Genomic DNA, 56,080 nt, shown 5'->3' on the forward strand with positions numbered 1-56,080 from the left:
GAAAATCTCAAGACGAACGACGACATCGTTGCGGCCTATACGGTCCAGCTGGAGGCCATCGAGGCGGCAGGCGGGCAGGCGATCCTGATGGCATCGCGGGCGCTTCCCGCCATCGGGGCGGGGCCGGACGATTACGCCGACGTCTATGGCCGGCTGATCCGTCAGGCGCGGGAGCCGATCATCCTGCACTGGCTGGGCGACATGTTCGATCCGGACCTGACGGGATATTGGGGGTCTAAGGATGTCTCGGCGGCGTCCGACGCTGTCCTCGCCATCATCGAAAGCCATGCAGCCAAGGTCGACGGCATCAAGATCTCCTTGCTCGACCAGGCACACGAAGAAGCCTTCCGTGCGCGCTTGCCTGAAGGCGTGCGGCTTTATACAGGCGATGACTTCAACTATGCGGATCTGATCGCCGGCGACGGCAAGCACTATTCGCATGCTCTGCTGGGGGCCTTTGCGGCGATTGCCCCCGTGGCGAGCCAGGCGCTTGAGGCATTGGCGGAAGGGGATATGGATACCTATCACCAGCTCTTCGCGCCGACCGTTCCTCTCAGCCGGGAAATCTTCAAGGCTCCGACCCGCTTCTACAAGGCCGGAATCGCGTTTCTTGCCTGGCTGAACGATGCCCAGAGCCACTTCATCATGCCGGCCGGTTTTCAGTCTTCGCGTGAGATTGCCCATTATGCAGAGGTCTTCCGGCTTGCGGATCAGGCGCGTTTGTTGTCAAAGCCGGAGATCGCCGAGGAGCGCATGGGGCTGCTCCTGAAACTGCACGGGATCGGATAGACCTTTCATGAAGAAGCGGCCGACAATTCTGGATGTTGCAAGGCAGGCGGGTGTTTCGAAATCGACCGTCTCGCTGGTGCTCCAGAATTCGTCGCTGGTAAAGCAGTCGACCCGGGAAGAGGTGGCCAGGGCAATTGATGAGCTTGGTTATGTCTACAACCGCTCGGCAGCCGGCTTGCGCGGCGCTGCATCCGGTCTCATCGGCCTGATCATCAATGACCTGCGCAACCCCTTCTTCACCGAATTTGCCGCCAGTGCGCAGATGACCTTTGCCAGCAAGGGATACTCGACCGTCATCGCCAACACGGATGAAGACCCGGAAATCCAGGCCCAGGTGATCGACAGCATGATCGAGCATGGCGTGTCGGCCTTCGTCATCTCGCCGACCTATGGCGGCGACGAAAGCCCCTTCGAACGGATCGAGCGGGCCGGAATTCCCACCATGCAGGTGCTGCGTCAGCTGGACGAGCGCACGGACCTGTTTCCCTTCGCTTCGCATGACTACGCCTTTGGAGGCGAAGCCGCGACACGGCACCTGATCGATACGGGATGTCAGAAGATCGCCTTTGCCGGTGGTCTGGCGGATCGTCCGATTACCTTGGAGCGCATGTCCGGCTATCGAAGCGTGATGCAGGCGAACGGCCTTGCGCCGACCATTTTTCACGGACGGCCATCGAGGCAGTTCGGCCGTGAAATCGCGTTGAAGATCCTGCAGGAACACGAAGGCCTGGAAGCGGCGATCTGTTTCAGCGATCTGGTTGCGCTTGGCATGCTGAGCGGCTTTGCCGAGCTTGGCATCAAGGTTGGTCAGGATTTCAGGATCATCGGCTTCGACGATATCGAGGAATGCTCGCTGGCCTTTCCCAGGCTCAGCTCGGTGCGCTGCGATACCGCGCTGTTCGGCCGCAATGCTGCCGAAGCGATGCTGGCCTGGATTGTCGATGGCGTCAGGCCACCCGACACGAAACATTATCCGGTCGAGCTCATTAAACGGCAATCGACCCTGGGACTCGATGCATGACAGATTGTTCGCGTGAGGCCCTATTGCGGCGTCTGTTCGAGACGGCCGTTGCAGCGGCTGACCCGATGAAGTGCGTTCCCGCATTCCTGCCGGAACGGATAAAGGGTCGGACGGTCGTGATCGGTGCCGGCAAGGCGTCGGCACGCATGGCCGAAGCGGTTGAAGCAGCCTGGGGGGCTTCAGAGGGACTGGTCATCACCCGCGACGGCTATTCCCGGCCCTGCCAGGGGATCGAAATCGTCGAGGCATCGCATCCGGTGCCGGACGGGCGTGGGCTTCAGGCAACACAACGCCTTCTCGGTCTGTTGTCTTCGCTTGAAGAAGCGGATCACGTGATCGCGCTGATTTCAGGCGGGGCGTCGGCGCTGCTGGAGGCACCGGCCGGAGATATTTCGCTGGCTGACCTACAGGCCTTGAATGAAGCCCTGCTGGCGTCAGGTGCGCCAATCACCGACATGAACACAGTCCGCAAGCACGTCAGCCTGGTCAAGGGTGGCCAGCTTGCAGCGGCAGCCTATCCTGCCCGGATGACGACGTTGATCATTTCCGATGTTGCCGGTGACGATCCGGCCTTCATTGCCTCGGGCCCGACGGTCGGCGATCAGACGACGCCAGCGGACGCGCGCGCGGTTATCGAACGCTTCAGCATGTCTGTGCCGGCATCTGTTCTCGCTGTGCTGGACGGCGCCACCGGAGTGCTGCCGCCGGAAGATGAAAGAGTGTCGAGGGTGGAAAACCGCATCATCGCGGCACCGTCCCTTTCGCTGGAAGCAGCGGCAAGCCTGGCAGCCGACGAAGGTGTGGAAGTTGAAATCCTGGGGGACGCCATTGAAGGCGAGGCGCGCGAAGTGGCTGCACAGCAGGCAAGACTCGCGATCGAACGCCAGCAGGCGATGAAACCGGGTGGGCGGCCCGTCCTGCTTCTGTCCGGCGGTGAATGCACGGTGACGCGGCGCGGCAAGGGCTGTGGTGGGCCGAATGCGGAATTTGCCCTTGCGCTCGCGATCGCACTCAAGGGAGCTAACGGTCTTTACGGGATTGCCTGTGACACAGACGGTGTCGACGGGGCGGCGGATGTCGCAGGGGCGGTTGTTGGCCCAGACACTCTTGAGCGTGCAGAGGCGCTTGGCCTCGAACCGGTCGCCATGCTCGGCGACAATGACAGCCACAGTTTCTTCGCGGCTCTTGGCGATCAGGTGGTGCCGGGGCCAACCCTCACCAACGTTAACGATTTCCGTGCAATTCTCATCGAAAGCCCAATGACATGAATGAGCTGGAGACGCTTCTCCAACGGGCGCAGGCCCTGATTTTCGATTGTGATGGCACGCTGGTGCAAACACCAACGCTCTATGCCGGTGCCTGGCAGGACGCGTTCAGGGCCGCCGGTCATCATATGGAGCCGGACTGGTACCACGCCCGGGCGGGAATGTCGGAACATGTGCTTCTTGATGACTATGAAGCCGAGCACGGAGTTACGGTGGATCGCCCATTGGCCGTTCGGGAGATGCGCACGGCAGTATTGGCCCGGATCGGTGAAGTCGGCGAGATCGAGGTAATAAGCGCCATTGCGCGGAGGTTTCGCGGCAAGTTGCCGATGGCGGTCGCCTCTGGTGGACCGCAGGAAGTGGTGCTGGCGTCCTTGAAGGAGACGGGACTGCTGCCGTTGTTCGATACGGTTGTCACGATAGATGACGTTGCCCATGCCAAACCGGCGCCGGATCTCTTCCTGGAGGCCGCTTCCCGGCTCGGTGTCGCAGCCGAACAATGCCTCGTGTTCGAGGACAGTCATCAGGGGCTTGAGGCAGCGCGCAACGCAGGAATGCCGGTTGTCGATGTGAACCGGCTGATCGGATAACGCCGCGAAGCTGATTGCCACTTGTGCCGTTCAGTTCCGGTCAATTGACTGACGCATTGTGTCCTCCTGATCTGCCCCAAGATGCCTGAGCTTTTCCGGGTTGCGGGTCACATAGACGGCGATGATCCTGCCGTCCCGGACCTGCAATGCGGTGGTCTGGACAATGCCGCCATCTTCCTCGGTTACAAATCCGGGCAGTCCGTCAATGTCAGCAAACCGGATCAGTCGTGACGGAACCTTTCTGAAATAGCGGGCGAGTGCCGCAAAGAGGATCATGGACCGTTCGTGCCCGAATGTCGGGGCTGATGTGGCAGGCACCTTGCCGCCGCCGTCGGCGTAGACGACGATGTCTTCGGCCAGCAAGGATTGGAGTTTTTCCATGTCGCCGCTGCGCGATGCTTCGTAGAAGGCGGTCGCCAGCTTCCTGCCCTGTTCCGGCGTGGCGGAAAAGCGTGGTCTTGCTTCTTGCAGCCTTGCCCTGGCGCGACTGGCGAGCTTGCGGCAGGCAGCCGGTTCCCGGTTGATTGCGGTCGAAATTTCCTCGAAACCCATGCTGAAAACGTCATGCAGCAGAAAGGCGGCCCTTTCGAGCGGTGACAGCCGCTCCAGAGCCACCATCACGGGCAACGTGATGTCGTCGGCGGCTTCGGCATCTGATGTTGTCAGCAGGGGCTCTGGAAGCCAGGGTCCAACATAGGACATGCGGCGACGGCGTGCGGATTTCAGTTCATTGAGGCAGAGCCGTGTGACGATGGTCTTCAGGAAGGCGGCAGGCTCGCGCACCTTTTCCCTGTCGGTGGCAAGCCAGCGCAGCCAGGCTTCCTGAACCACGTCTTCCGCGTCGGAGACTGATCCCAGCATGCGGTAGGCGATGCGGGTTAGTCGCCTGCGCAAAGCGGTGTCGTCTTCAGGGGCCGGTGTATCCGTCATGATCACAACAGCCTATCACGTCAACGCCGGTTCGGGCCGTGCTTGCACCCGTCCGGCTGCAAACTGCAAGGCCGTTTTCGCCACACGCCTGCCCAGATGGCGGGCGGTTGCCAGATCCGCGGCCGGGGGAGCTGTCTGTGGCCCTTCGTCGGTGTTCGACTGTGCCGCGGCCCCGAGCCAGAAGCCGAGCCGGTTGAGATCGTCTTCCGTTCCTTGCGAGGAACAATTGGCTGGCGGCAGGTCCAGGCTGACCCAGTGCATGCCGTGCTGGGCTGCAAACAGGGCCAACTGGATGAGCACCGCCAGCTTGTCGCCGGAACGCGAACCGGAATTGGTGAAGCCGGCTGCAATCTTGTCCCGCCAGAGATAGCCCTTCGACATGATTTCCTGCGAGCTGGCTTCCTGAAAGGTCTTGAAGGCGGCGGAGGCTGCGCCGACGTAGGTTGGTGTGCCGAAGATGATTGCGCTGGCCGCATTGAGTTCGTTCCAGCGGGTGCTGGCTTCATCCGCTGTCAGAAGCAGTGCGCGTGCACCATCGACATCCTCTATGCCCTGCCTGACAGCCGCTGCCTGACGTTCTGTGTGACCGTACCCGCTGTGAAAAACGACGGCGACGTCAATCAATTGCCGGTCGTTCGCAAGCTTGGTCTGAAGCCCTGCTGCTGCATTCCCATTGTCCATCATCATTTTCGTCTCCTGCGCACACCTGGTGTTCGCAGGTAATGACAAGACAGCGGCGCTGGATGTGACATGCCGGACGGGATTTTTGAAGAAATGAGCTATTCTGCCGACTGAAAACGAGAAAACCCCGCCGGAGCGGGGTTTTCGGACATTCGAAACGCAATGAAGCTTACTTGATCGGAGCCAGAACCATAACCATCTGGCGGCCTTCGAGCTTCGGTGCGGATTCAACCTTGGCGATTTCGTTGGTTTCCTCACGGACCTTGTTGAGCAGGTTCATGCCCAGGTCCTGGTGGGCCATTTCGCGGCCCCGGAAACGGAGTGTGACCTTCACCTTGTCGCCTTCGCCAAAGAACCGCAACATGCTCTTCATCTTCACCTCGTAGTCGTGGGTGTCGATGTTCGGACGCATCTTGATCTCCTTGATCTCGACGGTCTTCTGTTTCTTGCGGGCTTCTGCTGCTTTCTTCTGAGCCTGGTACTTGTACCGGCCATAGTCCAGGATCTTGCAGACAGGCGGATTTGCGTTCGGCTGGATTTCAACAAGATCCAACCCGGCATCCATGGCGATGCCCATCGCCTCTTCTGTCGGGATGACGCCACGGTTGGCGCCTTCATGATCAATCAACTGGACTTCGCGAACGCGAATTTCGTGGTTTGTGCGCGGGCCTTCCTTCGTAGGAGGCGGGGCGCGGAACGGACGGCGAATGGTCGCAAACTCCTCTTTCGTTTAAACGTGGCGCTAGGGCTTTGATATGCTCCATGCACAAAAATCCTCGGAACGCTGGTACCAAGGTGCTGAGATGGATATGGCCTAACGCCATCCCCCAACGTCTTGCGAAACCGGCAAAAAGTCAAGCGAAAACACCGTTTTCGACATGCCGGGTCACATTTTCAGGGGCTAAGGCTCCGGCTGGCCTGGTCATGGCCAGTCGGGCCACTGCCGGTTCTGGAAGGTTGCAATCCGACCGGCAGATGGTCAAGTAAGCAGTCAGCTCGCGCATATCAAGGAAGGACAGCGGTTTGGACGGCGGGAAATTCATGTTGCAGCTTCTCAGGATCGCGTTCGGTTTCATCTTCGCGGTGCTGGCGTGCGGCCTGTTCCTTGCCTGGGGCTTTTTCCGGGCCGGGCATCCCGAAGCCGATCCGATTGCCTTTGCAACCATGGTCGGAAGCGGTCTCGTGGGTGCAAGTGTGGTCGGTGCCACGGCCCTGGCCCCGGCTGCCGTTGCAATCGTTCTGGCCGAAGCTGCACGGCTGCGCAGTTTCCTGTTTCACGTCGGTGCCGCCGGGGTGATCGCCTTTGCGGTCTGGACACTTGGAGCCGAAGCCGCGGACAGTGCCTTCCGGCCGGGAAGTGCGGTTGCGCTGGCGGCCGGATTTATCGGCGGTGAAATTTACTGGCTGATTGCCGGGAGAACGTCAGGCTGCTGGCACGGAACCAAAGCGGCCGGTCAAGTGACGCACAAGCCGGCACAAGACGATCAGCCCGGACGCGACCACCTCTAGAAAGGCGGTCAGATTTCGCCGTCCTTCAAGGCATCCTTTGCAGCCTGGTAGTGATCCGGTCGCATGTGGCTGCGGATCATCGCGAGGGCGGCCAGAAGCACGGTCGCGTCATCGCCGAAGCCGATGCCGATCAGAAAGTCTGGAATTACATCCAAAGGCAGCACGAAATACGCCAGCGATGCGAGGACGGTGGCCCGCACCTTGCTGGGTGTCGCGGGATCGAGCGCGCAGAAATAGCCGGCGACGACATCTTCCATGAACGGCACCTGACGCGCGGCCTTGCGGACCGTCGTCATCAATTTCTGACGGATCGTCCTCTTCTGCTCTTCCTCCGGGCCGAGGATCTCGGGGTCAAAGCCAAGGTCTTCAAAGGTGGTGTTCATGGGGCCGCCTGTGCTTGTGTTCGCCTTTAGAGATAGGTTTTCTTGCCGGCAGCTTCAACGTTTCGCCCTTCCTGGCCGGACTGGAAGGGCCGCGCAAGGTCGACAGTCAAAGGGTTGCGGCGCTGTTTTCCTCAGCCTCGGTCAGGTCGCTATGGCCGAGGCGCTCCAGTGCCCTGTCGATGTCCCGAAGACCCGACGAATCCGGGGTTTCATTCCCCATCGGGCTTTCCGTCGCCGCCCGTTGCAGGGCACGTGCGTCCTCGCGCATCCGCAGAAGCTCGTCTACGCGATCAGCCTTGCTGCGCGTGTTGTCTTTCAAAATACGGGCGATCTCGTCCCTGGTCCTGTCAGTCATGTCGGATCCTCCTGTAAGTGGCAGCCGGGAAATCCACTGCTGGAACGCCGGCTGCCCGATACCGGGCAAACGTTCGAGGCTGACAGAAGTTCCTCCGCACGACGGATCTCTGCGTTGGTTTTGACCGCAGTTTTCCATCTTTTTCTGGAACATTTCCGCTGTTCTCCCGTTCTGCCTAATGCAACACGAAGGGAGTTGATCATGTGGAAAATCATGCTGGTTGCGGTCGCTTTGACTGGTCTGACCGCTTGCAACAACACGCAAAAGGGCGCGGTGATCGGTGGTGCCTCAGGCGCGGCGATCGGTGCTGCAACGACCGGTAAGGCAGGCGGGGCGCTTGTTGGTGGCGCTGTCGGCGCGGCTGCCGGTGCGCTTGTCGGAAGGGCAACGGAACCGGGCAAGTGTATCTACCGCGATTCCTACGGCCGCGAATATGTGGCGGCTTGCCGTTAATCGGTCTGCCCGGCGATCTGCCGGGTCACCTACTGTGATCGAGAGCTGACCCTCTCGCCTGAAAAACAAAAGGGACGACCTTTTCAAGGTTCGTCCCTTTTGTTTGGTCCTTCGAAGGGCTCTACCCCTTCCGGACTGGTGAACTCAAAGCAGGATGTAGCCGACAACCGCCAGTGCGATTACTGCGCCTGCGGTGCCGATTGCCAGGACGTAGCGCATCTCGTGAAGCTCGAGGCCCTGCTTGGCTTCCTTTTCTCCCAGAACGACTTCCTTGTCCTGTTCGCTGGTCTGCCTTTGATAAGTCATCTCTACCTCGCTGGATTGTACGTCGTTGCAAGCGCTGAGGGCGTTTTGGCCTCATCACTCTTCAGATCAACGTTCGAGCGGCAGTAGTGTTCCTGAAAACGTCCAGGCTGGCCTGGGCGTACGATCAATAGCTGAGCAGGAATATCAGGGCGATCAGCGAAAAAATGATGCCGCTGAAGCCGAAGCCAAGAGCAAGGTGCTTCCAGCTGGAGGCTTCCTTGTCTCTGATCCTTTCACGCAGGATGGCAAGGTGCCGGTCCGCATCGTCGTTAAAGCCGTGATAGATCATCTTCACTACCTCGCGATGTTGCCACTTGGCAGCCAGGCTCGACTGCTCTTCAGCGGTTAACGCGCAAGACCCTTATTCGTTCCCCCCTGGGAGATCCAAGCGGGAACGTTCAGGTGGGAACTTCCTGGTGGGGTGACCGTTTTCCCTTTGAAGTCCGGACAACTTCCGCAAATGCCAAGAGGGGACAAGGTCACTATGGGTTTCGACAGCATGCCGCTGTGGGTCTTGCTCGCGCTTTTTGCAGGTGCCGGTGGAGTAATTCTCGTTTGCGGCATTCATCTGACCGGTCAGGCTGACCGTATTGCCGACCGGACAGGTCTGGGCGAGGCCTTGGTTGGCGGTGTCCTACTGGGGGCGGCCACGTCGCTCTCGGGCACCGTGGTGTCCGTTACAGCTGCGCTGGACGGCCGTGCGTCGCTGGCCTTTTCAAATGGCGTTGGCGGTATCGCCGCGCAGACTGCCTTTCTGGCCATCGCTGATATCGTTTACCGGCGCGGGAACCTGGAGCATGTGGCTGCTGACGTTTCCAGCCTTTTTCAATGCGCCCTGCTGATGCTTTTGCTGGCCATTCCCCTGGTCGCCTACACCACCCCGGAAATCACGTTACTGGGCGTTCATCCAGCCTCCTACGCCCTGGTTATCGTTTATGGCAGCGGTTTGCTGGCTCAGCGGCACGTGCGGGAACAGCCCATGTGGCGTGTCGTGAATACGTCCGAAACCCACGAGGACAGCCCGGATGAGGAACAGCACGACCTGCGCGGAAACTTGCGGCTTATCGCAGGGTTTTCAGCGCTGATGCTTATCCTCGCCTCGATGGGCTGGGTGCTGGCGGAAGTGGCTGGTGCGCTGACGGATCGTTTCAATCTCAACGCCTCGCTTGTCGGCGCGCTGATGACAGCCGTTGTCACCTCGCTGCCCGAACTGGTGACGACGCTGGCAGCCGTGCATCGTGGTGCCTTGCAGCTCGCCATTGGCGGCATTGTTGGCGGCAACACCTTCGATACTCTGTTCCTGACACTTTCCGATGTCGCTTATCGCGACGGCTCGCTTTATCAGGCAGTCTCCCCTCAGGACTATTTCTGGCTGGCGATCGGGCTGGTGATGACGGTGGTCCTGCTTCTGGGGTTGCTGGTGCGGCAGAAGTCAGGCCCCGGCGGGATCGGTTTTGAAAGTGTCAGTCTGCTTGGCATCTATGGCGGTGCCATCGCGCTTCAGGCGCTCGGTTGATCCTGCGAACCTGATCGGGAGGCCTTCTTCAGAACAAGGCCGTCAGTGCCCAGACAACGATGGCCAGGGGCAAAAGCGCGGCAAGGGCAAACAGTCCGTCCCGGGTGAGGAGAGAGAAGGCAATCAGGCAAACGGATGCGCCAAGAAGCGATGACGAGAATGGTACCAGTTCGAGAAAGGGCATCAAGGCGCCGAACAGGAGGCACGAGAGCGGCAACAAGGCCCGAAGCGGTTGCCGAAACAGGAACCGTGCTCTCGCGCGGGAATGATTGTCCAGCCAGCGTGCGGCGGGCCGCAGCTTGTTCATCGCCAGCCGCACCTTGTCGCCCTCAAGACTTTGCTGACCCAGCCAGTGAGGAAGCCAGACCCGGTCGCGTTTCATTAGCCATTGTGCCGCGATCAGGCAAATGGTCATTCCGCAAAGGCTTGAAAACAGGGGAATGCCGCTCAGCGGTGTCACGACGGCGGCCGCGGGCACGATCAGCATCGTCGCAAATCCGGTTTTCTCGAAAGCGCCGACCACGCGGTCAAGCGAGACCTGTCCTTCTTTCGTGATGTCTCCGACCCTGTCGACAATGGACGTCAGGGGCCGGTCCAAGTCCGGATCAGCGGTCATGGTCCTGCCTGTTCCAGCGGCCGCAATTGGCGGCCACTGTTCTCTAGGGTGAAAAAATTCCGAGCCTGGTCTTGCAAGGCACATCGTGGCAGGGGCGTTCGGACCATGGCGGCCGAATGTCCCGAGCCTCCGTGCGAGAAGATGATTATCTTCCGAAGACAAGTTTCTCGATGCGATCGACAGGATGATTGGTGAGATCCTTGTCGATCTCCGCGACGACACGGTCACTGACTTCCTTGTGCAGCCGCTTGCGAACCTGCCCGAGAACCGAAGGGGCTGCTACCAGTACGATCTCGTCGAACTTGCCCTTGTGGGCGCGCTTGTAGAGCATCTGGGCAAGGTCCGCGGCAAAGTCGTCTTCAGCCAGGGCATGCCAGTCGGCTTCCTGAACTGCACTTCGATGCCCCTGCGGACCGTCGCTCATGCGACCGGGACGGTCAGCGGTCTGGTCGCGGTTGGGAGGGTTATCCTGGGTTTCTTTCCGAAAGACCTTGAGGTCCGGCACGTGTTCCGTGCCCGCGTTGGTCAGGAACAAGGCCTTGGTTCCGTCGGCAACGACTACCCAACCATCATGTTTCAGTCGGATCGCATCCTTCATGTCGCACTCCTGCAGTTTTGGGTCCGTCTGGAGTGAACGCCGGACCACCGGAAGCGTTCCTGAGGATATCTGTGACAATTTGGACAGTTCGCAAGCCTACCGGTACGGGAAACGGATTGCGGGGCCTACCGGAAGAGAGCGCGGCGCCCTAAGTGAAGAGTGGTCGTGCGGAACAATGCAGAATTCCGTCCTTGAAAGGGAGAAGATCATGAAGAGACTAGCAATCGGGCTCGGTGCTGCCGTGCTTGCCCTCACAGGTGCCGTCGCCCAGGCTGGAGAAACTCCGGCACCGGACGGCGTGAAGCTCTACTTCGTAAATCTGAAGGATGGCGATACCGTCAAAAGTCCGGTGACCATCCAGTTCGGCCTTTCCGGAATGGGCGTTGCCCCTGCCGGCACGGAAAAGGAAAACACCGGCCACCATCACCTGATCATCGATGAGAGCATCGAGGGCGAGGAGCTGAACGAAGCTATTCCGGCGGATGACAATCACAAGCATTTCGGTGGTGGACAGACCGAAACCACGATCGAACTGCCAGCCGGTTCACACACGCTGCAACTGGTGCTGGGGGACTGGTCGCACATTCCGCACAATCCGCCGGTCATGTCGGAAAAGATTACCGTTACCGTGGAGTAGGCGGCAGTCAGTACCGGTAACCTTCCGGAACGAAAGACTTGTTGCGGCGTTGCTCTCTTATGCTGACCGACCCGCAACAAGGAACGACCATGGTAGACCGGCTTGCCGCAGAGATGGACCTCGGCTTCGGTGCGGTTCCGCTGGACGTTCTGGTTCTGCGGATGGTTGCGGCCATCGTTCTGGGCGGTATCATCGGGTTCGAGCGGGAAGAGCGTGGCAAGGATGCCGGGCTCAGAACGCATATGCTTATCGCATTTGCATCGTGTCTGTTCCTGCTGATTAGCCAGGCGCTTGCCGATCTTCCCTTTTCCGGGGCGAGCAACGTCAATGTGGATCCGCTCCGTCTGGTCGAAGCCGTGACGGCGGGCGTGGCGTTCCTCTCCGCCGGTCTGATCTTTTCCCGCAACGGTTCAGTGCAGAACGTCACTACCGGTGCCTCAATGTGGCTGGCAGGCGCCATCGGCACGGCCTGTGGCGTCGGTCAGATCGGATTGGCGGGCCTTGCAACAATCATGGTGGTGATTGTCTTGGCCGTCATCGGCCGCCTGCAAAGCAAGCTCGGTCCCCAAGCCCGGGACAGCGTCCCGGACGAGGGATCGAACGTGGAATCTGACAACGGTCGCCACGCACGGGCACAGGGCCTTCGCGATGAAGGGGCGATGCGATGACGATCAGGCGTTGCCGCGCGTCTCGAGCAGGCGGCGCGCGATGACCTGAGCCTGAATTTCCGCCGCACCTTCGAAGATGTTCAGAATTCGGGCGTCGCACAGGACGCGGGAAATTGCATATTCCAGAGCAAAGCCATTGCCGCCGTGGATCTGCAGCGCATTGTCCGCCGCGGCCCATGCAACGCGTGCACCAAGCAGTTTCGCCATGCCGGCTTCCAGATCGCAGCGCTTGCCGGAATCCTTCTGCCAGGACGAGAAATAGGTGAGCTGGCGGGCGATCATCAGTTCGGCAGTCATCATGGCCAGCTTGTCGGCAACACGCGGGAAGTTGACGAGTTCCTTGCCGAACTGGACGCGTTCTTCGGCGTACCTCAGGCCCAGGTCCAGTGCAGACTGGGCGACGCCCAATGCGCGGGCAGCGGTCTGGATGCGGGCGCCTTCAAAGGTCTGCATCAGTTGCTTGAAACCTTCGCCTTCGACCTGGCCGAGAAGGTTCTCGCCCTTCACCTCGAAGCCATCGAAAGCGATTTCATATTCCTTCATGCCCCGGTAGCCGAGAACTTCGATCTCGCCGCCACTCATGCCGTCCGCCGGGAAGGGCTCCTTGTCGGTGCCGCGCGGCTTTTCCGCGATAAACATGGACAAGCCCTTGTAGCCGGGTTCATCCGGGTTGGTGCGGGCCAGCAGGGTCATGATATCGGCACGGACCGGATGGGTAATCCAGGTCTTGTTGCCGGACACCTTCCAGACGTCGCCATCCTTCACGGCGCGGGTCTTCAGCGAGGCAAGGTCCGAGCCGGTATTGGGTTCGGTGAAGACGGCAGTCGGCAGGATCTCGCCGGATGCGATTTTCGGCAGCCAGTGCTGCTTCTGCTCTTCCGTTCCGCCGCACAGAATGAGTTCCGCCGCGATTTCGGACCGGGTGCCGAGCGACCCGACGCCGATATAGGCGCGGGACAGTTCTTCGGAGACGACGCACATGGCTTCCTTGCCAAGTCCGAGGCCACCATATTCTTCCGGTATGGTGAGGCCAAAGACGCCGAGCTCGGACATCTGCTCGATAATCTCAAGCGGAATATATTCGTTTTTCAGATGCCACTCGTGCGCGTTGGGCACGACGTTGTCTTCCGCAAAGCGGCGCATCTCGTTGCGGATCTGCTCCATGGTCTCGTCCAGACCTGGGTCGCCGAAGGTGGAATGGCCCGCTTGATCGCGGATCAGGCGGGTGATCTCGCTGCGGATTTCCGGACGGCTGCCTGTATCGATCAGCGACAGGATCTCTGCTGTCTGGAAGCCAAGAGCTTCTTCGGAAGACACGCCAAGATCCGCCAGGCGAACGATTTCACCCTGGTTCATCGGAATGCCGCCAAAGATCTGCGCAAGGTACTCCGCAAATCCGAGCTGGACGATGTAGTCCTCAAGAGCGCCGTAGCGACCTTCCGCGGTCAGACGTTTCGCGTAGGCATCCAATTGGCGCAGAGACTCCACATAGGTTGCGAACCAGGCCAGTCCGTGGGTTGCCCTTTGCTCTTCTTCCATCAGACGGGAGGAGATGCGCCCATCCTCGCTCACGCGGTCGCGCACCCGCTGCGCTGCAAGATTGAGCAGATGATCGAGCGTTGCGACGGCGGCTTCCGTTCGCTCGGTAAGGCTTGCGGGTGTTTCTGCGGCCGAAAGGGCTGCGGTGGACATGGCGATCTCCGTTTTCATTTGTTGCGCAGCAGCGCTTCTTGTTGAAGCTATGTTGCGTTGCACACTCTCATTTGTCGAGCGTGAATTTATAGACCTTTTGGCGGATGCGGTTTTCACTACCCAGGCTTGACGAATTGTGTCAGCACAGGCCACATCTTGGGTCATGAGCGCCAGACAGACAGTTCTCGTGATCTACGCCGTCCTGAAAGACGCCATCGGTCACTTCGCCCGGGATGACGGCTTTGCAATGGCCAGTCACGTGGCGCTGTCGGGGTTGCTGGCGATATTTCCCCTGCTGATCTTCATCGCCTCGCTGGCGGCCTTTCTCGGCATGACCGGTGCTGCCGACACGGTGTCGGAACTGCTGTTCGATGCCTGGCCGGCAAGCGTTGCATCGCCTGTCGTGCGGGAAATCCAGAATGTCCTGACCATTCGCCGCGGCGACCTTGTGACTTTCGGCGCCGTTGCCGCTCTGTGGTTTTCCTCCAACGGGGTGGAGGCGCTGCGCACCGCGCTCAACCGGGCCTACCGGCAGCATGAAAACCGCTCCATCGTGCTGTTGCGGCTGCAATCGATCGGGCTTGTGCTGCTGGGTGCCGGCATTCTGCTTGCCTACACGTTTCTGGTGGTTCTGGCGCCGCTCGCCCTCGAGGGGCTGAAGGTCTTCATGCCGCAGGTCGAAACTTTCCTGCTGTCAATCAACGTTGCCCGATACACATTGGCCGGATCGCTGCTGATCATCGGCCTTTTCATCACCCACTGGCTGCTGCCGGCGGGGCATCGCACTTTCCGCGACCTGTGGCCCGGAGTGCTCGCCACACTGTTCATGTGGATCATCGCCGGCAGTGCCTTCGGTGCCTATCTCGCCAGCTTCGCCAATTACGTCTCCACCTATGGCGGTCTGGCCGGGATCATGACCGCGCTGATCTTTCTTTATATCTGCGCGCTCGTGTTCATTCTGGGAGGTGAACTCAACGCCGCAATCTCCCGCCAACGGCGCTACTGGCGCCGCCGTCAGGAACAGCTTGCGCTGGCGCTGGACACCGAAGCCTGACCGGATTTTCCGAAAGACGGCTTCCGGAGACCAGCCCTAGCTCCTTGCTGGCTTCTTGCGGATGGTCAAGACGGCGCTTATGACCAGAACCATGCCGCCGATCTGAACCGGCGTCAGGGATTCACCGAACAGGAAATAGCTTTCCACCGCTGTTGCCACCGGCACCAGATAAAAAAGGCTTGCGACCTGGGAGACGGCGCCCTCGCGGATCAGCAGCATCAGGAGCAGGATCGCGCCGACGGACAAGACCAGCACGAGCCAGGCCATCGCAAAGATCAGCTCACCTGACCAGGTGATCTGCCAGCTTTCGGTCAGGCTCAGCGGAATGGTGACAAACAACGCGCCGACGTACTGCCAGACAGTTGCCGCCATGAGGTCGGTGTGCTGTACGAAACGCTTCTGATAGACCGTTCCCAGGCTGATAGCCGCAACGGAGATGAGGACCACGAATATCGTCACCGGCGTGATGCCCGATCCGGCAAGGTCGAGTTTCGGACCAAGAACGAATGCAAGACCAATCGCTCCGATGGCCATGGCGAGCCAGTGTCTGCGGGAAATGGTTTCGCCAAGCAAAGCCACCGCGATGAGTGCGGTCAGCACGGGCTGAAGGCCGACAATGATCGAGGACGCTCCAGCCGGCATGCCCTGTTTGATCGCCCAGAACACACCGCCGAGATAGATGCCGTGAACCAGCATGCCGGTGAAGATGCAATGGGCAATGGCAGCTGGATCTTTCGGCCAGGACTTCGACAGGAACATCGCCAGCAGAATCAGCACCGGCAGGACAGCAACGAAGCGGACCGTCAAAAACACCATCGGATCGATGTAGGGCGCGCCGAGTTTAGAACCGACGAAGCCCGTAGACCACAGCAAAACAAAAATGGCCGGTGCGGCTCTGGCGAGGAGATTCACTTGCAGCCTCAATGACAAAGACGAAGATGACGCAAGGTTATATTGCGCCGAGTCGGTGGGGTTACACGCATGTTAACCGTAAGTTGGCATTTATAGTCAAATATACGGCGCAAACATGAGTGTTCGAACGTTCTGTCGTGAAAGAAACACAGGCGAGAAACACGAACACTTCTAGATCGATCAACTCATGGATGTAAACATCGACCCCGATGGTACATCCGTTGATCCAGGGGACATACGCTGGTGGCCTTCAGATCTCAATCACCTTTTCGGATCTTCGCGAATTTGTCAGTCAAAGCCAGAATTCTGGCCTTGAGCCTTTTCACCATTGTTGGGCTTCTTGCGATCGGCGGTGTCTTCTTCTGGAGCCAGGGTGAGCTCAATTCGGCCTTTGCGCGCATGAGCAGCAGTTCGACACTGGCCGGACAGGTCAGTACACTGTCGGAAAGCGCCGCGGCGCTGCGCTCCATTGAAGAGCGCTACCACAGCACGCCATCCGTCGAGACGTTCCAGAGTTTCAACGCCAAGCTTGAAGAAGCCAGTGCGGTTCTGGAGACGATCGCAACCAATCCGGCAGCAGCTGCCTACGCTTCGGAAATCGCCGACGTCAAGGATACGCTGGAAGGCACGAGAGGTGCTTTCGAGATGCTGGACACTGCCCAGCAGAAGATCGGGTATGACTCTACGCAGGGTTACCTGGCGGGGCTCAACGAATATGCAGGGGCGGTCAAGCATCGCCTGTCGGAAGAGATGAAATTTGGCGGCGGGCCGGATTTCGAAAAGCTGGCCCGCGCCATTCTGGCAGTTCAGCTGGCGGAACGGGAGTTCACGCTCAACAATACCGAGGCGGCGCTGGAGGTATTCCAGGGCGAGTTCAACGATTTCGAAAAGCTCTTGAAGAAAGTCTACATCTCCGACGCCATCAAGGCGGAGCTGGCCGACAACATGGCCAAATACAAGACGACCTTCGACGATTATACAGTCGCCAAGACAGAGCGGGCCGAGCATTCGGAACTGCTGGAAAACCTGTTTGAACTTGTTCCGCCGCACATCGCTTCCCTCAGCAAAGCCGCCAACACCATTCAGAGTGAAGCCGCCGGTCAGCTCGAGATGGCCCGGTCGATCGCAACCTATGCAATCGGCGGGGCTATCGTGGTTCTGCTTCTGCTGCTTCCGACCATCGCGCTTGTGATCGGTCAATCGGTGGCGCGCCCGCTGGCGCGTCTGCAGTCGGCCATGGAAGCCCTTGCCAGCGGCCAGACCGACCTCGACCTGCCGGACGACAGCGGCAGCACCGAGCTTGCTTCCATGAGCCGCACGGTTCAGGTCTTTCGTGACAACGCGGTTGAACGGGCCGAACTTGCGGCCTCACAGGATCAGGAAAACCGGCGGCGCGAAGAACGCGTTGCCCGTCTCGATACACTGATCGGCCGGTTCGAGGGAACCGTGTCCGCGGCACTCGACAGTCTTGACCGAGCCAATGGCGAGCTGCGGCAGACGTCCCAGTCGATGGAACAGTCGGCCGACGATGTTGCCAACCAGTCCGGGGAAGCAGCCGAAGCGGTGCGCACCGCGGCGGAAAACGTCACCTCCGCAGCTCATTCCGCGGAAGAGCTTGCCGCATCCATCGCCGAGATCGCCGGCCAGGCCAACAAGTCGACGGAAGTGGCTCAGCAGGCGGTTCGGAGTGCGTCTTCAACGGTTGCCACCATGCAGGAACTTTCCAGTGCGGCAGACCGGATCGGCGAAGTCATGGGGCTGATCCGAGACATTGCCAACCAAACCAATCTACTGGCGCTGAACGCGACCATCGAGGCTGCCCGCGCAGGCGAAGCGGGCAAGGGGTTTGCGGTGGTTGCTGCGGAAGTGAAGCAGCTTGCCGACCAGACCTCGAAAGCCACTGAGGATATCGCGACCCAGATCGAGGCCATCCAGGGGTCTTCCGGTCAGGCGGTCCAGGCGATCGAGGACGTCAACCGGATCATCTCCGACATGGAGGGCCTCGCCTCGGCTGTGGCGTCGGCCGTGCAGCAGCAGGACGAAGCTGTTCAGGCGATCTCGCACAACGTTTCCAGTGCCTCGGCGCGGTCCGAACAAGGGGTGTCGAGCATGGAGGCCGTCGGTTCGGCTGCCGAGCTTGCACGGTCCAACGGTTCCGAAGTGGAGCACCTCGCAGAATCGCTTGGCGAGCAGGGCGCGTTGATCCGACAGGAAGTTGCCGAGTTCCTGCAGGGCGTGCGCAGCGCCTGATCCCGAACCGGACCGCTTGAAACAAAGAAAATCGAAAAAACGCCGTGTCTGCACCGACGCGGCGTTTCGCCATTCTGGCGGCCTGCGTTTCTTCGTGCTAGCCATGCACACAAACGATCGGCCGGCACACCATCCGCCGGACCGGCCAAGCGCAAAGAGGGCGAAGCGGAATGCAGGAAGACATCGTCATCATCGGAGCAGGACAAGCCGGAGCCCAGGTTGCCCAATCCCTGCGGCAGGGCGGATTTGAAGGCCCGCTGCGGCTGATCGGCGATGAACCGCATCCTCCTTATCAAAGACCGCCGCTTTCCAAGAAGTTCCTGGCCGGCGAGATCGGCGCCGAAGGCTTGTGGCTGCGCCCGCCGGCTTTCTTCACCACCAACAATATCGATCACATTCCCAATACCAGAGTGATTGCGATCGACCGTGGCGCGAAGCGCCTGACGCTGGCAAACGGCGATACGCTGCCGTATGGCAAGCTGGTTCTGGCAACGGGCACCAATGCCCGGCTGCTGACGCTGGAGGGTGCCGACAAGAAAGGCGTGGTCACGCTGCGCTCGATTGCCGATGTCGACGTGATCCGGGACATTCTGCAAAAGAGCAGCAGTGTCGCCATCATCGGGGCAGGGTACATCGGTCTTGAAGTCGCTGCCGTCGCCAAAAGCCTGGGCAAGTCGGTCACCGTCATCGAGGCGCAGGATCGCCCGATGAAACGCGTGGTCAGCCAGGCGGTATCCGACTATTTCTCCGGCCTGCACAAGGCCCGCGGCATCGAATTGCGCCTGAACACGGGCATCGAGGCAATCGAGGGTGGTGACAGTGTCACCGGTGTCCGGCTGTCGACAGGAGAGACGGTTCCGGCGGAACTGGTTCTGGTTGCCGTCGGCGCAGAGCCCAATGATCACCTGGCCGCAGAGGCGGGCCTGGAGGTCGACAACGGGATCCTGGTGGATGGGTGCGGCCAGACCAGCGACCCTGACATCTTCGCTGCGGGTGATTGTACGCGTTTCTATTCCAACCGCTATCAGCGGTCCGTGCGCATGGAAAGCGTCCAGAACGCCATCGACCAGGCAAAGGCGGTTGCCCAGGCGCTGCTGGGTCAGGAAGTCGATTACGACCCGTTGCCGTGGTTCTGGTCCGATCAGTACGACATCAAGCTGCAGATCGCCGGTCTGTCGGAAGGGTATGACGACACAAAGGTCGTGGGTTCGACCGACGACAGCAAGTTCTATGTCGCCTACCTGCACGATGGCCGGCTTATCGCCGTCGACAGCATCAATTCACCGCGCTCTCACATGATGGCCCGCCGGGTGATCGGCGAGCCGTGGCGCGACGATCTACTGCCGGAAGCCTGAGCCAAAGGTTCTCTTGAAGTAAGTGAAGCCGGCGGGCGTTCGGGCAAAGCGCTTCGAATGCCCGGCGTTGGCATCTGCTGTTATTCGACCTTGCCGAATTTCTCCATGAAATAGGCGGTCATTTCCTTGTTGCGGTCGTACTGGTGCACGATGGCGTAAGGCTGCTTGTCAAAGGTTTTGACCAGCCCGTCCTCGAACACCGGCACGGTTTCCCGCGGCATGCAGAACCCTGGCGCGTCCGGACCGACGTTGGCACTGACCGCGTGCAGCAGCCAGGGAACCTGCCAGTTCACCTTCTCGGCCTTTTCCTTCCAGCCGCAAAAGGTCAGCAGCTGGTTAAAGGCGGCCTGATCACCGCTGCGTTTGGTCTGGTCGAAGTAATAGACCGCCAGCATGAAATCCATCATCGCCTCGTAGCGGCCGGCGAAATAGCCAGCGCAGCACACGGGAACCCTGGCCACACGGTCATAGGCATGGCGGCCGTAGGTTTTCAGGACGTTCCGGCGGTTCCAGGGGTCTTCATGGGTGATGCTTTCCTCACCGATGAGGAGATCCTTGCCCGGAGCAAGGTTCTCTTCCATCCAGGCGAACGGGTCAGACTGGAAGATGACGTCCCGGGCATCCGAGAACGCGACGAAGCGTACAGGTTCGCCAAGCGCATCGAGATGCTGTTTCACCAGGTGACTGGCATGGAAGAAGCGCCGGTCGTAGATCTTGTCCTTGAAGCGCAGCACGCGCTTGTTCCAGGTCCAGCGCCTGTCGGTGTAAAGCTTGCCACCATCGGTATGGTCGGCGATTTCTTCCCGAAGCTGCGAATAGGAGTAGCGCTTCTTGCCGGCGTCATGATCGAAGGTGATGACGAGCGAGCCCATGTGCTTCATGTAGTCAACAAGGGCTTCGCTGACATTGTAAGCAACCGCGACCGTCCGGCCGCGATACCCCGTTGCCTTCAGGGAATTGTACCAGGCAGCCATGTGTTTCGGCTCATAGCCCGACACCGCCGTGACGATGACATCGTTGGCTGCTGACATTTCGGCTGACATGCGCGCTCCGGCTCGGTTCATACAGGCCCCGCCGTCCGACCGGCCGGGTTTCGGCCTGCTACCTATCCCAATCCGCGCCGGGGGGCCAGATCGCGGGGAAACTTTCTGGCATTCCAGATGTTGGTCCGCGTCAGCAGCCAGCGTTCTGAAGGATGAGCCGGGTCACTTCCTTGGGTAGTTCCAGATGCAGCATGTGGCCGGTTCGTTCGAAAATGTGCGTGGCAACGACACCCGGCAGCTTGTGGGCCTGGCGCGTCGGCAGGACACGATCCTGTGTGCCCCAGAGGACCTTGATCGGCATGGGCAGGGCTGCCAGTTCGTCGCGCGGCAGGGTCTTTTGAACGCTGCCGTCGATGATCTCGTCCGCGATTGCCTCCAGTGTTGCGGCCGCGCCCGGGCGCGCGCGGCTTTCGGCAGCCGTTCTGGCGAGGAATTTCGGCAGTTTGAACTCCCAGCCGAAGAACTGCTCCAGCAGGGTTTCCATGGTGTCGGCATCCGTTGCAGCCGCATAGCGACGCAGCAGGCGGTGATTGATTTCGGAGCCGAAGCCGCCAGGTGCCAGCAGGGTGAGGCTGGCCACCAGATCAGGATTGCGCAGGGCAATCAGCGCGGCCACTGCGCCGCCCATGGAGTGGCCTACCAGATGGACCTTCGTCAGCTCGAGCGCCTCCAGGGACTGCCCGACAGCCTTTGCGGAAACCCCAGCGTTGCCGATCCGCGGCCAGTCCAGCGCCTCGCCGTGCCCCGGCAGGTCGAACGCTATGGAGCGTTTCTTCGAGGCCAGTGCCGTCTGGATGTTGAGCCAGGTTTGCCGGTCGCCGCCGAAGCCGTGCAGCAGCACGACCGGAGCACCGTTGTCAGGGCCGGTGGCTTCCTGGTCTCTGAAAGGCAGATGGGAAGGGGCGTCGGGACGTAGATCGGTCATGTCGGTCTTTGCTTGTCGGTGGGCTGAGGAAATACCTGCCGGACGGGAGGCGTTCAGAAAAGCCGGTCCAGGGTAAACAAGGGCTGGGGGTCGGTGAAGCCGTTGAGTTCGAACGACCCGGCCGGTTTTGATCTTTCGCTGGCGAAGCGGGCGACGTCTTCGGTCATCAGAACGTCGGCGCCGACGGTCTTGGTCAGGCTTTCGATCCGTGCAGCCGCATGGACCGTCTGGCCGATCACCGAAAAGGTGAGCCGGTGCGGAACGCCAATATTGCCGAACATGACGGAGCCGACGGACAGGGCGATGCCCGCCTTGAGAACGTGTGGCAGCGCCGGGTCGGAGTTGATCGCCTTCAGACGGTTCCGGCTTTCATCCGCAGCCGACAGGGCCTGTGCGACCGCCTTGTCCAGGCTTTGCGCGCCTATGGGAAAGACGCCCAGAACGGCGTCGCCGATAAAATCGAGCACTTCGCCGCCTTTTGCCAGGATAGCACCGGCTGTCGCGTCGAAATAGGTATTCAGAAACGAAAGGTAGGCATCGGGACCAAGCAGTTCCGCAATCGCGGTCGAATTGCGCATGTCGCTGAAATAGATCACCGCATCGACGGTCTGGCCGTCACCATGGCGGATCTGGCCGCTGAGCACCTTGTTGCCGGCGATCTTGCCGAGATACGTCTCTGCAATTGTCTGGTTGATCTGCCCCTGAATGGTGGCGCGCGCGGCCAGGGCAAAGCGTTTTTGAATGTAGCGGATTGCGGTCAGGGCATCGTCGGAGAAGCCGTCGGTTTCCCGCGTTGCCCAGCTGATCACGATGCCGGAGGTGGCAATCTGGTCCTTGATGGTCGGCAGGTCGAATTCGGTCGCTATGACGATGTAATCGGAGTACCCGCTCTCCTTCAGCCGAACGAGCAAGGGAAACTCGAGCGGTGCATTGGCATTCGTGAGGCGCCGTCGCAGGACGGATTCCTGGTTGACCAGCACGGCACGTACGGGGCTTTGCAGCCACTCGTCTGTTTCTTCGGCATTGTGGGCAATCTGCTCGCGCTGGATTTCGGTGCCGTTTTCCCAGATGGCGGCTTCCGCCTCGATCAGGGGATGAAGGGTCGACCAGCCGATCATGGCGCGGTCCACAGGAACCTCGCATGCGCGCAGGCGCTCGCACATTTCTCCGAACATGGACCCCAGATCGGGCGAGCCAAGAGACTGGTCGATCAACCAGTCTTCCACGCCGTCGATTTCCGCCATACTGATCATGGCGCCAAGTTAGTGTTGTTTTCGTCCGGTTTCCAGACGGCTTGTACCAGCGTTTGCGATTAATTCGCCTGTTCGAAAACCACCTTGCCAGGCGGGACGATGACCCAGTTAACCGTGACGTCGGGAATGCTGCCGGCGGTCTGGTAGGCGAACGTTCGCGACCCTTCGCGGACAGCATCCGGATAATAGCGGCGGATTTCCTCAATCGGTGTTTCCCGGTCGCCTCGCCAGACGATCATCAGACCCTTCTCCTGGACATCCTTCGGGTCAATCCAGGGGCTGAGGGTCCGGTCATGCAGATAAAACATCGACGGGCGGCTGGCGGCCTGTGTGGTGACGTTGGCTGCCGACCACATATCGCCGGCCACATAGGCAAGATCGGTGCCCATGCGCTCCTTCCAGACGCGTGCCATGTCTTCGGCGATCGCCTTGCCGGGATAGTGGAGCCGGGTCTGCTTGTGTTTCCAGTGCGGCTCCAGAACAGCCTGTCCGAACAGGATGCCCAGAAAAATTGCTTGGATGGCGACGGCGGCAACGAGGGCGCGGGCGGGAAAGGGCCAGAGTTGCGGTAGTGCCAGAAACCGCACCGCCAGGATGCCGGACAGCACGAATATGGGCGTGCCCCACATGTGTTCGAACTCGTTGCCGGTAACGGCTGATGCAAGCAGGACCACGGCAAGCGGCAGGACGGCAAACCAGAGCAGAAAGCGGTCGGAAGGTGTGGCAAGGGGCGTGGCCGCTTCGCGCCTGCGCAGTCGAACCTGTTTCAGGCCGTGCCAGCCAAGACCGGCTAGAACCACAAGAAACAAGCCGGCGTGATTGCCAATCTGAGCTGCCAGGAAGTTCAGCGGATTGAACAGATGGTCGACAAAACCGTCTGCCGGATTGCTGCGGCTGGCGGCGTAGCGCAACGTCAGGAAATCCGTTTCCAGAAGCCATGCCGCGTGTGGCACCAGCAGGGCAAGGCAGACGGCTATCGTCACCCAGGGGCCCGGGCGCAGGATGTGCCGCCGGGCATCGGCAAAGACCAGCGCGTAAAGCCCGATTGCACCGATCAGGAGCAGCACGAAATATTTCGTGTAAAGGCCAAAGGCGGCGAGGGCTCCAAGCAGGACCCAGTCGAGCAGGAGGCCTTTGTCCACTGCCCGGTGAAACAGCAGCATCATGCCTGCCCAGATGGGGATCTGCAGGATGTTCGGGTTGAATTCCGGCAGGGGCAGCGTGAAGTAGAAGGTGACGCTGGTCAGCACGAGAGACCAGAAGGCCTGCTGGCCGGAAAGTCCGAGACGGCGAGCGAGCCGCCAGATGAACAGATAGCCAAGGGCAACTGAAAGCGCGCTCAGCCAGTACCCGCCACTGACGCCTCCCGTGAGACGATAGGTGAGTTCCAGAAGCCAGGCCTGCATCGGCGGATGTTTGGTATAGCCGAGCTGAAGTTCCCTGCCCCAGGCAAAGCCTTCAACCACGTCAAGTGGCGGGTTGGGAAAGGTCAGGGCCGGTATCAGGGCATAAAGCAGGCAGAGGCCGCCAGCGTAATAAAGGGCCGCCCTTGAAGGAGCGTTTTCGATCAGACGTATCAAGGGTCAGGTCTCGGCTGGATGATGCGAGAAGGCCCAGAGCCGGGCTCCGGCAAAGGAAAGGGCTGGCACGATCGCGATGGAAAACAGGAGGCCGATGAGATCCGGCCAGGGGGTCAGCGTCAGCCACAGGGCCAGAACGGTGGTGTTCAGCAGGAAGCCGGAGACGGCAATCACCAGGAACCGCACCATGCTTCTGATTGCGGTGCCCTTTCGGCGCAGGTGGGAGAAGCTCCAGAAATAGTGACCGGTGAAAGAGACGCAGAAGGCGACCAGGAAACCGCAGACATTGGCTGGATAGGCCGGAAGCATTCCAGATTGCAGCAGGCTGCCCGCTACAATGGCATGGGTGAGCGTCGCCAGCACGCCGATCACGGCGAATTTGCCGGCGGCAGCGGTTTCCGTCTTCAGCCTGCGGTGGCGAAATTCAGGCGCCATTGGCGGCGTCGTCCGTTTGCTCTGCGGGTTGAGGTGTGTTGCCGCCTTCGATGACATCCTGAACGATGAAGACCGGCCGCTGTTTCGCTTCGTTGAAAAGCCGCGCCACATATTCGCCGATCATGCCGATCGACAGCAGTTGCACACCCGAGAAGAACAGAAGCGCGACCATCAGCGATGCGTAGCCCGGGAGATCGATGCCTTCGATGAGGACGCGTAATGTCAGATAAAGCGCATAGGTGAAGGCGCCGACAGAGATCAGGGCGCCGCCATAGAACCAGACCCGTAGCGGCAGCGTTGTGAAGCCCGTGAGGCCGTCCAGCGCAAAGTTCCAGAGCTTCCAGTAATTGAACTTGCCAGCCCCCGCCATGCGAGGAGGGCGCTCATAGGGCAGTGCCATGGCCGGAAACCCGACCCAGGCAAAAAGGCCCTTCATGAAGCGATTGCGTTCCGGCAGGCGCAGCAATGCATCGATAACGCAGCGGTCGATCAGACGGAAGTCACCGGCGTTCGCTGGCATGTCGATATTGGCCAGGCGGTTGAACAGACTGTAGAACATGCCCGCCGTGGACCGCTTCATGAGCGTGTCGGAAGACCGGTCGACCCTGAGGCCGTAGACGACATCATAGCCCGCGCGCCATCCGTCCAGCATCTGCAGAATGAGCTCCGGCGGGTCCTGCAGGTCGGCGTCGATGATGACACCGATGTCTCCTTTCGCTGCCTCGAGCCCTGCGGAAAGTGCAGCTTCCTTGCCGAAATTGCGGGAGAGGCCCAGAAGTCGTCCGGGCAGGCCGTTTGAAAGCTGCTCGGACAGGATATCCGCGGTCCTGTCACGGCTGCCGTCATCGATGAAAACATATTCATAACGAAGGCCGCTTCGCTCGAGCACCGGCCGGGTTGCCTGCAGGAAGTGGAGGATGACTTCCTCTTCGTCAAAGACCGGTACGATGACGCTGAGCAGCGGCGCCTGCGGGCGGGCGTTTTCCCGCCGGGTGACATAGACAGTGTTAGCCGCTTTGGTGTGCATGAACATTCGTTAGCCGGTTGAAGTCGGCGGCAACCTGCCGGAATTTCACGAAAAAGGCCAGCCCTTTGACGAGGCTGGCCTTCTTGATGGTCAATTGTTCCGATTGCCGTCAGACAAGCACGCCGTGGCAGTGCTTGAACTTCTTGCCGGAGCCGCAAGGGCAGGCCTCGTTACGGCCGACCTTGCCCCAGGTAGCAGGGTCTTCCGGGTCACGCTGTGCCGGAGGTACCGGAAGCTGGGCGTCCGCCATGGCCATCTCGTCTTCCCCGGTCAAGGGATTGATGTGATGAGCATGCATTTCCGGCTCGGCCGGCATCTGCGGTGCCTGGTCCGTTACCAGTTCGACCCGCATCAGCTGCGCGGTGGTCATCTGGCGCAGTTGCGTCAGCATGGATTCAAACAGCGTGAACGCTTCGGTCTTGTACTCCTGCAGCGGGTCGCGCTGGGCGTAACCACGGAACCCGACGACAGACCGCAGGTGATCGAGATTGGCCAGGTGCTCGCGCCACAGGTTGTCGAGCGTCTGCAGCAGCACGGCCTTTTCGACCTGACGCATGATGTCCGGGCTGTATTTGGCGACCTTCTGCGCCATGCCGGCATCGGCCGCCTTGCGCAGGCGGTCCTTGACCTCTTCGTCGGCGATACCTTCCTCGGCCGCCCAATCTTTGATCGGCAGATCCAGGTTCAGATACTTGCGGACTTCTTCCTGAAGGCCCTCGGTATCCCACTGCTCCGGGTAGGCGCGCTCGGGAATATGTGCGGACACAAGATCGTCGATCACGTCGTGACGCATGTCGGAAACCGCGTCCTGGATCGCTTCGCTGTCCATCAGCTCGATACGCTGATCGAAGACCACCTTGCGCTGGTCGTTCATCACGTCATCGAATTTCAGCAGGTTCTTACGGATGTCGAAGTTGCGCGCCTCGACCTTCTGCTGAGCTTTTTCAAGTGCCTTGTTGATCCACGGGTGGATGATAGCTTCGCCTTCTTCCAGTCCGAGTTTCTGCAGCATGGAATCCATGCGCTCAGACCCGAAGATGCGCATCAGGTCATCCTGCAGGGACAGGAAAAACTTGGAATGGCCCGGGTCGCCCTGGCGGCCGGAACGGCCACGCAGCTGGTTGTCGATGCGGCGGCTCTCGTGACGCTCTGTGCCGATGACATAAAGACCGCCGGCAGCAAGCGCCTTCTGCTTCATGTCCTCGACTTCGGCGCGGATCTGCGCTTCCCTGGCGCTGCGCTCTTCACCTTCCGGCATGTCGCCCAGTTCCATGGCGATCTGCATGTCGGCGTTGCCGCCGAGCTGAATGTCCGTACCACGGCCGGCCATGTTGGTGGCAATGGTCACGGCACCCGGCAGACCAGCCTGGGCAACGATGAAAGCTTCCTGCTCGTGGTAGCGCGCGTTGAGAACCGCGAAGACCTTGGTCTTGCCGCCTTCGTTCTTCTGCGCGGCGGCAAAGGCAGCCGGATCGCTGAGATCGATCTGCTTGTAGCCATGCTTCTTGAGCATCTCGGCAAGATATTCGGACTTCTCGATCGACGTGGTGCCGACCAGGATCGGCTGGGCACGCTGCTTGCAGTCGTCGATCAGCTTGACGATGGCCTGGAATTTTTCCTGAACGGTCCGGTAGACCTCGTCGTCGTCATCGATACGCTTGACGGAAACGTTGGTCGGAATCTCGACCACTTCCAGCTTGTAGATGTCGGCGAATTCGTCGGCTTCGGTGGACGCGGTGCCGGTCATGCCGGCCAGCTTGCCGTACATGCGGAAGTAGTTCTGAAACGTGATGGAGGCCAGCGTCTGGTTTTCCGGCTGGATGCGCACTTTTTCGCGGGCTTCCAGGGCCTGGTGCAGGCCTTCGGAGAAACGGCGACCCGGCATCATGCGGCCGGTGAACTCGTCGATGATGACCACTTCGTCATTGCGGACGATGTAGTCCTTGTCGCGCTGAAACAGCTTGTGCGCCTTCAGCGCCTGCTGCAGATGGTGCACGATGGCGACGTTCTCGACATCGTAGAGCGAATCGCCTTTCAGCAGGCCGGCTTCGCCCAGCAGCTTTTCCAGCTTTTCGTTACCGGCTTCGGTGAAGGTGGTCGAACGCTGTTTTTCGTCGAGCTCGTAATCTTCTTCAGTCAGATGCGGAATGAAGGCGTCGACCGAATTGTAGAACTCGGAGCGGTCTTCAAGCGGACCGGAAATGATCAGAGGCGTACGGGCTTCGTCGATCAGGATCGAATCCACTTCATCGACGATGGCATAGGCATGTCCGCGCTGAACCATGGACTGGCGGTCATGCTTCATGTTGTCGCGGAGATAATCGAATCCGAATTCGTTGTTCGTGCCGTAGGTGACGTCAGCGGCGTAGGCTGCCCGGCGTTCTTCGTCGCTCAGGCCGTGGGTGATACAGCCGACGCTGAGGCCGAGGAATTTGTAGACCTGACCCATCCAGTCGCTGTCGCGCTGTGCCAGGTAGTCGTTGACGGTAACGACGTGAACGCCGTTTCCGGTCAGGGCGTTGAGATAGACCGGGGCGGTTGCCACAAGCGTCTTGCCCTCACCGGTGCGCATTTCTGCAATCTGTCCGGAATTGAGGACCATGCCGCCGATGAGCTGCACGTCGTAGTGCCGCTGACCGAGTGCCCTGCGGGCCGCTTCGCGGACGGTGGCGAAGGCGGGAACCAAGAGGTCATCGACGCTTGCGCCGTTTTTCAGCTGGTTTCGGAACTCGTCGGTCTTGGCTCTGAGAGCGTCGTCCGAAAGAGCCTGGATTTCAGACTCCAGGGCATTGATCTGTTCGACCTTTGCCCGAAATGTCTTCACCTTCCGGTCGTTCGCCGAACCGAAAATCTTACGTGCTAAAGCGCCAAGGCCAGCCATGTGGCGGTCCTTCCCTACCGGGCGGCGCCAACTGGCAAAGAGGCGCCTGCCCATGAAATCGTCTCAATTGCTGTCCACTTTGCCGCCTGGCGCAGAGCGCTGGCCGGCATTCGCGGCCGAAAAGATGCCTTCCCGGCGCTACGGCCAGGACGCCCGACAGATAAGAGGGGGCTGAATGCTTGTCAACGCCGCAGGAATGCGCAATGTAGCCACGCCCCTGCAAGACAGGGGAAAGAAAGATTACTGTTCCGATACGTAAAGGACTACTCATGTTCCGAATTTCGATGCGCAGGCCGGCTCAGGCGCTTGCCGTTTCTCTCCTGGCGCTGTCGCTCGGATCCACCGTTCTGTCCGCTGCAGAACCGGACGATGTGGTCGCGAAAGTTGGCGACACGGAAATCACCGAAGCTGATCTCGCCTTTGCTGCGCAGGACCTTGGCAAGGAATTGCAGCGGTTCCCGCCGGCACAGTGGCGCAAGCTTCTTCTGGACGTCATGGTCGACATGGAACTGATGGCGCATGCCGCTCGTGAAGATGGCCTGGACAAGGATCCGGACTTCGAGCGCCAGCTCGACTTCCTGAAACTGCGTGCCTTGCGGAATGCTTACCTTGCCCAGAAAATCGACGGTGCGGTGACCGACGAAGAGGTTCAGGCGGCATACGACAAGGAATTCGCCGACTTCGAAGGTCCGGAAGAAATCAACGCCCGTCACATCCTGGTGAAGGAAAAGGCTGAAGCTGAAGCCCTTATCGCTGAACTGGACGGCGGCGCGGACTTCGCTGAACTGGCCCGCGAAAAATCTACTGGTCCGTCCGGTCCCAATGGCGGCAGCCTGGGGTACTTCGTCAAGGGGCAGATGGTTCCACCGTTCGAGGCTGCGGCCTTTGCGCTGGAGCCGGGCACCTACACCAAGGAGCCTGTCGAAACCCAGTTCGGCTGGCATGTGATCAAGCTCGAAGACAAGCGTCGTCAGGAAAAGCCGGCGTTCGAGGAAGTCGCAAACGGTCTGCGCCAGCAGCTGATGCGCGAGCGCTATGACGCCCGCATGGCCGAGCTGAAGGATCAGGTTGCAGTCGAGATCCTCGATGAAGCCCTTGCCAAGTCCGAAGAAGAAGGTGCTGCTGCCGAAGACGGTGCGGCCAAGACCGAATAAGGCAAACGCTGCCTGAAACCAGAAAGCCCGGCAGTCAGACTGCCGGGCTTTTTTGCAGCCCTTGTGCACCAAGCCCAAAAAGGCTTGAAAAGGCTTGCCTTTGTCCCATGCTTACGGCAAGAGCATCCAGTGTTCAGGCGAGCGCTGACAAGGTGCTCGCACGCATTTGAATGGATCAATGTCCGGACGGTCAAACGATCTCGATTGAGCGCCCGTTGATCCGGAACTTTGTATCATCTGACCGGGACCGCCTTGATGTCGACCACCGTATCTCCCCTTGCACCCAAGTCCTATCCCGAGATGCCGGAGATCGAGGGTGTTCAGTTTGCGACCGCCTCTGCCGGGATCAAGTACAAGGGCCGGACCGACGTCCTGCTGGCAACGGTTGCCGAGGGAACGGCCGTCGCAGGGGTCTTCACCCGTTCCAAGTGTTCTTCCGCGCCGGTTGACTGGTGCAAGGCTCGGGTCGGTGGCGGCAAGGCCCGCGCGCTCCTGGTCAATTCCGGCAATGCCAATGCCTTTACCGGCAAGAAGGGCAAGGCAGCTGTTGAACTGTCTGCTGAAATCGTCTCCAGGGAGCTTGGCTGCAGCGAGGGTGAAATCTTCCTGGCATCAACCGGCGTGATCGGCGAACCGCTTCCGGCGGACAAGTTTTCCGGTGTCATCGGAGAATTGAAGGCCAACCAGGGCAGCGCGAGCTGGCTGGATGCGGCCAAGGCGATCATGACGACAGACACCTATCCGAAGGTCTCCACTGCAAGCGTTGAACTGGATGGTGTTACCGTGACAATCAACGGCATTGCCAAGGGCGCGGGAATGATTGCGCCGGACATGGCCACCATGCTGTCGTTCATCTATACCGACGCTCCGATCGCTCCGGCTGTTCTCCAGGCTCTGCTCAGCGGGGAAGTCGACGGCAGCTTTAACGCGGTGACCGTCGACAGCGATACGTCCACCTCCGATACGGTGCTTCTGTTCGCGACCGGTGCAGCCGGCAAAAAGGGCGTGGAGAGCGTTGCCTCGCTCGATGATCCGCGCGTCGACGTGCTGAGGGCCGCTCTTGGCGACGTCATGCTGGACCTTTCCCATCAGATCGTCCGCGACGGCGAAGGCGCACGCAAATTCGTGGAAGTGCGGGTTGAAGGTGCCGAAAGCGACGGGTCCGCAAAGCGGATCGCGCTGTCGATTGCCAATTCGCCGCTGGTCAAGACGGCAATCGCCGGCGAAGACGCCAACTGGGGCCGCGTCGTCATGGCCGTCGGCAAGGCTGGTGAACCGGCCGACCGCGACAAGCTTGCCATCTGGTTCGGCGATGTGCGGGTGGCCGTGGAAGGTGAGCGCGATCCAGACTACAGCGAAGCGGCCGCCTCTGCCGTGATGGAGCAGGAAGACATTGTCATCCGGGTCGATCTCGGTCTCGGCAGCGGCCAGGCGGCGGTCTGGACCTGTGATCTCACCAAGGAATATGTCGCCATTAATGGCGACTACCGGAGCTGAGTTTCCCTAGCAGTTCTGACGGTACTGCCCGCAAACGTGCTTAACCGCGCGTTAATTCAGCGTTTCAGGATTGGACAATCTGCCAATGACCAAGATCGTGCTCGTCGCAGCTTGCGCCCTTGTGGATGCGGATGGTCGCATTCTTCTGGCGCAGCGGCCTGAAGGCAAATCCATGGCCGGACTGTGGGAATTCCCCGGCGGCAAGGTCGAGCAAGGCGAGCGTCCCGAGGAGACGCTGATACGCGAGCTGGAGGAAGAGCTCGGCATTGAAGTTAACGAAGCGTGTCTGGCGCCACTTACTTTTGCCAGCCACTCTTACGAAGATTTTCACCTACTTATGCCATTGTTCATTTGCCGCAGGTGGAATGGAACTCCACTCGGCAAGGAAGGCCAGGCGTTGAAATGGGTGCGGGCTGTCAGGCTGAGGGATTATCCGATGCCTGCCGCTGATGAACCTCTGATACCCCATCTCCTGGATGCCGTCTAAGCCCGTTTGTTCAAACCCCCGGGGGGCACATGCCGTTTCGATTTCAGTCCGTCGCAGACCGCATGTTGCAGGCCTTTCGCCGGGGAAGAGCTTTCGGAGATGACGAGCACGGCGCGACCATGATCGAATACGGTCTGATTGTCGGTTTCATCAGCATCGTCGTCCTGGTCGCCATGACCGCTATCGGTACTGCCATGCGCACCGATATCTTCGGAACAATTTCGACTGCCCTGCAAGGTGTGCTCGGTTCCAGCTGATCCTGGCCGTTCGGCTACCTCTAGTCGCCTATTTTCCGTTCCTGAACGCCAAGCGCGTCTGCGAGCCGTGTCTTGGCCGAGCCGGGGCGCAACGGTTTCTGCTGGCTTTCATGCGGCGCCCAGCCTGACAGCGTTACCAGTGAAAATGTCGCTCGGATCCTGCCGTCCGCATCGGCGTGGTTCTGCGCATAAAGTTCGGCCGCACGCAGCAATACCTGTCGAGATAGCGGCTTTCTGCTGCGGTCTTTCAACACGGATGTTGCACCCATGGCCCTGAGATCCGCCAACAGTGCGAACATCGTGTCGTAGCGCACCGTCAGACTGTCCAGATCCGTGACCGGCAGCGCAAAGCCTGCCCTTTGAAGCAGGCTGCCGAGGTCGCGCGTGTCGGCAAACGGCAGCACCCTTGCAGCCGCGCCGCCTTTTACTTCCAGCTCAGCCCGCGTGAGGCTGTCGCGTAGCTCGCTCAAGGTGCCGGCTCCGGGCAACGTCGCCAGAAACAGACCGTCCGGTTTCAAGGCGCGGCGGAGCTGTACCAGTGTTCCCGGCAGGTCGTTGACGAATTGGAGGTTGAGAGCGGAGACGATCAGATCCACCGATTGGTCGCCAAAAGGGATCAGGGCGTCATCGAAGACAAGGTCGGGGGCAGCAAGGCTCGGGTCGGCAGCAAACAGATCCGCGCGCAACACGAGGTCAGCCTTGCCGGACTGCCGGATTGCTTCGCTCACGTGAGCGCAGTGTCCGCCGAGATCGACAGCTACCGGAAACCGCCGATTGACCAGCAGCAGGCGGTCCTGCAGATCTTCGCTGACGGCTTTCAGCAGAAAGTCCGCACCCGGTTTGGCAGCCATCAGCGCCCGCAGGCGGCAGGTGCGGAAGAAGGAGCGGTCGAAGAGATCTGGTTGTGCGGTCACGGCAATCCCGGTTGTCATCGAACTTACCGCGGTCACATATGGTATCCGCCCGCCAAGGTCAAAGGCGCAAGGGTCGCGCCAGGCGGCTTGTGGAACAGGTTTCCAGAAAGTTCAGGCCGGTTCCTGCTTGTTTGGGCTGGCCAGATATGTGTTTTCGGTGCCAAGGTATTCCTCAGTTTGAAGGGGCATTCCTGTCGGGTGCCATTGGGGAGCGGTTTTGCGAAGCCTTGCGATGAACATTGCCGGCCTGCCGGAAGTCGCGGCGCGATTTGCGCTCGATTTCGTGCTGCCGCAGCGCTGCTTCAGCTGCGATGCGCGGGTGTCCGAGCAGACGGGATTGTGCGCGGAATGCTGGTCCCGGATGCCGTTCCTGGAGCGGCCCTGGTGTCAGCGGCTCGGTATTCCTTTCTCGTATGATGTCGGCGACGGTGCCTGGAGCCCGCAGGCGATCGCCTCGCCGCCTGTGTTCGACAGATTGCGGGCGGTGGCCTTTTATGATGGTCCTGCCCGGCAGATGGTGCATGCGCTGAAGTTTTCCGGGCGGCGGGAACTTGCCCGTCCGATGGCACGCTGGATGGCGCGTTCCGGCAACGAACTTCTGAGCAGGGACAGCCTGCTGGTGCCGGTGCCGCTGCACTGGATGCGACTGCTGCAGCGCCGGTTCAACCAGGCGGCTGATCTGGCGAAGGAAGTGGCCCGCGAATGCGGTGGCCAGTTCGAACCGCAGGTCCTCAAGCGGCAAAAGCGTACACGCCGGCAAGTTGGCCTGTCAGCCAAGGACCGCCACAAGAATGTCCGCTCGGCTTTCAAGGTCGATGGTGGCCGGGCCGATCTGGTTCAGGGACGTCACGTTGTGTTGATCGATGATGTGCTGACGACCGGATCAACGGTGTCGGCCTGCTGTAAATGCCTGCTTTCTTCAGGGGCAGCTTCCGTCGACGTGCTCACATTCGCGCAAGTCGACCCTGCTTTGCGCTCGGGCAACACGGTCTGATCCCGACAGTCTTCCTCTTGAGTTTTCGCCGCGCGCTCGCATATAACGCCCGGATTTGGTGCGCGGCGGTGCGGAAAAGCGTGCAGCTGCCAAAAAAAAGGAAAAGACCTGATGGCTGAAGTGGTGATCTATACGCGCCAGCTCTGCGGCTTCTGCACGGCGGCCAAGCGGCTGCTGGACAAGAAGGGCGTTGCCTACACGGAACACGATGCCACGTTCGATCCAGGCCTGCGCAAGGAGATGGTGCAGAAGGCCAATGGTCACTCAACGTTTCCGCAGGTCTTCGTCGGCAAAACCCATGTGGGCGGCTGCGACGATCTTCACGATCTGGAACGTGCAGGTAAACTGGACGCATTGCTCGCGTCCTGATTTACTGAACGAACAACCTTACCTACCAGGACGGAGACAGCGGTCGGATGACCTCATTCACGGCAGCATGCATTCAGCTGCGCAGCGGCAAGACGATTTCGGACAACGCCGATGCTGCGGAAAACCTGATCCGGGCAGCGGCAAAGGACGGCGCGCAATTCGTTCAAACGCCTGAAATGTCCAATGTTCTGGTACGCAGCCGCGAAGAACTGCTGGAGCGGATTTCCGATGCCGAAGACGACCTGTTCCTGAAAAGAGCGCGTGCGCTTGCAGCCGAGCTGGGCATCTATCTGCATCTGGGGTCGCTGGCCGTGCTTGCCGGCAACGGCAAGGTCGCCAACCGTGCCTTTCTGATCGGGCCTGACGGCAAGATCCTTGCGACCTACGACAAGATCCACATGTTCGACGTGGACCTGCCAAATGGCGAAAGCTGGCGCGAGTCCGCAACCTATGAACCTGGAACGCAGACGGTCATCGCGGATCTGCCCTTTGCCAAGGTCGGCATGGCTGTCTGTTACGATATAAGATTTCCGGCGATTTTCCGTACCCAGGCTCGTCAGGGTGCACAGGTTCTGACGGGGCCGGCAGCCTTTACCCGCCAGACCGGGCAGGCGCATTGGCACGTACTGCAGCGCTCCCGTGCCATTGAAAACGGTGCCTACGTGATTTCGGCTGCACAAGGCGGTACGCATGAAGACGGGCGTGAAACCTATGGTCACAGCCTGATTGTCGACCCCTGGGGTGCCGTTATCGCCGAGATCGATAATGATGACCCCGGCTACGTTCTCGCCGAGATCGACACCCAGAAGGTTGCCGATGCGCGGGCGCGCATCCCCGCGATCGCCAACGAGCGGGATTTCGTCAGCTGTCACGCGGATGGTCTGAAGGAGATTTCGGCGTGATCAAATACACGCTCGTTTGCGACAGTGCACATTCCTTCGAAGGCTGGTTCCGCAATTCCGATGATTTCGACGCGCAGTGTGCGCGAAAACTGGTTGTCTGCCCGATCTGCGGAGCAACCAGCGTTCAGAAAGGTTTGATGGCGCCGGCAGTTTCAACCGCACGCAAGCGGGAAGTGCTTGTCGGTGCCGCGCAGGCGGAAATGCAGTCGGTGGCCGCAGCCGCTGCCAACAAGGCCGATGCGCCGACGGCCGCTGCCTCGACCGAAATGCGCCCGTCCGCCCTGTTGCCGCAGGATGTGCAGCAGAAGGAAATCCTCGAAGCTCTTCGGCTGGTGCGTGCGCGTATCGTCGAAAGTTCGGAAAACGTCGGTCAGAATTTTGCGGCGGAAGCCCGCAAGATCCACTATGGCGAAGCTGAAGAACGCAGCATCTATGGCGAGACAACGCCCAAGGATGTCGAGGCATTGCTTGACGAGGGCATCCAGGTGTTCGCACTTCCTGAACTGCCTGACGACAAGAACTGAGTTCAGGCGACTTTCAGCTTGAAGTTCGTGGCGTACCCAGGAAAGGGCCGGGAGCTTCGCGTCCGGGTTGCCGGCCTCTGCAATTTCCCTGCAATCGCGGTTTCTCAGCCGTTTCGACGGAAGTTCAGGTTACCGGGAAGGAGGCGTTTCTCTTTCGGTAGTCTCAGATGAAGATCACGTAGAAGAAGATATATTGCGTTTATGTAGTAGGTTTGTTCCGAAAAATTTCTTACGTAGTGTTAATCATTGTTAATTATTTTGGATATTTAAAATTTACATCGACTTGGGAACTTTCTCGGGTTGTCGGTGTTGAATATTGAAACAAACATTTATAATCATGATGCTGTGCCGAGGTTCCCGATGTCGATGACTGAGATGAACATGCCCGATACGATACGTGTGATGGTGGCGGAAGATGAGCCGCTGATCGCCTGGATGCTGGAAGATATCCTGTCTGGCATGGGTTTGCAGGTTGTCGGGCCATTCGCGACCGTTGCCGAGGCACGTTCCTGCATGTCTTCCGAGCCGCCAGAGCTGGCGCTTCTGGATGTCGATCTGGCCGATGGCGTTGTCTATCCGCTGGCTGACACGCTGCATGCTCAGAAAGTGCCGATCATCTTCCATACCGGTAATACGGACAAGGTGGACCTGAAGAATCGCTATGGAGGGGCTGAAGTCGTTCCGAAGCCGTCCAACCCCAAGCGGTTGCAGATTGCCGTGGAAGCGGCCCGGACGCTGCTCAAACGGGCGTAAGCGCCCCTTCAGAGCGCGCTTTGCTGATCGGTTTGGGTTCTGGCGTCTTCCTGGCTTCCGAACTGTGCTACGCCGCAACGGCTTCATCGGGAGCTGGTGGAGCCAGGCGCCTGGAATTTTTCCATGACAGCCAAAATGAAAACCTGCTTCAGCCCGGGCGGATGAAGCAGGTTAATCGGTATAGGGCCGGTCAGGCGAGGATGTCAGGATTTCGCGGAAGACGGCTTGCGCCGCGCCTGTGCCGGTTTCAGCGCAGCCTTGGTTTCTTCCAGGCTTTCTTCTGCAGCCTTGCTCATCTCGTTGACGCTTTCCATCGCCGTTTCATTGAGCTCCTCAACCACGGCGGCGCTTTCAGAAAAGCTGTCACGGAAGAGGGCGGCCTGCTTCTCGAAATGGTCCTGATATTCGCTCGCCATTCTGGAATAGAAATCCTGCAGGGTTGCCATGGTTTCTTCCGGCGCAGCGCACTGGCTGAGGGACTTGGCGCATTCCATGTCCTGGTGCAGCCGGTGGCTGACGAAATTCATGTGGTCATCAAACGCCTTTTCGGCATGGGTCCACATGGTCTTGCCCACTTTCTGGAAGCTTGCGATGGCCTTGGCTTCAATTCGGTCTTCGCGCTCGGCAAACGCCCAGTTGGAAAAGGCAGGCATTGGCCATTCGGTCGGTGCCGGCCATTCCGGCAGCTTGGGCCATTCGGCCATCATGGCGCTGAAGTCGAAGGCACCTGTATTGCTTTTCGTCGGCATGAAAGATCCTCCGGTTGTTCGTGTGACGTCCTGCGGCTGGCCATGGCGTTCTTCGCCGGCTTGCCGTCCCCGGACCTGCGCATTCTGTCATTGCCAGCGCAGGGCCCCGCTCCAAAGGTGACGTAACTGTACCTTTGCATCAAGGCCAAGCTTTGACACGGATCAAATCGCATACCGATTCTTACGTAAAAGGCATTTGTGCCGCAGGTTTGTGCAGCCGATTTGCGGGCTTAAGGGAGATTGAGAAAATCGCGCAGTGTCGCCGTTACCTTTTCAGGGGCTTCAAGAGGTGACAGGTGGCCGCTGCCCTGGATCACCGCCAATTCGCTTTGGGGAATGTGGTCGTGGATTTCCTGCGAGATTTCAACCGGTGTGAGCCGGTCGCCATCACCGACCAGCACAAGCGTGGGGCATGCGATTTCGCCGAGACGGGGGCGGGAATCGATGCGGTTGATAAGCGCGGTCTGCTGGCGGATGAAGGCCTCGGGCCCGGTTTCCTGAGCCATCTCGACGACGATTGCCTTCAGCTCTTCGTCTTCTTCGCGCTTTTCATGAACGAACCCGGGGTAAAGCAGATGGGGCACCTTGGAAAAGCCCTTCTTGCGGGTCAGGTCGATGAGGAACTGCCGGCGCTCCGACTGGTCGGGCGTATCCGGCCGGGAGTTGGTGTCCAGAAGAGCAAGCTTGCCGACCCGCTCCGGCGCTTCGCGCATGATTTCCATGGCGACATAGCCGCCCATGGACAGGGCGATCAGCGAAAACCGCTCCGGTGCTTTTTCCAGGATGCTGGCGGCGATCGCCTTGATGCTGTCATGTTCGCGGTGGTTTGCCACCATGATCGGTCGGTCGGCAAAGGCAACTATCTGCGGGGCGTAGAGCGCTTCGGTACACAGAAGGCCCGGTACGAACAGGATCGGATCGCTCATCAGCTGTTTTTCGCCCGTTCCGCCAGCAGCATGTAGTTCACGTCCATGTCGCGCGATCTGGCCCAGGTGTCTGTCAGCGGGTTGTAGGTGACGCCGCAACGATCGATCATGGTGAGCCCCGCGGTCTGAAGCGGGCCTTCGATTTCGGAAGGGCGGACCAGCTTTTCGTAGGAATGGGTGCCCTTCGGCAGCCAGCGCAGCACGTATTCGGCACCGACGATGGCAAGTGCATAGGCTTTCAGCGTGCGATTGATGGTCGCGACGAACATCAGCCCACCCGGACGGACCATTTGCGCGGTGGCCTCCAGGAACAGCGGTACATCGGCGACGTGCTCGACCACTTCCATGTTGAACACAACGTCAAAGGTCTCCCCCGCCGCTGCCAATGCTTCCGCGGTTTCTGCCCTGTAGTCGATTTCGAGGCCGGAAGTCTTCATGTGAAGGCGGGCGATCTCGATGTTGATTTCGGACGGGTCCGCGCCGACCACATCGGCACCAAGCCGTGCCATCGGTTCGCTCAACAGGCCGCCGCCACAGCCGATATCGAGGCAGCGCAGCCCCTTGAATGCGTCCGTGGTCTTCGGGTCGCGGCCGAAATGCCGGCAGACATGGTCCTTGATGTAGCCCAGCCGCACCGGGCTGAACTTGTGCAATGGCTTGAACTTGCCCGTCGGGTCCCACCACTCTTCTGCCATGGCGGAAAAGCGCGCGACTTCCTCGCTGTCGATCGTGCTTCTGGTTTCCTGAGCCCTGCCAGTCATCGGACGGTCCTTTCAAGAGCGTGAAGCGGCTTGGCGCTTCGCCTGGTCATTCAACGGTTCGAAGTCGTTCCAAGGTCTGAGACTATTTGTCAAGACACCCAGTTGCAGCAAAGGAACGCAGCCTGTATGCATGTGCGCCGATCCCAGAGGCGCAACAGCGCTTCCAGACACGACTATAAAGAATACGAGTGGTATGGCCCGACTGGTTTTAAAATTTGGCGGGACTTCGGTTGCCGATCTCGATCGCATCCGTAACGTCGCCCGCCATGTCAAACGGGAAGTGGACGCCGGCCATCAGGTCGCGGTGGTAGTTTCGGCCATGGCCGGACAGACCAACAAGCTGGTGGAGTTTTGCCGTGAGGCATCACCGCTCCACGATGCCCGCGAATATGATGCCGTGGTTGCTTCCGGCGAGCAGGTGACGTCCGGTCTCCTGGCCATCGTGCTGCAGGACATGGGTGTCAACGCCCGGTCGTGGCAAGGCTGGCAGGTGCCGATCAAGACCGACGAGAACCACGGCGCGGCCCGCATCCGCGACATCGAGGGAGGCTTCCTGAGCGAGCGTCTCGAGCAGGGCCAGGTGGCCGTGCTCGCGGGCTTCCAGGGTGTGGCGCCGGACAACCGGATCGCGACCCTGGGTCGCGGCGGGTCCGACACCAGCGCCGTTGCCATCGCCGCTGCCATCAAGGCCGACCGCTGTGATATCTATACCGATGTCGACGGCGTCTACACCACCGATCCGCGCATCGTGCCCAAGGCGCAGCGTCTTGACCGGGTGTCTTTCGAGGAAATGCTCGAAATGGCCTCGCTCGGCGCCAAGGTGCTCCAGGTGCGCTCCGTGGAAATGGCCATGGTTCATGGCGTCAGAACATTCGTGCGCTCCAGCTTTGACGATCCGGATGCGCCCCAGGTCGGCGAGAACGGCCTTCCGATTGGAACTCTTATTTGCGACGAGGATGAACTCGTGGAACAGCAGGTTGTCACCGGCATCGCCTACGCCAAGGACGAAGCCCAGATCTCTCTTCGTGACGTTGCCGACAAGCCGGGTGTCGCCGAATCCGTGTTCGGTCCGCTGGCGGATGCCAACATCAACGTCGACATGATCGTCCAGAACATTTCGCCGGATGGCAAGACCACCGACATCACCTTCACAGTTCCCGAGGGCGATTTCGAACGCGCCAACAAGGTGCTGGAAGACAATCGCGGCGTCATCGGTTTCCAGAACCTTGAGGGCGCCCGTGACGTGGTGAAAGTCTCCGTCATCGGCATCGGCATGCGCTCGCATGCAGGCATCGCGGCCCAGTGTTTCCGCGGCCTCGCGTCCAAGGGTATCAACATCCGGGCCATCACCACATCCGAGATCAAGATCTCTGTGCTTATTGATTCAGCATATGCAGAACTTGCGGTGCGGACTCTGCATTCGCTATACGGGTTGGACGGATAGTTCATCCGGGAGGCAGGCCCCTGTAGAAAAGGGGCCTGTTTGAAGCGGGATCAACGGGGGCGCTATGCGCAGCAACCTAGCCGGACCGCGCCTTCTGCTCCGTCGGCTTCGCGAAGTCATGGCGGAGCCGATCACGGCGCAGGAGCGACTCGACAAGATCGTGGTGTTGATCGCCTCGAACGTCGTCGCGGAAGTCTGTTCCGTTTATATCCTGCGCGCCGATGGTGTTCTCGAACTCTATGCGACCGAAGGTCTGAAGAGCGAAGCGGTCCACAATGCCTCGCTGCGCGTCGGCCAGGGTCTTGTCGGCCTGATCGCGGCCGAAGCCCGGCCGCTGAACCTGCCCAACGCCAGTGCCCACCCGGGCTTTGCCTATCTGCCGGAAACGGGTGAAGAGGCCTATAATTCCTTCCTCGGTGTGCCGATCCTGAGGGCCGGCCGGACACTTGGCGTGCTTGTCGTCCAGAACAAGTCTCACCGGACCTATCTGGAAGACGAAGTCGAAGCGCTGCAGACGACGGCCATGGTGATCGCCGAAATGGTGGCCGCCGGCGAACTGGAAGCCATTTCCCAGAAGGCCACCGGTCTGGATCTTTCCCGGCCGATCACCTCCAACGGTGTTGGCCTTGCCGAAGGTGTCGGCCTCGGTCATGTGGTTCTGCATGAACCGCGTGTCGTCGTCACGAACCTGATCGCTGAAGATACGGACCGGGAAAAGGGGCGCCTGGAAGCTGCCATCAACCGGCTGCGGCTTTCGATCGACGATCTGCTGGCCAGCGGAGAGATCGCGGCCATCGGCGAGCACCGCGAGGTGCTGGAAGCCTACCGCATGTTTGCTTACGACCGCGGCTGGATCCGGAAGATCGAGGAAGCGATCCGCAACGGCCTGACCGCCGAGGCTGCCGTCGAAAAGGTCCAGAGTGACACGCGCGCCCGGATGCTGCGCCAGACCGATCCGTATCTGCGTGAGCGCCTGCACGACCTCGACGACCTTGCCCACAGGCTTATCCGCGAACTCATGGGCCGCGAACACGGCCCGGGCCTGGATGAACTGCCCCAGGATGCGATCGTCGTTGGCCGCAACATGGGTGCGGCGGAACTGCTGGACTACGGCCGCGACCGCATTCGCGGCCTGGTGCTGGAAGAGGGCGGTCCGACAAGCCACGTGACCATCGTTGCCAGGGCGCTCGGTATCCCGACGGTCGGACTCGTGGATGATATCGTCAGCCTGGCCGATGGCGGCGACGCGATCATCGTGGATGGCGACACCGGCGAAGTGCACTTGCGCCCGGCCGCCGATCTGGAAAATGCCTACGCGGAAAAAGTCCGCTTCCGTGCGCGGCGACAGGCCCAGTACCGGCGCCTGCGCAACAAGCCGTCCGTCACGCGGGACGGCGTCGACATCTCGCTTCAGATGAATGCGGGTCTTCTCGTCGACCTGCCGCACCTGGATGAGGCTGGCGCAGCCGGGGTAGGCCTGTTCCGCACCGAACTGCAGTTCATGGTGGCGTCTTCGTTCCCGCGCATGCGGGAGCAGCAGTCCCAGTACAGCCAGGTTCTCGATGCGGCGGCGGGCCGGCCGGTTACGTTCCGCTCGCTCGATATCGGCGGTGACAAGGTGCTGCCGTATCTACGCTCGATCCAGGAGGAAAACCCGGCGATGGGCTGGCGCGCACTGCGCCTCGGCCTTGATCGGCCGGGCCTGCTCAGAACCCAGATCCGAGCTTTGCTGCATGCGGCCGCTGGCCGGGACCTGAAACTGATGTTCCCGATGGTCGCCGTGGTCGATGAATTCCTGCAGGCCAAATCGTTGGTGGACAAGGAAGTCAAACACCTGCGCCGCCACGGTCACGCCACGCCGGAAAACATCCGCCTGGGCGTGATGGTGGAAGTGCCTTCGCTGCTGTTCCAACTGGAAGAGCTGATGGGCCATGTCGACTTCGTGTCTGTCGGTTCCAACGATCTGTTCCAGTTCTTCTGTGCGGTCGACCGGGGCAACACGCGTGTTGCCGACAGGTTCGACACATTGGGCGTCGGCTTCCTACGGGCCTTGAAATCCATCGTGGATGCCGCAAATAAGGCTCATGTGCCCGTGACCCTTTGCGGAGAGCTTGCAGGCCGTCCGCTTGAAGGCATGGCGCTGATCGGCCTGGGATTCAGGGACCTTTCCATGGCGCCCGCGTCTCTTGGGCCGGTGAAAGCCATGCTTCGGACCCTCGATGCCGGCCGCCTGTCCGCCAGGTTGCTGCCGCGACTGGAGCCGGGACACGATGACAGCAACATACGGGAAGTGTTGAAGCGCTTTGCCGCCGAAACCGATGTTGCCCTTTAGCGCTAACGGGCGTAACTCACCGTCAAAGCGATAATTTCTGGAGAATCAGCGCGTATGCTGGCGCGTCACAAACTTGATACCCTGCTGGACCGGTTCGCTGAACTCGAACACATGATGTCCGCCAATCCGGATCCGGGCGCTTATGTAAAGCTGTCGCGGGAATATGCCGGACTGGAGCCGTTGGTCGGCAAAATCCGTGCATTGATCAAGGCGGAACAGGATCTGGCCGGTGCAAAGTCACTGGTGCAGGATCCGTCCTCCGACGCGGAAATGCGCGAGCTTGCCGAGATGGAGCGCGACGAGCTGGAAGAGCGCGTCGAAGAACTGGCCCAGGATGTACGCATCGGGCTGTTGCCGAAGGACGAGGCGGACTCCAACGATGCCATCCTGGAAGTGCGGGCGGGGACCGGCGGCGACGAGGCGGCTCTCTTTGCCGGTGATCTCTTCCGCATGTACCAGCGTTATGCCGAACTTCAGGGCTGGAAGGTGGAAATCCTGTCTGCCAGCGAAGGTGAAGTCGGCGGCTACAAGGAAGTGATCGCGTCCGTTTCCGGCGACAACGTTTTTGCCAAGATGAAATTCGAGTCCGGTGTTCACCGGGTGCAACGGGTGCCAGCGACCGAGTCGGGCGGACGTATTCATACGTCGGCGGCAACCGTTGCCGTGCTGCCTCAGGCGGAGGACGTCGATATCGACGTTCAGGAGAGCGACTTGAGGATCGACACCTATCGCGCATCGGGCGCAGGTGGTCAGCACGTCAACACGACCGATTCTGCCGTGCGCATCACGCACTTGCCGACGGGTATCGTCGTCGCCGTTCAGGATGAACGCTCGCAGCACAAGAACAAGGCGCGAGCCATGCAGCTTCTGCGGGCGCGCATCTATGACGAGGAGCGCGAGCGGGCTGCGAGCGAGCGGACCGAGGCCCGGCGCCTACAGGTCGGGTCCGGCGACCGATCGGAGCGTATCCGCACCTACAACTACCCGCAGGGCCGCGTGACAGATCATCGTATCGGCTTGACGCTCTACAAGCTGGAGCAGATCCTTTCCGGGGAAGCACTCGGCGAGGTCATCGAGCCGTTGATCCTGGACCACCAGGCCAATCTTCTGGCAACCGAAGAGGCCTGAGGTGACCATCGGCCAGCTTTACCGGTCCGTGCGCGACCGGTTTCGGGTGGCCGGTTTGCCGACACCGGAACTGGATGCAAGGCTTCTGGTCAGCGCGGCGCTCGAGCTGCCCCTGTCGGATCTTGTCTTTCGAGAACAGGAAGAGGCAGCACCTGGTGCGGCCGAACTTGCAGAGGCCCATGCGCGGAAACGCCTGGAAGGCATGCCCGTCGGCCGGATACTCGGAGAACGAGATTTCTACGGTCGGCGATTTTGTTTGAACGAGGCAACGCTGGAGCCCCGGCCGGACACTGAAACCCTGATCGATGCCGTTCTGGAAAGATGTGCTCCTGAAGAAGCACCGTTTATCTGCGATATCGGCACGGGCACGGGAGCGATCGCCGTCACGTTGCTGGCCGAGTTGCCCCGAAGCCGGATGATCGCGGTGGACCTCTCGGAACAGGCGCTTGAATGTGCTGCAGGCAACGCCTCTCTGCACGGCGTGGAAGACCGGTTTCTTCCCGTGCGGGCGGACTATACCTCCGCCCTGCGGCCGGAAAGCGGCTTCGACTGGGTCGTCAGCAACCCGCCCTATATCCGCAGCGCTGTCCTCGCCGAGTTATCGCGCGAAGTGATTCAGCATGACCCGAAGCTTGCTCTTGACGGCGGCGAGGACGGCCTGACAGCCTATGTTCGTATTGTCACGGATGCGGTGAAGCTGCTGCGCCCGGGCGGTTGGATTGCTCTCGAAATCGGCTTCGATCAAGGAGAGGAGCTGAAAAAACAGCTGCGTCATCATGGCTTTGTAGAGATTGAAATCATTAAAGATCTTTCCGGAAACGACCGTGTCGTGGTGGGGCGCAGGCTCTAATTTTGCGGATTTGATCCAAAGGCGAAAAAGCACTTGGAAATCGCAACGGAAACGGGTACGTTCCTCTTGCCGAGACCGGAAATGTTATCAGCGTTTAGCGGGGCATGCGCATCCGGCAGCTGGGAACCGGCGCAACTTCAGCGTTTTGGAAACCGTTGCAAATCGGACTATCCGGTGTTTCGGACTGTCGAAGAAAAAGACAATCGCGTTGGCCAGCGGCCTTTAGCGCGCTGCGTATGTTTTCAATGACAGCCGCTAACCAGCATTGTTGGTTTCGGCAGGTATTTCGTGTCGGTTTTAGGCAATTCCGATGTTGGGTCAGCGTCAAGCTGACCGCCGTTCCTTAAGAGAAAACGGCAGGATGAGACCAGGTAATCAAAGCAATAAGCGTATGCGCGGACGGGGCCGCAAGGGCCCAAATCCGTTAACCCGGACTTACGAATCAAACGGTCCTGATGTGAAAATCCGCGGTACTGCGATGCACGTTGCAGAGAAGTACCAGCAGCTTGCACGGGATGCCCAGGCATCCGGCGACCGGGTGATGTCCGAGAACTATAACCAGCATGCGGAGCACTATCTGCGCATTGTGGCTGCCGCGCAGCCGCAACAGCAGCCGATGGCGCATGCCTCTTCCCGCAACGAAGCCGAAGACGGTTTCGAAGCCGCGGCAACGAATGGCTCAGGCCACTCCAATGGTACAGAACGGCCTTCCCAGGACGTGTCCTCCTCGGACAACGACCTGATGGATGCCGACAGCCCGCAGCCTTTCATCGACGACATGCCTGTCATCGATCAAGAAGGTAAGGTCAACGGCGCTTCCCAGAAGGCAGAGAAAGCCGAAGCCGGCGACGACGAAGCGGACGAAAAGCCGCGCCGCCGCCCCCGGACACCTCGTGCGCGCACGCCGCGCCGGGCTTCCGGTGATCAGGCTGACGCAGGCCAGGCTACGGCGGAAGCCGCGGACGGTGCTGAAGCTTCCGGCGGTTCCGACGAAGCGGATCAGCCGAAACCGCGCCGCCGGGTTGCGCGCCCGCGCCGTGCCAAGGCAGCTGAAGAGGCTCCGGCCGAGGCACCTGCCGGAGAATGATCCGGTAGATAGTCAGCCTCGATAAAGCTGAAACAGATAAAACGGCGTCCATGATGGGCGCCGTTTTTTGTTTGCCTTGCAGACATCCGTTCCGGACGGCACAGAATAAGATGCCGCAGGGGCTTTTGTGGTGAATATGCAACACTATATTAGAGGAGCAGCACTGCAAAAGGCTGTGCGGATGCCCGTATCAGGGGTCCGTATTCCAGATCGTTCCCCACGCTTCGGGTGGTGCGGACGGGTAGGAGGTAACTTATGAACTTTGAAAAATACACTGAGCGTGCGCGCGGTTTTGTTCAGTCCGCTCAGACCTTTGCCTTGGGGCGGGGCCATCAGCAATTCGCACCTGAACACATCCTGAAGGTTCTTCTGGATGATCCCGAAGGCATGGCCAGTGGCCTGATCGACCGTGCCGGCGGCAACGCCAAGGCATTGAAGGGCGATCTTGAAGGCCTTCTGGACAAGATGCCGAAAGTTTCCGGTGGTTCCGGACAGCTTTACATGGGCCAGGCAACCGCACGCCTGTTCGAGCAAGCCGAGAAGATCGCCGACAAGGCCGGAGACAGTTTCGTCACCGTGGAGCGGCTTCTGCTCGCCCTTGCCATGGACAGCGACAGCGAAACCGGCAAGCTGATGAAGCGGCACGGCATTACGCCAAACGGACTGAACGAGGCGATCAACCAGCTTCGCCAGGGCCGGACGGCCGATACCGCAACTGCCGAAAACCAGTATGACGCGCTGAAGAAATTCGCTCGGGATCTGACCCAGGTTGCCCGGGAAGGCAAACTCGACCCGGTGATCGGCCGTGACGAGGAAATCCGCCGGACCATCCAGGTCCTGTCGCGCCGTACCAAGAACAACCCGGTTCTGATTGGTGAACCAGGGGTCGGCAAGACTGCGATTGCCGAGGGCCTTGCGCTGCGCATCGTCAATGGCGATGTACCGGAATCACTCAAGGACAAGCAGCTTCTTGCGCTCGACATGGGCTCGCTGATTGCCGGTGCGAAATACCGGGGTGAGTTCGAGGAGCGACTGAAGGGTGTTCTGTCCGAAGTTCAGGCGGCCGCGGGCAAGGTAATCCTGTTCATCGACGAGATGCACACGCTGGTTGGCGCCGGCAAGGCGGATGGGGCCATGGATGCCTCCAACCTCTTGAAACCTGCTCTGGCGCGCGGCGAGCTGCACTGTGTCGGTGCGACGACGCTGGACGAATATCGCAAGCACGTTGAAAAGGATGCCGCTCTGGCGCGCCGGTTCCAGCCGGTGTTCGTGAGTGAGCCGACGGTCGAGGACACGGTTTCGATCCTTCGCGGGATCAAGGAGAAGTACGAACTCCATCACGGGGTCCGTATCACCGACAGTGCCATCGTCTCGGCAGCGTCTCTTTCCAACCGCTACATCACCGACCGGTTCCTGCCGGACAAGGCAATCGATCTTGTGGACGAAGCCGCCAGCCGGCTGCGGATGCAGGTCGACAGCAAGCCGGAGGAACTGGACGAACTGGATCGCCGGATCATCCAGCTCAAGATCGAGCGCGAAGCCCTGAAGGCAGAAAGCGACGAAGCTTCCAAGGATCGTCTGTCCAGGCTCGAGAAGGAGCTGACGGATCTGGAAGAAAAGTCGCAGGCACTCAGCAACCGCTGGCTGGGCGAGAAGGAAAAGCTGAACCTTGAACAGAAGATCAAGGAACAGCTGGAACAGGCCCGCATCGACCTGGAAATCGCGCAGCGTCGCGGTGATCTGGCCAAGGCTGGTGAGCTTGCCTACGGCGTGGTTCCGGAGCTGGAACGCAAACTCGCCGAAGCGGAAGCTTCAGAGGATGCCGATGCCATGGTCGATGAAGCCGTTACGCCGGCTCACATTGCCCAGGTCGTTTCGAAGTGGACCGGTATTCCGGTCGACAAGATGCTGGAAGGCGAGCGCGAAAAGCTGCTTCAGATGGAAGACATGCTGGCGAACCGGGTCATCGGCCAGGCAGAAGCCATTCATGCGGTTTCCACTGCAGTGCGCCGGTCGCGTGCCGGCCTTCAGGATCCGAACCGGCCGATCGGCTCGTTCATGTTCCTCGGGCCGACCGGTGTCGGCAAGACCGAGCTGACGAAGGCACTTGCGTCGTTCCTCTTTGACGACGACAGCGCGATGGTGCGGATCGACATGTCGGAATACATGGAGAAGCACTCCGTTTCCCGTCTGATCGGCGCGCCTCCCGGCTATGTCGGATACGAGGAAGGTGGTGCGTTGACGGAAGCCGTTCGGCGGCGCCCGTATCAGGTCGTGCTTTTCGATGAAATCGAAAAGGCGCATAGCGACGTGTTCAACGTGCTGTTGCAGGTGCTGGACGACGGTCGCCTGACCGATGGTCAGGGCCGGACGGTCGACTTCCGCAACACACTGATCATCATGACCTCGAACCTGGGGGCCGAGTATCTGGTCAACCAGCCGGAAGGTCAGGATACGGATGCGGTTCGCGACGAGGTGATGAGTGCCGTGCGGGGTCATTTCCGACCGGAGTTCCTGAACCGGCTCGACGAGATCGTGCTGTTCCATCGCCTGCAGCGGGCGCAGATGGCCGATATTGTCAAGATCCAGCTGGAGCGCCTGCGGGCTCTCCTCAGCGATCGCAAGATCACGCTGAAACTGGACGACGGCGCTCTCGGTTGGCTGGCGCAGAAGGGATACGACCCGGCCTACGGAGCCAGGCCGCTGAAACGGGTGATCCAGAAGGACGTTCAGGATCCTCTCGCCGAAAAACTGCTTGCCGGCGAAATCCTCGACGGCCAGACGGTGGATGTCACGGCTGGGTCAGACCGCCTGATGTTCCAGGTGGAAGGCTCGGAAAGCGCAGCCGCCTGATCTGAGGCAAGCTGAAAGAAATGAAAAGGAAACCCGCGGAAGGTCACTTCCGCGGGTTTTTCGTTTGTGCCTCGATTGGCCCGGGCATTTGCGTTTTGTCAAACGGGCCCGCGAAAAGCTGTGGTATTCATATATTCATAAATATGAAACAATTGCCGCGCTTCGGTGAAACCCGGGGCGGCGGATCCGATCAAGGAGACTCAAATGACAGTCGACCGTGCAGTCATGATGTTTGCAGGTGCCATGGTGCTCTTGTCCCTGGCGCTGGGATTTTACGTTTCGCCCTACTGGTATCTGCTCAACGCCTTTGTCGGCTTGAACCTGATGCAGGCATCCGTCACCGGCTTTTGTCCGGCAGCAATCATTTTCAAGAAGCTCGGCATGAAACCGGGAGTGGCCTTCTCGTAAGGTAGAGGACAAGATGAGCCGCGGTATCTTCATTTTCTTCCTGTTGACGCTGGCTGCAGCGTCGGGTGCCGCGCCGGTGGCTCGAGCCGGCGAATTTCTGGCCGAGCCGATCACCGTACCGGAAACCAAGGCGGTATTTGCCGAGGTCAAAAGCCGGACGGTCGTTCCAGCCCGCGCCCGCATTGGCGGAACCATAAAGACAATTTCCGTGCGCGAGGGCGATGTCGTGACGGCTGACCAGGTCATTGCCCTGGTCGTTGACGAGAAAATTGCACTCGAGCTGGGGGCTGCAGAAGCCCGGATCGAGGTTCTGCGTTCCCAGCTTCACAATGCCCGCACCGAATTGGAGCGTGTGGAGCAACTGGTTGCCCGTGGCAGCGCGGCACAAAGCCGGCTGGACCAGGTGCGCACACAATTCGATGTGGTCACCAACCAGACCGTTGCGGCGGAAGCGGAGATGGCGGTCGTACGCCAGCGCGCCAGCGAAGGCGAAATCCTGGCCCCCAATGCCGGACGCGTTCTGACGGTGCCGGTCACGGAAGGCTCGGTCATTCTGCCGGGAGAGGAGGTCGCCCGGATTGCCAGCGGCCGCTACTTCCTGCGTCTCTCCATCCCGGAACGTCATGCCGCCCAAATAACCTCAGGGGAGAAAGTCCTGCTGGGTGGACGTGGTCTTGACCCCAAGACCGCGGCTGCGGAGACCGGGAGCACCGCAACCCGGCAAACCTTCGGAACGATCGTGAAGGTCTATCCCGAAATTACCGAAGGCCGGGTGACGGCGGATGTCGACGTCGATGGCCTGGGAGACTATTTCGTCAACGAACGCACCCTTGTTCATGTGCCCGTCGGCGAGCGTCAGGTCATTGCGGTGCCGGAAGCTGCTCTCTCGATCCGGCATGGTGTCGATTATGTGCAGGTTGTCGTTCCGGCTGGCTCCCAGGATGTCGCCGTGGTTCCAGGCGCAAATGTTCTTCACGACGGGACGGTTCTGGTCGAAATCCTGACAGGACTGCATGCCGGTGATCGGGTGTTGGTGCCATGAAGCTCGGTTTTGCCGGATGGCTGACCCGATCCTTCATCGGGTCACCGCTCACCCCGCTGTTCCTGATGGCTTCCCTTGCCCTCGGGCTGATTGCTCTTGTTGCCCTGCCACGTGAAGAAGAACCGCAAATCTCCGTGCCGATGGTCGATATTCATGTGGAAGCCAACGGCCTCAATGCGGATGATGCGGTCAAACTGGTGACGGAACCGCTGGAGACGATCGTCAAGGCGATCGATGGTGTCGAGCATATCTATTCCCAGACCCAGGACGACCGTGTGCTGGTAACGGCACGGTTTCTCGTCGGGACCGACGCGGACGCTGCCATCTTGCGCGTGCACGAAAAGATCCGCGCCAACATGGACCGGATCCCCGTCGGCATTCCGGAGCCATTGATTGTTGGCCGGGGTATTGATGATGTCGCCATTGTCGTCGTTACGCTGACGCCGACACCGGGGGGCGCCGAGCGGTGGACGGCAAACGGGTTGACCCGGATCGCGCGTGAACTTCAGACCGAAATCGCCAAGCTCTCGGACATCGGTCTCACGTTCATCGTCGGGGAGTAGCCGGAAGCCATTCGCGTTGAACCTGACCCGGAAAAACTGTCGCTTTACGGCATCACGCTGCAGCAGCTGGCTGCCAAGATCGAGGGCGCCAACAAGTCCTTCCGCGCAGGCTATGTCCGCGAAGCCGGAGAGCAGCGCGTTCTGGTCGCCGGGGAGACGTTGCAATCGGCCGAAGAGATCGGAAATCTCTTCCTGACCGCCCGTGATGCCCGGCCCGTTTATGTGCGTGATGTCGCCCGCATCGACCTTGCCACTCAACCGGCAGAGCACAGGGTCGCCCATATTCGCAAGCAAGATGGAGCATTGACCTTGGCGCCGGCGGTGTCGCTGGCCATTGCCAAACGACCGGGCACCAATGCGGTGGTGATTTCCGATGAAATCGTCTCACGGCTAGAAGCAATTCGCGGAGATCTCTTTCCCGAAGGCGTGGATATGGAGATCACCCGGAACTACGGTGAGACCGCCAATGAAAAAGCCAATGAACTGCTGTTCCATCTTGGGCTTGCGACAGTCTCCATTGTCGTCCTGATCGCACTGGCGATCGGCTGGCGCGAAGCGCTGGTGACACTGGTGGTGATCCCGACGACGATCCTGCTCACGCTCTTTGCAGCCTACCTGATGGGCTACACCATCAACCGTGTCAGCCTGTTTGCCCTGATTTTTTCCATCGGCATCCTGGTGGACGACGCCATCGTGGTTATCGAGAACATCGCCCGGCACTGGGGCATGGCGGATGATCGCAGCCGGACGCAAGCCGCGGTGGAGGCGGTGGCGGAAGTCGGCAACCCGACCATCATCGCAACGCTGACGGTCATCGTCGCCCTTTTGCCGATGCTGTTCGTTTCAGGCTTGATGGGCTCCTATATGGCGCCGATTCCCGCCAATGCGTCGGCAGCGATGCTGTTTTCGTTCTTTGTTGCCGTGATGCTGACACCCTGGCTGATGATGAAATTCGCTGGCCGCGGCGGAGGCCATTCCCATGCGCCTGCGGCCCATGGCGGGGCTCTGGGGCGTGTTTACGCGAAACTCGCCAGACTGTTGATCGGTTCGCGCCTGCGCGCCTGGGGCTTTCTGCTGATCGTCGGCGTCTGCACCATCGGTTCGCTTGCGCTGTTCTATACCACCGACGTTACCGTGAAACTGCTTCCATTCGACAACAAGGCGGAGCTGCAGGTGCTTGCCGATCTGCCGGAAGGGTCTTCTGTCGAGGACACGGACAGGGTTCTTCAGGAGATTGTCGCCCGTTTGGGAGAGGTGCCTGAAATCCTGTCGTTCCAGACCTATGCCGGCACTGCCTCGCCTTTCAATTTCAACGGACTGGTTCGCCACTACTATCTGCGGGCACTGCCTGAACAGGGTGACGTGCAGATCAATCTCACCGAGAAGGGGGAGCGGGACCGGACCAGTCATGACATCGCGCTGGATATCCGGGAGATGCTGACAGGTCTCGACCTTCCCGCCGGTACCGTGTTGAAGGTGGTGGAGCCGCCCCCGGGGCCGCCGGTGCTGGCGACGCTGCTTGCGGAAATCTATGGGCCCGACGCCGATACCAGGCGCGCGGTTGCAAGCAAGGTTCGCCAGGCCTTCGAGGACGTGCCGTTCATCGTGGACGTGGATGATTCCTTTGGAACCCAGGCCGACCGGGTGCGCATCGCCATCGATCAGGACCGGCTTGAATATCACCGGGTCGAGCAGGGAGATGTCTTCGACACCGTCCGGCGTCTCTATGGTGGAACGGAGGTCGGTTATTCGCATCGAGGCCGGGCGCGTTATCCGATTCCGATCCGAATCCATCTAGCCAGGGGCGACATGGTGATCGGTGAAGCGGTGCTTGCAACGCCGGTGCCGGCCAATGCATTGCCCGGAAGCCGGGGCGTGATCGAGCTTGGCGACGTGGTGACGGTTCGCAGGGAAAAGACATCCTTTCCGGTGTTCCGCCACAACGGGCGTGCGGTTGAAATGGTAACCGGTGAACTGGCCGGTGCGTTCGAAGCACCGGTTTACGGGATGCTGGCTGTTGGACAAAAGATCCAGGACATGGATTGGGGACCTGACGGCGAACCGGTGATCTCGTTCCATGGTCAGCCCGAAGACGAAACGCGGCCAACCCTCCTTTGGGATGGCGAGTGGGAAGTTACATGGGTGACTTTCCGGGACATGGGAGGTGCCTTCATGGTGGCGATCCTGGGCATCTACTTCCTTGTGGTGGCCCAGTTCGGTTCCTTCAAACTGCCGCTCGTAATCCTGACGCCAATTCCGCTGACGCTGATCGGCATCATGCTGGGGCACTGGCTGTTTGCTGCGCCATTCACGGCGACATCGATGATCGGCTTCATTGCGCTTGCCGGCATCATCGTGCGCAACTCCATATTGCTGGTCGATTTCATCCAGCATTCGCGCACGCCCGACAAGCCGCTTCTGGACGTTCTGCTGGAAGCCGGGGCAATCCGCTTCAAGCCGATCCTGTTGACAGCGCTTGCCGCCATGATCGGTGCAGCAGTTATCCTCACCGACCCGATATTTCAGGGGCTGGCGATCTCGCTGCTCTTCGGTCTGGCATCGTCGACGATCCTGACGGTTCTGGTGATCCCGGCGATCTACATGGCTCTGCGCCGCGGGAAGGCACGACAAAAGGAAGTGTCGGAAGCTGGATGAGCGGCAGGTTGATTGTCGCCGGCGTCAAGCTGGTGCTGATCCCTCAGGCGGGGATTGAATGATCGAAGCCTGTCTGGAATGCGGACATGAACAAGTTCGGCCGGGGCACCAAGGCCCCGGCCGAACTTTGTTTTTCATGAGTGTCAGTTGATGGCAGCGATCCGCGACGGCTTGCGGACACGATCCAGCAAGGTGTCGACGCGGTAGCGCTCGGTTTCGAACGCTGTGCGCATTTCACCATCCAGCGTGCGGCCCTTCGGCAGCTTGATACGCATCGGATCCATGTAACGGCCGTTGACGAGCACTTCATAGTGCAGGTGCGGGCCTGTCGACAGGCCGGTGGAGCCGACATATCCGATGATCTGGCCCTGGGTGACCTTGGATCCTTCACGGATGCCGCTGCCAAAACCACTCATGTGGTTATAGGTCGTGGTGTAGCCGTTCGTGTGCTGCAGCTCGATACGGCGGCCATAGCCGGAGCTCCAGCCGGCCTTGACGATTGTGCCGTTCCCGGCCGCCATGATCGGCGTTCCGCGCGAAGCAGACCAGTCCACACCGCGGTGCATCTTGGTGTAGCCATGGATCGGGTGGCGACGCATGCCGAAACCGGAGCGGAACTTGCCGCCATTGAGCGGCTTGCGGATAAGAAACTTCTTGGCGCTCTGACCGGTGTCATCATAGAAATCGGTCACGCCATCGTCAGGCGTGCGGAACCGGTAGAATTCCCGTGTGGTGTTGCCGGTGTTGAGCGCGGCATACAGGATCTTCGGCGGGCTGTTGTCGTCGCCGTCGGTGAAGAACAGCTCAAGGGCGTCGCCCGGCTGGACCCGCGCATTGAAGTCGACGTCAAAGGAGAACATGCGCACCAGATCGTTGATGATCTCTTCAGGCATGTCCTGTTCGAGAGCCGTCTGGTAAAGGCTGTCGTAGATTGCCGGGGTCGGGCCGCCATAGGAAACGCGGTCGGCTTCTTCAAAGGCATCAGCAAGGAACGTGCTCGGTTCCTTGGCTTCGATATAGGCGCCGCTGTCCGAGCGGGCGACCGTAGCGCGGTGCTCCGTGTTCTCATAAAGGCTGACGCGTTCAGGACGCATCCGCTCCAGATCGTCCGGCGACGGTGCATAGGCGATCCGCAATCTTTGTCCTTCAGTCAGGTCCGAAATGCCGAACAGGCTTGAGAAGGCGGTCGAGATTGCAAGTGCTTCATCTTCGGTCGCGTCATAATCCATCATGACGTCGACCAGATCCTGGTCCTTGGTTACGGGAACGATGCTTTCGTCCATCCCGGCAAAGCGGATGTCCTCGTCCTGTTTGGACACGAAGGAAACGTTTTCCGGCGTGATGCGCACGGCGTAGCGTTCCAGGTCGGGCTGCAGGGCGAGATTGAAATCGAAGCGGCCCGGATCAACCAGGGATTTCGCCGCCATTTCGACAGCGTCAATAGAAAGAGTGCGCGCGGTTTCGCGAACGGCAAGCTCAACTTCGGTTTCGGAGGGTGTCCGGTCGAGGTCTATGTCCCCGCTGGAAGACGGGAAGGGGGCAAGTGAAATGCTGACTTCGCTTTCCAGCTTTGCACCATAAATGGAATCGGCTGGAAGCGGAGTGCCGGTTTCGGCAACACTGATGCCGCCATCATCGTCGTTATTGTCAGCGAACATGTTCAACGGATTGAACGGGGGAATGCGCTCCGCGAGTTCCGGATCCTTGCGGGTCGCAAGCGTTGCGCTGACGAAGACATGCGGCTGGACACGAATGTGATCCCTGTCACCTTCGCGGGTGACCACATTAACGTCGATGACATGCTTGCTGGAATATTCGGCTGCGGTGCGAAGGACGCGATCGCCCTTGGCGCCGCCGCTCGACAGGGCAAAGCCGTTCACAAATGCACCGGACGAGGGCGCGGCTTCCACACTGTATTGACCGTCGAGTGCCGCCATGAGGGCTCCACCCATCAAAACAAGTGATGTGACGCCTGTTAGGACGGTACCTGCAAACCAGCGCAAAGACACCTGCCGACGGTCGGACATGCCACTGCGGCCTTCGTAGCCGCGCAGCGGCGGCTCTTCACCTAACTCTATGCGTAGGGTCTGCGCGCTATGGAAGGGCCCCAAATGCATTAATACCTGTCCGGTCCTTTTAAGCTATCGCGTCAATCCGAGGCCCGCAGCCCCGGGCCACGGCCAGTATGTTTCAGCGGCGCTAAACATAACAGATCCTGCTACATGCAGTGTTTGATTTAAATCGTCAATTGTTTCTGCACGGATGCCCACGAGGCGAACCGCTTCGAGATGGTGGGTTACGAGCAGAATTTGTCGGTTCTGTGGTCGCAATAGGGCTAGGTGTCTTCTTTATAAGGGGGCTCATACGGGAGGCTGTGGGCACTCCCGTATTCCCGGAGCAAAAAAGACAAAAGGAAATCGAAAAAATTCCCGGGAGAAGACGAGGCTCCGGGACTAAATCGATGATTTAGATAAGGGAATCCGTACGTTTCAGCTTGTGTGAATCTTTTTTGACAAAGAGTGTTGACTCATCTTCAGGCCATGCGTATAACGCCCTCCATCGACGGCGGCGCCGCCAACACGGCGCTCCTCGCTGTTGGTTCTACCAAACAACTTTGCCGCAGCGACCTGGCAACAGGGAAGTGGTTCGGCGTCTTTGGTTGAAGGCTTTAAAGCCGCATTTGCTGACTGGCGAATGGTTCTTTGAC

The 56,080-nt window shown here is 60.1% G+C and carries 52 protein-coding genes and 1 pseudogene (1 of these 53 running past the window's edge); 30 read left to right on the forward strand and 23 right to left on the reverse strand.

The window, feature by feature from the left end:
* The 4 genes in view from FIV03_RS09245 to FIV03_RS09260 are tightly spaced (at most 7 nt apart) and all read left to right on the forward strand, a layout consistent with a single transcriptional unit that may run on beyond the window.
* On the forward strand, window positions 1-789 hold the 3' portion of the coding sequence (locus FIV03_RS09245; RefSeq protein WP_152509360.1) for a dihydrodipicolinate synthase family protein. 375 nt of this gene lie to the left of the window's left edge; 789 of the gene's 1,164 nt are visible here — the last part of the coding sequence; its start codon lies beyond the left edge, outside the window; it ends in the stop codon at window positions 787-789.
* Window positions 790-796: 7 nt separating this feature from the next.
* Window positions 797-1,810, forward strand: coding sequence for a LacI family DNA-binding transcriptional regulator (locus tag FIV03_RS09250; RefSeq protein ID WP_023002945.1), 1,014 nt, complete (start codon window positions 797-799; stop codon window positions 1,808-1,810).
* Window positions 1,807-3,078, forward strand: coding sequence for a glycerate kinase (locus FIV03_RS09255; RefSeq protein ID WP_152509361.1), 1,272 nt, complete (start codon window positions 1,807-1,809; stop codon window positions 3,076-3,078). The genes FIV03_RS09250 and FIV03_RS09255 overlap by 4 nt, the downstream gene beginning before the upstream one ends.
* Window positions 3,075-3,665: an HAD family phosphatase gene (locus FIV03_RS09260; RefSeq protein ID WP_152509362.1), complete on the forward strand. Its 591-nt coding sequence runs from the start codon at window positions 3,075-3,077 to the stop codon at window positions 3,663-3,665. The genes FIV03_RS09255 and FIV03_RS09260 overlap by 4 nt, the downstream gene beginning before the upstream one ends.
* A gap of 30 nt (window positions 3,666-3,695) precedes the next feature.
* On the opposite strand, the gene FIV03_RS09265 is transcribed toward FIV03_RS09260, so the two are convergent.
* From FIV03_RS09265 to infC, 3 genes are all read right to left on the reverse strand, one after another.
* A complete protein-coding gene (locus FIV03_RS09265) occupies window positions 3,696-4,595 on the reverse strand; it encodes a sigma-70 family RNA polymerase sigma factor (RefSeq protein ID WP_152509363.1) in 900 nt (299 codons plus the stop codon).
* A 15-nt stretch (window positions 4,596-4,610) separates the two neighbouring features.
* Entirely contained in the window at window positions 4,611-5,276 is a 666-nt protein-coding gene (locus FIV03_RS09270) for a flavodoxin family protein (RefSeq protein ID WP_152511878.1), read from the reverse strand.
* A gap of 169 nt (window positions 5,277-5,445) precedes the next feature.
* The gene (infC, locus tag FIV03_RS09275) at window positions 5,446-5,985 is read right to left on the reverse strand and encodes a translation initiation factor IF-3 (RefSeq protein ID WP_075283347.1); all 540 of its coding nucleotides are present in this window, start codon (window positions 5,983-5,985) and stop codon (window positions 5,446-5,448) included.
* 332 nt (window positions 5,986-6,317) lie between these two features.
* On the opposite strand from infC, the gene FIV03_RS09280 reads away from it, so the two are divergent.
* On the forward strand, window positions 6,318-6,785 hold the full coding sequence (locus tag FIV03_RS09280; protein ID WP_152509364.1) for a translation initiation factor IF-3: 468 nt from the start codon (window positions 6,318-6,320) through the stop codon (window positions 6,783-6,785).
* 8 nt (window positions 6,786-6,793) lie between these two features.
* On the opposite strand, the gene FIV03_RS09285 is transcribed toward FIV03_RS09280, so the two are convergent.
* Both FIV03_RS09285 and FIV03_RS09290 read right to left on the reverse strand, forming a co-directional pair.
* Window positions 6,794-7,168 carry a YkvA family protein gene (locus tag FIV03_RS09285; RefSeq protein ID WP_152509365.1) on the reverse strand — a complete coding sequence of 125 codons (375 nt, stop codon included), beginning with the start codon at window positions 7,166-7,168 and terminating at the stop codon, window positions 6,794-6,796.
* A 106-nt stretch (window positions 7,169-7,274) separates the two neighbouring features.
* The gene (locus tag FIV03_RS09290) at window positions 7,275-7,523 is read right to left on the reverse strand and encodes a hypothetical protein (RefSeq protein ID WP_075283357.1); all 249 of its coding nucleotides are present in this window, start codon (window positions 7,521-7,523) and stop codon (window positions 7,275-7,277) included.
* A gap of 201 nt (window positions 7,524-7,724) precedes the next feature.
* Between FIV03_RS09290 and FIV03_RS09295 the strand changes: the two genes are divergently transcribed.
* Window positions 7,725-7,976: a YMGG-like glycine zipper-containing protein gene (locus tag FIV03_RS09295; protein ID WP_023002955.1), complete on the forward strand. Its 252-nt coding sequence runs from the start codon at window positions 7,725-7,727 to the stop codon at window positions 7,974-7,976.
* A gap of 144 nt (window positions 7,977-8,120) precedes the next feature.
* Here the strand turns inward: FIV03_RS09295 and FIV03_RS31550 are convergent, their stop codons facing one another.
* Window positions 8,121-8,282 carry a hypothetical protein gene (locus tag FIV03_RS31550; RefSeq protein WP_173013813.1) on the reverse strand — a complete coding sequence of 54 codons (162 nt, stop codon included), beginning with the start codon at window positions 8,280-8,282 and terminating at the stop codon, window positions 8,121-8,123.
* Window positions 8,283-8,406: 124 nt separating this feature from the next.
* A complete protein-coding gene (locus tag FIV03_RS31555) occupies window positions 8,407-8,571 on the reverse strand; it encodes a hypothetical protein (RefSeq protein ID WP_023002957.1) in 165 nt (54 codons plus the stop codon).
* A gap of 195 nt (window positions 8,572-8,766) precedes the next feature.
* Between FIV03_RS31555 and FIV03_RS09300 the strand changes: the two genes are divergently transcribed.
* Window positions 8,767-9,798, forward strand: coding sequence for a sodium:calcium antiporter (locus FIV03_RS09300; RefSeq protein ID WP_152509366.1), 1,032 nt, complete (start codon window positions 8,767-8,769; stop codon window positions 9,796-9,798).
* A gap of 28 nt (window positions 9,799-9,826) precedes the next feature.
* Here the strand turns inward: FIV03_RS09300 and FIV03_RS09305 are convergent, their stop codons facing one another.
* Both FIV03_RS09305 and FIV03_RS09310 read right to left on the reverse strand, forming a co-directional pair.
* Window positions 9,827-10,414 carry an exopolysaccharide biosynthesis protein gene (locus tag FIV03_RS09305; protein ID WP_152509367.1) on the reverse strand — a complete coding sequence of 196 codons (588 nt, stop codon included), beginning with the start codon at window positions 10,412-10,414 and terminating at the stop codon, window positions 9,827-9,829.
* Window positions 10,415-10,559: 145 nt separating this feature from the next.
* Window positions 10,560-11,012 carry a host attachment family protein gene (locus FIV03_RS09310; protein ID WP_152509368.1) on the reverse strand — a complete coding sequence of 151 codons (453 nt, stop codon included), beginning with the start codon at window positions 11,010-11,012 and terminating at the stop codon, window positions 10,560-10,562.
* Window positions 11,013-11,220: 208 nt separating this feature from the next.
* On the opposite strand from FIV03_RS09310, the gene FIV03_RS09315 reads away from it, so the two are divergent.
* Together FIV03_RS09315 and FIV03_RS09320 are read left to right on the forward strand one after the other, a co-directional pair.
* Window positions 11,221-11,649 (forward strand): DUF4399 domain-containing protein, encoded by a 429-nt coding sequence (locus tag FIV03_RS09315; RefSeq protein WP_062491303.1) that lies wholly within the window; start codon window positions 11,221-11,223, stop codon window positions 11,647-11,649.
* 89 nt (window positions 11,650-11,738) lie between these two features.
* Window positions 11,739-12,317: an MgtC/SapB family protein gene (locus tag FIV03_RS09320; protein WP_286202278.1), complete on the forward strand. Its 579-nt coding sequence runs from the start codon at window positions 11,739-11,741 to the stop codon at window positions 12,315-12,317.
* 3 nt (window positions 12,318-12,320) lie between these two features.
* On the opposite strand, the gene FIV03_RS09325 is transcribed toward FIV03_RS09320, so the two are convergent.
* Window positions 12,321-14,009 carry an acyl-CoA dehydrogenase family protein gene (locus FIV03_RS09325; protein WP_173013814.1) on the reverse strand — a complete coding sequence of 563 codons (1,689 nt, stop codon included), beginning with the start codon at window positions 14,007-14,009 and terminating at the stop codon, window positions 12,321-12,323.
* Window positions 14,010-14,172: 163 nt separating this feature from the next.
* On the opposite strand from FIV03_RS09325, the gene FIV03_RS09330 reads away from it, so the two are divergent.
* Window positions 14,173-15,063, forward strand: coding sequence for a YihY/virulence factor BrkB family protein (locus FIV03_RS09330; RefSeq protein WP_152509371.1), 891 nt, complete (start codon window positions 14,173-14,175; stop codon window positions 15,061-15,063).
* Between the two features lie 36 nt (window positions 15,064-15,099).
* On the opposite strand, the gene FIV03_RS09335 is transcribed toward FIV03_RS09330, so the two are convergent.
* Window positions 15,100-15,975, reverse strand: coding sequence for a DMT family transporter (locus tag FIV03_RS09335; RefSeq protein WP_173013815.1), 876 nt, complete (start codon window positions 15,973-15,975; stop codon window positions 15,100-15,102).
* A 312-nt stretch (window positions 15,976-16,287) separates the two neighbouring features.
* On the opposite strand from FIV03_RS09335, the gene FIV03_RS09340 reads away from it, so the two are divergent.
* Complete coding sequence (locus FIV03_RS09340; RefSeq protein ID WP_209009918.1) at window positions 16,288-18,225, forward strand: methyl-accepting chemotaxis protein; 1,938 nt, start codon at window positions 16,288-16,290, stop codon at window positions 18,223-18,225.
* Between the two features lie 170 nt (window positions 18,226-18,395).
* The gene (locus tag FIV03_RS09345) at window positions 18,396-19,580 is read left to right on the forward strand and encodes an FAD-dependent oxidoreductase (protein ID WP_152509373.1); all 1,185 of its coding nucleotides are present in this window, start codon (window positions 18,396-18,398) and stop codon (window positions 19,578-19,580) included.
* Between the two features lie 80 nt (window positions 19,581-19,660).
* Here FIV03_RS09345 and FIV03_RS09350 read toward each other — a convergent pair whose 3' ends face one another.
* The 7 genes from FIV03_RS09350 to secA form a co-directional block, all read right to left on the reverse strand.
* Window positions 19,661-20,623, reverse strand: a complete 963-nt coding sequence (locus FIV03_RS09350) for a hypothetical protein (protein WP_055659616.1) — start codon at window positions 20,621-20,623, stop codon at window positions 19,661-19,663.
* A 130-nt stretch (window positions 20,624-20,753) separates the two neighbouring features.
* Window positions 20,754-21,548, reverse strand: coding sequence for an alpha/beta fold hydrolase (locus FIV03_RS09355; protein ID WP_023002969.1), 795 nt, complete (start codon window positions 21,546-21,548; stop codon window positions 20,754-20,756).
* A gap of 53 nt (window positions 21,549-21,601) precedes the next feature.
* The gene (locus FIV03_RS09360; RefSeq protein WP_209010553.1) at window positions 21,602-22,792 is read right to left on the reverse strand and encodes an adenylate/guanylate cyclase domain-containing protein; all 1,191 of its coding nucleotides are present in this window, start codon (window positions 22,790-22,792) and stop codon (window positions 21,602-21,604) included.
* Window positions 22,793-22,860: 68 nt separating this feature from the next.
* Window positions 22,861-24,381 carry a glycosyltransferase family 39 protein gene (locus FIV03_RS09365; RefSeq protein ID WP_209009919.1) on the reverse strand — a complete coding sequence of 507 codons (1,521 nt, stop codon included), beginning with the start codon at window positions 24,379-24,381 and terminating at the stop codon, window positions 22,861-22,863.
* 3 nt (window positions 24,382-24,384) lie between these two features.
* Complete coding sequence (locus tag FIV03_RS09370; protein WP_152509375.1) at window positions 24,385-24,816, reverse strand: GtrA family protein; 432 nt, start codon at window positions 24,814-24,816, stop codon at window positions 24,385-24,387.
* Window positions 24,806-25,843 carry a glycosyltransferase family 2 protein gene (locus FIV03_RS09375; protein WP_209009920.1) on the reverse strand — a complete coding sequence of 346 codons (1,038 nt, stop codon included), beginning with the start codon at window positions 25,841-25,843 and terminating at the stop codon, window positions 24,806-24,808. The genes FIV03_RS09370 and FIV03_RS09375 overlap by 11 nt, the downstream gene beginning before the upstream one ends.
* A 109-nt stretch (window positions 25,844-25,952) precedes the next feature.
* Window positions 25,953-28,724 (reverse strand): preprotein translocase subunit SecA, encoded by a 2,772-nt coding sequence (secA, locus tag FIV03_RS09380; RefSeq protein ID WP_152509377.1) that lies wholly within the window; start codon window positions 28,722-28,724, stop codon window positions 25,953-25,955.
* A 269-nt stretch (window positions 28,725-28,993) separates the two neighbouring features.
* Between secA and FIV03_RS09385 the strand changes: the two genes are divergently transcribed.
* The 4 genes from FIV03_RS09385 (at window position 28,994) to FIV03_RS09400 (ending at window position 32,119) form a co-directional block, all read left to right on the forward strand.
* The gene (locus FIV03_RS09385; RefSeq protein ID WP_051990069.1) at window positions 28,994-29,878 is read left to right on the forward strand and encodes a peptidylprolyl isomerase; all 885 of its coding nucleotides are present in this window, start codon (window positions 28,994-28,996) and stop codon (window positions 29,876-29,878) included.
* Window positions 29,879-30,133: 255 nt separating this feature from the next.
* The gene (gene argJ, locus FIV03_RS09390) at window positions 30,134-31,375 is read left to right on the forward strand and encodes a bifunctional glutamate N-acetyltransferase/amino-acid acetyltransferase ArgJ (protein ID WP_152509378.1); all 1,242 of its coding nucleotides are present in this window, start codon (window positions 30,134-30,136) and stop codon (window positions 31,373-31,375) included.
* A gap of 85 nt (window positions 31,376-31,460) precedes the next feature.
* A complete protein-coding gene (gene mutT / locus FIV03_RS09395; RefSeq protein WP_055659610.1) occupies window positions 31,461-31,862 on the forward strand; it encodes an 8-oxo-dGTP diphosphatase MutT in 402 nt (133 codons plus the stop codon).
* Between the two features lie 29 nt (window positions 31,863-31,891).
* Window positions 31,892-32,119: a Flp family type IVb pilin gene (locus tag FIV03_RS09400; protein ID WP_353622185.1), complete on the forward strand. Its 228-nt coding sequence runs from the start codon at window positions 31,892-31,894 to the stop codon at window positions 32,117-32,119.
* Window positions 32,120-32,139: 20 nt separating this feature from the next.
* On the opposite strand, the gene FIV03_RS09405 is transcribed toward FIV03_RS09400, so the two are convergent.
* Complete coding sequence (locus tag FIV03_RS09405) at window positions 32,140-32,970, reverse strand: methyltransferase domain-containing protein (RefSeq protein ID WP_209010031.1); 831 nt, start codon at window positions 32,968-32,970, stop codon at window positions 32,140-32,142.
* A 295-nt stretch (window positions 32,971-33,265) separates the two neighbouring features.
* Between FIV03_RS09405 and FIV03_RS09410 the strand changes: the two genes are divergently transcribed.
* The 5 genes from FIV03_RS09410 to FIV03_RS09430 all read left to right on the forward strand — a co-directional run bounded on the left by FIV03_RS09410 (window position 33,266) and on the right by FIV03_RS09430 (window position 36,575).
* Window positions 33,266-34,027 carry a ComF family protein gene (locus tag FIV03_RS09410; RefSeq protein ID WP_152509379.1) on the forward strand — a complete coding sequence of 254 codons (762 nt, stop codon included), beginning with the start codon at window positions 33,266-33,268 and terminating at the stop codon, window positions 34,025-34,027.
* A gap of 111 nt (window positions 34,028-34,138) precedes the next feature.
* Window positions 34,139-34,396 (forward strand): glutaredoxin 3, encoded by a 258-nt coding sequence (grxC, locus tag FIV03_RS09415; protein ID WP_006932400.1) that lies wholly within the window; start codon window positions 34,139-34,141, stop codon window positions 34,394-34,396.
* A gap of 47 nt (window positions 34,397-34,443) precedes the next feature.
* Window positions 34,444-35,298 (forward strand): carbon-nitrogen hydrolase family protein, encoded by an 855-nt coding sequence (locus FIV03_RS09420; protein ID WP_152509380.1) that lies wholly within the window; start codon window positions 34,444-34,446, stop codon window positions 35,296-35,298.
* Window positions 35,295-35,822, forward strand: coding sequence for a DUF1178 family protein (locus tag FIV03_RS09425; RefSeq protein ID WP_152509381.1), 528 nt, complete (start codon window positions 35,295-35,297; stop codon window positions 35,820-35,822). The genes FIV03_RS09420 and FIV03_RS09425 overlap by 4 nt, the downstream gene beginning before the upstream one ends.
* 381 nt (window positions 35,823-36,203) lie before the next feature.
* The gene (locus FIV03_RS09430; RefSeq protein WP_173013816.1) at window positions 36,204-36,575 is read left to right on the forward strand and encodes a response regulator; all 372 of its coding nucleotides are present in this window, start codon (window positions 36,204-36,206) and stop codon (window positions 36,573-36,575) included.
* 203 nt (window positions 36,576-36,778) lie between these two features.
* On the opposite strand, the gene FIV03_RS09435 is transcribed toward FIV03_RS09430, so the two are convergent.
* The 3 genes from FIV03_RS09435 to ubiG form a co-directional block, all read right to left on the reverse strand.
* A complete protein-coding gene (locus FIV03_RS09435) occupies window positions 36,779-37,324 on the reverse strand; it encodes a hypothetical protein (protein WP_152509383.1) in 546 nt (181 codons plus the stop codon).
* 230 nt (window positions 37,325-37,554) lie between these two features.
* On the reverse strand, window positions 37,555-38,250 hold the full coding sequence (locus FIV03_RS09440) for an alpha/beta hydrolase (protein WP_152509384.1): 696 nt from the start codon (window positions 38,248-38,250) through the stop codon (window positions 37,555-37,557).
* Window positions 38,250-39,011 carry a bifunctional 2-polyprenyl-6-hydroxyphenol methylase/3-demethylubiquinol 3-O-methyltransferase UbiG gene (ubiG, locus tag FIV03_RS09445; RefSeq protein ID WP_152509385.1) on the reverse strand — a complete coding sequence of 254 codons (762 nt, stop codon included), beginning with the start codon at window positions 39,009-39,011 and terminating at the stop codon, window positions 38,250-38,252. Before ubiG ends, FIV03_RS09440 begins: the two co-directional genes overlap by 1 nt.
* Window positions 39,012-39,204: 193 nt before the next feature.
* Between ubiG and FIV03_RS09450 the strand changes: the two genes are divergently transcribed.
* The 9 genes and pseudogenes from FIV03_RS09450 to FIV03_RS09490 all read left to right on the forward strand — a co-directional run bounded on the left by FIV03_RS09450 (window position 39,205) and on the right by FIV03_RS09490 (window position 53,373).
* Window positions 39,205-40,455, forward strand: coding sequence for an aspartate kinase (locus FIV03_RS09450; RefSeq protein ID WP_023002988.1), 1,251 nt, complete (start codon window positions 39,205-39,207; stop codon window positions 40,453-40,455).
* Between the two features lie 64 nt (window positions 40,456-40,519).
* A complete protein-coding gene (gene ptsP / locus FIV03_RS09455) occupies window positions 40,520-42,787 on the forward strand; it encodes a phosphoenolpyruvate--protein phosphotransferase (protein WP_152509386.1) in 2,268 nt (755 codons plus the stop codon).
* 54 nt (window positions 42,788-42,841) lie between these two features.
* Window positions 42,842-43,915 carry a peptide chain release factor 1 gene (prfA, locus tag FIV03_RS09460; protein ID WP_023002990.1) on the forward strand — a complete coding sequence of 358 codons (1,074 nt, stop codon included), beginning with the start codon at window positions 42,842-42,844 and terminating at the stop codon, window positions 43,913-43,915.
* A 1-nt stretch (window position 43,916) separates the two neighbouring features.
* The gene (prmC, locus tag FIV03_RS09465; RefSeq protein WP_152509387.1) at window positions 43,917-44,765 is read left to right on the forward strand and encodes a peptide chain release factor N(5)-glutamine methyltransferase; all 849 of its coding nucleotides are present in this window, start codon (window positions 43,917-43,919) and stop codon (window positions 44,763-44,765) included.
* A 391-nt stretch (window positions 44,766-45,156) separates the two neighbouring features.
* Window positions 45,157-45,852: a DUF4167 domain-containing protein gene (locus FIV03_RS09470; protein WP_152509388.1), complete on the forward strand. Its 696-nt coding sequence runs from the start codon at window positions 45,157-45,159 to the stop codon at window positions 45,850-45,852.
* Window positions 45,853-46,107: 255 nt separating this feature from the next.
* A complete protein-coding gene (clpB, locus tag FIV03_RS09475) occupies window positions 46,108-48,705 on the forward strand; it encodes an ATP-dependent chaperone ClpB (protein ID WP_152509389.1) in 2,598 nt (865 codons plus the stop codon).
* Between the two features lie 204 nt (window positions 48,706-48,909).
* Window positions 48,910-49,113, forward strand: coding sequence for a DUF2892 domain-containing protein (locus tag FIV03_RS09480; RefSeq protein ID WP_152505406.1), 204 nt, complete (start codon window positions 48,910-48,912; stop codon window positions 49,111-49,113).
* Window positions 49,114-49,126: 13 nt separating this feature from the next.
* Window positions 49,127-50,155, forward strand: a complete 1,029-nt coding sequence (locus FIV03_RS09485; protein ID WP_152509390.1) for an efflux RND transporter periplasmic adaptor subunit — start codon at window positions 49,127-49,129, stop codon at window positions 50,153-50,155.
* Window positions 50,152-53,373 (forward strand): annotated as a pseudogene (locus FIV03_RS09490) (efflux RND transporter permease subunit). The gene FIV03_RS09485 and the pseudogene FIV03_RS09490 overlap by 4 nt, the downstream one beginning before the upstream one ends.
* Window positions 53,374-53,516: 143 nt before the next feature.
* On the opposite strand, the gene FIV03_RS09495 reads toward FIV03_RS09490, so the two are convergent.
* Window positions 53,517-55,310, reverse strand: a complete 1,794-nt coding sequence (locus tag FIV03_RS09495; protein ID WP_209009921.1) for a M23 family metallopeptidase — start codon at window positions 55,308-55,310, stop codon at window positions 53,517-53,519.
* Window positions 55,311-56,080 lie beyond the last annotated feature (770 nt).

The organism is Labrenzia sp. THAF187b (genome assembly GCF_009363375.1).
Taxonomy (GTDB): domain Bacteria; phylum Pseudomonadota; class Alphaproteobacteria; order Rhizobiales; family Stappiaceae; genus Roseibium; species Roseibium algicola.

Excerpts from the sequence above, each read along its gene's own strand:
- FIV03_RS09385 (WP_051990069.1), top strand. The coding sequence starts at position 28,994 with ATGTTCCGAATTTCGATGCGCAGGCCGGCTCAGGCGCTTGCCGTTTCT.
- FIV03_RS09280 (WP_152509364.1), top strand. The coding sequence starts at position 6,318 with ATGTTGCAGCTTCTCAGGATCGCGTTCGGTTTCATCTTCGCGGTGCTG.
- FIV03_RS09470 (WP_152509388.1), top strand. The coding sequence starts at position 45,157 with ATGCGCGGACGGGGCCGCAAGGGCCCAAATCCGTTAACCCGGACTTAC.
- prfA (WP_023002990.1), top strand. The coding sequence starts at position 42,842 with ATGCTGGCGCGTCACAAACTTGATACCCTGCTGGACCGGTTCGCTGAA.
- FIV03_RS09440 (WP_152509384.1), bottom strand. The coding sequence starts at position 38,250 with ATGAGCGATCCGATCCTGTTCGTACCGGGCCTTCTGTGTACCGAAGCG.
- FIV03_RS09330 (WP_152509371.1), top strand. The coding sequence starts at position 14,173 with ATGAGCGCCAGACAGACAGTTCTCGTGATCTACGCCGTCCTGAAAGAC.
- FIV03_RS09300 (WP_152509366.1), top strand. The coding sequence starts at position 8,767 with ATGGGTTTCGACAGCATGCCGCTGTGGGTCTTGCTCGCGCTTTTTGCA.
- ubiG (WP_152509385.1), bottom strand. The coding sequence starts at position 39,011 with ATGACTGGCAGGGCTCAGGAAACCAGAAGCACGATCGACAGCGAGGAA.
- FIV03_RS09495 (WP_209009921.1), bottom strand. The coding sequence starts at position 55,310 with ATGGCGGCACTCGACGGTCAATACAGTGTGGAAGCCGCGCCCTCGTCC.
- FIV03_RS31555 (WP_023002957.1), bottom strand. The coding sequence starts at position 8,571 with ATGATCTATCACGGCTTTAACGACGATGCGGACCGGCACCTTGCCATC.
- FIV03_RS09375 (WP_209009920.1), bottom strand. The coding sequence starts at position 25,843 with ATGCACACCAAAGCGGCTAACACTGTCTATGTCACCCGGCGGGAAAAC.
- FIV03_RS09305 (WP_152509367.1), bottom strand. The coding sequence starts at position 10,414 with ATGACCGCTGATCCGGACTTGGACCGGCCCCTGACGTCCATTGTCGAC.
- secA (WP_152509377.1), bottom strand. The coding sequence starts at position 28,724 with ATGGCTGGCCTTGGCGCTTTAGCACGTAAGATTTTCGGTTCGGCGAAC.
- FIV03_RS09285 (WP_152509365.1), bottom strand. The coding sequence starts at position 7,168 with ATGAACACCACCTTTGAAGACCTTGGCTTTGACCCCGAGATCCTCGGC.
- FIV03_RS09410 (WP_152509379.1), top strand. The coding sequence starts at position 33,266 with ATGAACATTGCCGGCCTGCCGGAAGTCGCGGCGCGATTTGCGCTCGAT.
- FIV03_RS09290 (WP_075283357.1), bottom strand. The coding sequence starts at position 7,523 with ATGACTGACAGGACCAGGGACGAGATCGCCCGTATTTTGAAAGACAAC.
- mutT (WP_055659610.1), top strand. The coding sequence starts at position 31,461 with ATGACCAAGATCGTGCTCGTCGCAGCTTGCGCCCTTGTGGATGCGGAT.
- FIV03_RS09370 (WP_152509375.1), bottom strand. The coding sequence starts at position 24,816 with ATGGCGCCTGAATTTCGCCACCGCAGGCTGAAGACGGAAACCGCTGCC.
- FIV03_RS09400 (WP_353622185.1), top strand. The coding sequence starts at position 31,892 with ATGCCGTTTCGATTTCAGTCCGTCGCAGACCGCATGTTGCAGGCCTTT.
- FIV03_RS09295 (WP_023002955.1), top strand. The coding sequence starts at position 7,725 with ATGTGGAAAATCATGCTGGTTGCGGTCGCTTTGACTGGTCTGACCGCT.
- FIV03_RS09405 (WP_209010031.1), bottom strand. The coding sequence starts at position 32,970 with ATGGCTGCCAAACCGGGTGCGGACTTTCTGCTGAAAGCCGTCAGCGAA.
- FIV03_RS09485 (WP_152509390.1), top strand. The coding sequence starts at position 49,127 with ATGAGCCGCGGTATCTTCATTTTCTTCCTGTTGACGCTGGCTGCAGCG.
- FIV03_RS09355 (WP_023002969.1), bottom strand. The coding sequence starts at position 21,548 with ATGACCGATCTACGTCCCGACGCCCCTTCCCATCTGCCTTTCAGAGAC.
- ptsP (WP_152509386.1), top strand. The coding sequence starts at position 40,520 with ATGCGCAGCAACCTAGCCGGACCGCGCCTTCTGCTCCGTCGGCTTCGC.
- FIV03_RS09270 (WP_152511878.1), bottom strand. The coding sequence starts at position 5,276 with ATGGACAATGGGAATGCAGCAGCAGGGCTTCAGACCAAGCTTGCGAAC.
- FIV03_RS09345 (WP_152509373.1), top strand. The coding sequence starts at position 18,396 with ATGCAGGAAGACATCGTCATCATCGGAGCAGGACAAGCCGGAGCCCAG.
- clpB (WP_152509389.1), top strand. The coding sequence starts at position 46,108 with ATGAACTTTGAAAAATACACTGAGCGTGCGCGCGGTTTTGTTCAGTCC.
- FIV03_RS09430 (WP_173013816.1), top strand. The coding sequence starts at position 36,204 with ATGCCCGATACGATACGTGTGATGGTGGCGGAAGATGAGCCGCTGATC.
- FIV03_RS09260 (WP_152509362.1), top strand. The coding sequence starts at position 3,075 with ATGAATGAGCTGGAGACGCTTCTCCAACGGGCGCAGGCCCTGATTTTC.
- FIV03_RS09315 (WP_062491303.1), top strand. The coding sequence starts at position 11,221 with ATGAAGAGACTAGCAATCGGGCTCGGTGCTGCCGTGCTTGCCCTCACA.
- FIV03_RS09435 (WP_152509383.1), bottom strand. The coding sequence starts at position 37,324 with ATGCCGACGAAAAGCAATACAGGTGCCTTCGACTTCAGCGCCATGATG.
- FIV03_RS09250 (WP_023002945.1), top strand. The coding sequence starts at position 797 with ATGAAGAAGCGGCCGACAATTCTGGATGTTGCAAGGCAGGCGGGTGTT.
- FIV03_RS09325 (WP_173013814.1), bottom strand. The coding sequence starts at position 14,009 with ATGTCCACCGCAGCCCTTTCGGCCGCAGAAACACCCGCAAGCCTTACC.
- FIV03_RS09450 (WP_023002988.1), top strand. The coding sequence starts at position 39,205 with ATGGCCCGACTGGTTTTAAAATTTGGCGGGACTTCGGTTGCCGATCTC.
- argJ (WP_152509378.1), top strand. The coding sequence starts at position 30,134 with ATGTCGACCACCGTATCTCCCCTTGCACCCAAGTCCTATCCCGAGATG.
- FIV03_RS09350 (WP_055659616.1), bottom strand. The coding sequence starts at position 20,623 with ATGTCAGCCGAAATGTCAGCAGCCAACGATGTCATCGTCACGGCGGTG.
- FIV03_RS09480 (WP_152505406.1), top strand. The coding sequence starts at position 48,910 with ATGACAGTCGACCGTGCAGTCATGATGTTTGCAGGTGCCATGGTGCTC.
- FIV03_RS09360 (WP_209010553.1), bottom strand. The coding sequence starts at position 22,792 with ATGGCGGAAATCGACGGCGTGGAAGACTGGTTGATCGACCAGTCTCTT.
- FIV03_RS09255 (WP_152509361.1), top strand. The coding sequence starts at position 1,807 with ATGACAGATTGTTCGCGTGAGGCCCTATTGCGGCGTCTGTTCGAGACG.
- FIV03_RS31550 (WP_173013813.1), bottom strand. The coding sequence starts at position 8,282 with ATGACTTATCAAAGGCAGACCAGCGAACAGGACAAGGAAGTCGTTCTG.
- FIV03_RS09320 (WP_286202278.1), top strand. The coding sequence starts at position 11,739 with ATGGTAGACCGGCTTGCCGCAGAGATGGACCTCGGCTTCGGTGCGGTT.
- FIV03_RS09420 (WP_152509380.1), top strand. The coding sequence starts at position 34,444 with ATGACCTCATTCACGGCAGCATGCATTCAGCTGCGCAGCGGCAAGACG.
- grxC (WP_006932400.1), top strand. The coding sequence starts at position 34,139 with ATGGCTGAAGTGGTGATCTATACGCGCCAGCTCTGCGGCTTCTGCACG.
- FIV03_RS09310 (WP_152509368.1), bottom strand. The coding sequence starts at position 11,012 with ATGAAGGATGCGATCCGACTGAAACATGATGGTTGGGTAGTCGTTGCC.
- FIV03_RS09265 (WP_152509363.1), bottom strand. The coding sequence starts at position 4,595 with ATGACGGATACACCGGCCCCTGAAGACGACACCGCTTTGCGCAGGCGA.